Source organism: Bacteroides sp. 11BF, from assembly GCF_019633765.1.
Classification (GTDB): Bacteria; Bacteroidota; Bacteroidia; order Bacteroidales; family Bacteroidaceae; genus Bacteroides; species Bacteroides hominis.
On the sequence record NZ_JAFKPJ010000011.1, the window covers coordinates 57,672 to 115,342 of the forward strand.

Genomic DNA, 57,671 nt, shown 5'->3' on the forward strand with positions numbered 1-57,671 from the left:
TGTGATCGCATATTATTCATATATACCCGGCTTTCAGGAGAGGGCATTTAAACGAATTGTCGGACTGCCTGGTGACACTATCCGTTTTCAGGATCAGCAATGTATCATTAACGGCAAGAAGTGCGAATGGGAATTTATACGAAAGCTTTTCTATGAAGATGATGAATGTGAAGAGTATTGCGAACGTCTGCCCAACGGCATAAAGGTAAACATCTGTAAAAGCGTTGTACCCATAGATTCGACAACGGCTACCACGTCTGCGATTGTTGTTCCGGCGGGCAGCTACTTCGTTGCAGGGGATTACAGAAGTGGCTCAATTGACAGCCGTTCGCAAGGATGCATAGCTGCGGATTCAATTATCGGTAAAAGTGCAAAAAGAAAATGAACATCTGAGGATATCCCCGATTTATCATACCACAAAACAATGAATAGCAAGAACTTCAAATAGGTTAAAGTTGATATCACTTAAGCGCAACGAATCTTATAATTACCTAAAGCCCATTGTTCAACGATACAGATGAACTAAAAACTACGTTCCCCGAAAGAAACGTAGCGGATATATACAGATCCTATTGAAACATGGAACATTTACTATTTCGCTTCTCTTCCGCTTTGATCCGGGTTTCGCTCTATATAGTATTTGATTCTTTCGGACCAGGGTTTATCTTCAAGTGGAAACACATTAGAGCGTTCCGCCCATTTATTCCACTTAGCCTCCAGCTTTTTCACTTCTTTCGGATATTGAGCGGACAGATCTTTTGTTTCAAATGGATCCGTCTTTAAATCAATTAGTTCCCATGGTTCATTCCGGCTGCCACGTACCAGTTTCCAATGATCGGAAATAATAGCGCAGGAACTTTGGTGCTCAAAGTATAATTCTCTGGGCTTTATTTTTTTCCCATTAATTGAAGGAAGTAAGCTTTTACCTGGCAAATTCTCTTTGAAATCCGAAGGATAAGTGGCTGTAGCAAGATCTATACAAGTAGGCAGTATATCAATAATATGAGCCGGTTGTCTGCAAATCTGACCTCTCATCTTATTTTTTTCAGGATCTCCATAGGATAAGATAAAAGGTGTGCTTGTACCTCCCTGAAAACATTGTGACTTATAACTTCTATAAGGGGTGTTGCTTAAGTCAGCCATAAGCTGTCCCAAATATCCGCCTTCTTTTGTTGCGCCATTATCACTTAAAAAGATAAATACGGTATTATCCAGCATCCCTTTTTGCCTGATTGTTTCCAGCAATTCACCAATTCCGCTATCCACGATTTCAATCATAGCAGCATAAGTAGCCATATCGGTAATCCATTGTTCCTGTTGTTTTCGTGTGAGTGTTTCCCAAGAAGGACGTTTTCCACCAAACTCTTTTTGGAAGACGGGATAATCCATTTCGTCCGGAATGAACTTCAACTTCTTTAATCTGTCGAAACGCTGCTTGCGCAGCACGTCATATCCCACCTTATACCGATTTATGCATTTACCCACGCGATCAGCAGGAGCCTGAAGAGGCAAGTGAGGAGCATAATGAGCCACGTACATAAACATTGGTTTGCCTGCAGGATGTTGTTTGACAAAACTTACTGCCGAATCGGTGATGGCAGTGGTGTAATAATAATCATCGGGGAATTCTGTAATTCGGGTCAGATTACTGTATACGGGAGTCGGTTTATAATAATTCCCTCCTCCGCTCAGGCAACCGTAATATTTGTCAAAACCTCTCTGGACCGGATAGCTACCGTTAGGAGCATCAAAAGCTCCATCCACTGTAACATGCCATTTGCCGCTCATATAAGTGCTGTAACCACTCGCCTTCATCACTTCGGCAATAGTAGGGATGTTTTTCGTAATCTGTCCTCTGTATCCGGGGCGATGTTCATCTACTGCCGTCATCCATCCCATGCCCGCCTCATGCTGGTAGTGCCCTGTCAGTAAAGCAGCACGGCTGGGGCAACTTCTTCCTGTATTCTTGAACAGGCTGAAGCGAACACCGTTTTCGGCAAGACTGTCGATGTTGGGGGTCCGGATTTCACTTCCGTAACAACCCAGGTCGGAAAACCCCATGTCATCACATAAAATCAATACAATGTTAGGAGGAGTATTTGTCTGGCCCTTTATACAGGTGAGCCCGGCTCCTAACAAGAATGAAGTATACAATACTCTATTCATATGATTATAATTTAAAATTGAAATAAATATGTGTTTATTCTATCCACAACAAGCCGGGGTAATTATTCAAAGTCACTCTGCTGTTTTTCTACCTCTTTTAGTTTCAGGCGGCTTAATTCCTGTTGCAGGTCAAGGACACGCTTTTCACAATCAGAAGAGACAGTAATTGCTTTTTCGTTGTTACGCCCGTCTGTTGATTGGGCTTGTGCCAGTTCCTCTTTGTCCGCTATCAGAGTATGCTCTGAAGGAAAAGTGGAAATAATCAATTCTGCCGGAACGGGAGTCTGTTTGCCTTGCCATGCCACCGATGCGCGAATCTTGATTTTTCCGGGTGTAGTGGTAGACCTTATCAGCACCGGGGCAGTTCCCCAAAGTACCGGACGGGGATTGGTAAATGTCGCTTCATCGGCAACGAGCTGCCCCTGTCCTTCAATCTCAAATTTGACTTCGTAGTCATTCAAACGTTTGATATTCCCGTCTTCATCTGCGATGGCAGCTATGACTGTCACCATGTCCGAACCGTCCGCTTTCATCTGTACTTTCTCATCGTCCGCCCAGAGCAATAATTTCGCCGGACGACGGGCAGGCGTTACTTTATGTGTAGCGACCACCTTTCCGTTCATTATTCCTTCCGCCAGGAGATAAGAATCCGCCTGTTTATTTTGTCGCGCCAGCTTTTTGTCGTGCATGACATCAAAGACGTCCTTGAACGTGATAACCGGTGAAGGCATTCCTGCTTCATTGGCCGGCTTATGATAAGTATATTGCTTGCCTCCCTTACAATAGGTCAGACGAACTTCATCGCAGTTGCTATATACTGTCACATCTTTCGGAGAGAAAGGAGTCATCGCATTGGCTATGTAAACCATCGGTCCGTTATCGGCTATCAGTTCTTTGTTGGGTCCGGCAGGACGCTGGGAACAGAACATATAATAGGACATCTTGGGCTGCCGGAAAGCATCCATGATTCCTCCGTAGAACGGATCGGGATGATAGCCTCTCTGGTGGTCGAAGGAGTGCCAGAGGCAACCACCCATATGTTGTCTGGGAGTTCTGTACAGTATATCGTAACTTGTAAGCTGATAATCATTCTTGGCATATCCCTGTGCCTGAATCAGCATAGGCACTTCTCCCCAGCCGCGATTGACCCGGCTTGGTGAATTATGAGAGTTCCAGTCGTCCACATTATCTCCCCATTCACGAGTAAAATAACTGATTTTAGGGTCTAAATCTTTGGAGTTAAAAGCCCCTCCGCCTCCATTTATCGGATGGGTAAATTGGATGGGAAAGTATTCATGTCCACGTGCTGTCACATCACATCCGGCATAACAATACGGATATGGATATTCTTCTTTGAGAACATCCAGTACGTTCTTGGCGAAATCCACCGGATACCAGGTTTCATTCAGAACCGGTTCCCACATCCATACGCAAGGATGATTACGGTCCCGGCGAACCATATTGCGGATATCACTGAATACTCTTTGGGCAAAGATCGGCTTGTCATTCCAAAACTGCCATCCCGGTGTATTGACAATTACAAAGAGTCCTAATTCATCGCAGGCATCCATAAACGCCGGATCTTGCGGATAATGGGCATTCCGGATAACACGCAATCCGGCATCACGCAACTTTTTCGCATCGCGCCAATGCAGGCTGTTGGGCAGGGCATTGCCTATTACAGCATAATCCTGATGACGATTGGCTCCTATCAGAGGGTACGGGTATGGTTTTCCATTCAACCAGAAGCCATCTTTTCCCTTGAATTCAATGCTGCGGATACCGATACGGCGGCAATATCCGTCAATGATGTTACCGGCTTTGTCTTTCACATAAACGTGCAGTTTATAAAGATAGGGAGTGTCGGGTGACCAAAGGTGAGGTTTTTCTACAGTTATTTTGCTGGAAAACTGTTTGGCATTCCCGCTATTCACTGACAGACCGGTTTCCTTGGTAAGAATACATTTATTATCCCGGTCATAGAGCTCATACATTATTTTGCCTCCAAAGGATTTTCCGGAGTTGTTGCGTATATGGGTGTCCAATTTCAACTGTGCAGACTGCTCGGACACTTTGTCGAAGGAGACAAACAGCCCGCCTCCGGCAGCCTCGTCTTCATAATTGGGATCGGTAATAAATATCCGGTTGTGGACTATCATCCAGCAATCGCGGTAAATTCCTCCACAATAAGTGAAATCCAATGCGTCCTGCGGTTTTCCGGGAGGATAATCGGGATCATCACTATTATCCGCCCATACGGCAATTACATTATCTTCTCCGTAGTTCAGGTATGGAGTGACATCAACGATTACAGGCAGATAACCACCGAAATGTTCCTTCAGCAACTTTCCGTTCACCCATATTCTGGATTTTCCCATGATAGCTTCGAAATGGAGAAATTGTTCCTTGCCCTTCCAACTCGGTTCGGGAGTAAAATGTTTCCGGTACCAGACTTCACCCTGATAATTGATGCATCCGCTGGCCTCGGTGGGGAGATAGTCTACGCCATTCGGTAATGATACGACATTCCAGGCCTTATCATTGAACCCTGGCTGTTCCGCCCCTTCGATGTTTCCTTTATGAAATCTCCAGGCGGGATTCATACTATACACCGCACGTCCTGTGTTGGGAAGTGAATAAAAGCCGGCAGTAGAGTATACCGGCTGAAAAGCTGCATAAGACGCTAATGAATGCAGTGATAAAAAGCAAATTACCAACATCCGCCATGATAAAAGAGTATGTCGCATAAATATTTAAAGTTAATCCGTTAATTTATTAATTATAAAGTTCCATCCGGCCAAGGAACAAGCTCTCCCGTATCTTTGAACGAGGGACGTTGGGCTTTCTTTTGCCGCAAATATATACTTAATTCTTTAGATAATTTTCTAACCATATCTGGATATTTGTCCACCAGGTTCTGTTTTTCCGAAATGTCTTCAGCTATATTGAACAATTCCTTCTTCTGCATGCCATAGTAGTAAATCAATTTCCAGTCTCCCTTGCGAATCGTACAACTGGCTCCGAAGCCCGGTCCCGGCTTTCCCCATCCATTCGGAAAGTTCCAATAAAGAGAACGTTTTTTTGAAGAATCGCCCGTACCTTTCAGTAAAGGAACAAAACTGACGCCGTCTATATGCTGCACGGTATGATAGCGTTTGATTTGAGCCATTTCGAGAATAGTAGGAAAAAAATCTTCAATGATCAGGTATTTGTCGGATTTGGAATTGGGAATAGTAACGTCCGGCCAATACGCTATCATAGGTTCGCGAATGCCACCTTCGTGTGCCGATCCTTTTCCGCTGCTAAGCGGCGCATTTTGTACATATAGTGGGTTTCGCCAATAAGGTTCCGATGCCAGGCCCCCATTATCCGACATGAAAAGAATGATCGTATTATCCATTAATTCATTTTTCTCCAGGTAATCCATTAAATCGCCCAGGCTTTTATCCATCCCTTCAATAAGTGCGGCATAAGCGGCATCATTGTCCGATAATCCTTTCCTTTTATATTTCTCATAGAATCTCATATCCTTCTCCAATGGTACATGGATAGCATAATGTGCCATATATAGAAAGAAAGGTTTATTTTCCCGCCTTTCTTTATCAAGGGCTTTTATTGCTTCCCGGGTTAGTGCTTCAGTCAAAAAGATATCTTTCCCATAGTACTTTTCCAGGCCGGGAACGGCAAAAGGATTTGCCGGATACCCATCGTGAGCATTTCCGAAGTACGTAATTCCCTGATATGTGCCCGGTGCCCCCGCTGCACCGCCGTTAATGTTTATATCGAATCCCAGATTCAGCGGGTTTTCACCCGGTGTAGTGCGTGCGCCAAAATGCGCTTTACCGCAATGTATCGTGTAATACCCATTGTCTTTTAATATTTGCGCCAGTGATGTTGCATATGTACAATGCTCTATTTTATCTTGTTGGCAGAATCCATTTACATTCCATTGAGGATAGATCAAACTATCATTGGGTGAATCGTTGGATTTATTACGTTCCAATGTCCAGTTAGTGACCCTATGACAGGTGCTGTTCATGCCTGTGAATAAGCTGACACGGCTGGGAGAACTGATGCTGTTGGCATAAGCCTGCGTGAACTTCATTCCTTTCATGGCAAGCCGTTCCATGTTAGGAGTCTCATAAAGTAGATTATAGGGCGTTTTTTGATTCCAAAAAGGGACAGCAGTATCTTGCCAGCCCATATCATCCACTAAAAATAAAAGGATGTTAGGACGTTTATCTGCATGTACATTAGCTACACTACCTGCAAAACAGAGGAATAATAATGAAGATAACTTTTTCATATTTGTTATTTATTAAAGAAACTGCATCTAATAAAATGAAGATGCAGTTTCTTGTTGAATATTTCTTATTTTATACCAATCGGTCCTTCATTAGCTACAGTTGGCCACCCCGGATTCTGGTAAATAACAGAAGTACTGAGATCGTTAGGGTCTGAAGCAGTAATTCTGAAATGTGTGATAGCAATCGGATCCAGATAATGTGCTTCACACCACGAATATCCGGCATCATACATCAGATTGCTTGTTTTAGTAGTACGATAAGGACATAGATACTTACCACTATTGGCATAACTTGAAACATTGGAGTTCGTTTCACCTTCCTGTACTAAAAGATTCTGCCCGTCCTTCATATACATATCTTTCAAATCAGATTCCCACAGATTGACACCTTCAATAATGTAACCCTTAACTCGGTCCAATGCTCTCCACCGTTTTAAATCCATCATACGAAGACCTTCCGCCATGAGCTCACAACGCCGTTCACGACGTATATTATACAATAAAGGAGAAACTTCTTTTCCTGCCGAATATACCGCCCAATCTCTCTCTCTGGAAAGATCCGTATTATTCACTGTCACTGCATAATCTCTCGGCAACCCGGCTCTTTCACGGAGATCTCCCCAATAACCGGCCGCTTCTGAGCTGATAGATGTACCGTTATGTTCCATACAGTCGGCTTCTATATAATTCAGATATGCCTCGGCTGCACGATATACCGGACAACCTTCGATCGCCGTATTGCCATCACGATACCAATGATCGGAAAGCCCTTTGCGAACCTGATAACCTGTTACACATTTCGCTTCTGTTATATCCAAAAGATTCGGAGCTTCCGGTAGCAAATCCGGGGTACCATTCATGATAGTCGGACTCAGTGTTTCACTGGGAGTCATCATGAAAAGTTGCAGACGCAAATCTCGGTTTTTACGTACATTCAGTAATGACCCGTCTCCTTTATATTCATCGCTTGCATAAATCGGTTTGCCGTCACGGCAAAGGAAACTCTCTACATAGTTCCGGGTATATCCTGTATTTCCTCCCACTCGAATATAATAAGGAGCCGAATGCATGATTTTATACTCAAGCAGATTGTACTGACGCCACATTAATATTTCCGAATATCCTTCCAGGTTATCTGCAGAAAATTGGGCAAAATAAGGATTGCTCATTTTATACACGTCTTCATCTGTCTTAACTATTTCATCCGTACAGTCTTTCGCTGTATTCTGTACCAGGACCGCATTGCCGATCACTTCCTTAGCTGCAGCCTTAGCCTCCTTCAGAAAAAATGCAATTTCTGTATCTATATTAAAACCCGTTATATCTTCTGTCTTTCCTGGCCACCCCGGGCCACCCGGAACTAAAGCCGTACCTTTATGATATGTCAGCCAGGAGGCTTCAAATAAAGCAGCTCTTGATTTCAATAATAAAGCCACGTTTTTGGTTATACGGTTCTTTCCACCGGGAATATTATTGCTTAACATACCGATGGCATTATCCAAGTCTTGCAAAATAAAACGAGCGACTTTATAACGTGGCTCCCTTTTACTGGCTGCGACCAAAGCCCCACTTTCGTCCGGCAATGTTTTTGTTATGATAGGAAAATCACCGAAGGTCTGTAATTTAGATAAATAATTTTTAGCACGTAAAAAATACATTTCGCCAATATAATGTTTGATATTGGCTTCCGTACCTTCTATTTCTCCTTTTTCAAAACGGGGTATTACTGTTTCAAGGAAATAATTTGCTTCACGAATAGGCGCAAAAGACCAAGGATCGTTATTAGAATTACTATAAGCTTCCGTCACTTTCCATTGACCGGGAATCCACTTATTATCATAACTGGTAGCAGCCTGATTATCGGTTGCATTATCATTTTTCCAAATACCCGCATTCCATCCGTCATGAGTCGTGAAGTTGTAATGTTTCACTGCATAGGCTGCCAAGTCACTTTCATTAAAGAAGAAGTTGTCCGGAGTCACACTATCCAAAGGTTCCTTATCCAAGAAATCATTGCAAGAAGAAAGAATAAAACTTCCTCCTGCCAACAAAAACAAATATTGAATTATCTTTTTCATACGTCATCAATTAAAAATTAACACTAAATCCTGTGGAGAAAGTACGAGACAACGGGTAAGTCTTTCCTGAAGTATATGAACCTGATCCGTATCCGGTACCGATTGTTTCCGGGTCAAATCCTTGCGGCAATCCCGTAAGTGTAAACAGGTTTTCTCCTGAGAAGAATATGCGCAGGTTGGAAATACCCATTTTAGATGTTATCCGTGCAGGTATAGTATAGCCGATCGACAAATTCTTCAATCGTACATAAGCGGCATTTTGCAAATAACGGGTCTGCGCTTGTTGGTTCTTAGCATAATTGACAGATAGTGGTCTCGGGAAATAAGCATTTGTATTAGGACTCCAGAAATCATCGCCTTCACGGAAGAAGTCAAGATGAGGAGTAAAACATGCTGATTGCCATATATCGCCTGTAGCTCCCCAGAACATATTATCACCTAACCATGCGTCACGCTTTGCAACTCCTTGGAAGAACAAACGCGCATCGAAACCTTTCCAGGACGCATTCAAATCCAGACCAAATTTGAATCGCGGAGAATTATTTCCAATAATCTTCCTATCTCCCGGGTCATTGAGAGTGGCCCCGGAGGAAATCTTACCATCGCCATTCAAATCGCGGTACATGATATCACCCGCACCCCATTTACTGCCTAAAGCATCCTGTCCGCCATTCGGTAGTGAAGCAAGATGGGCGTCCATTTCTTCCTGACTCTTGGCTACACCGATTGTTTCAAATCCCCATATATTACCGCTATATTCACCTGCATACCAAGTGTCGATTTTACCCGTCTTATTAGGATACCTCAAAATCTTCTGGCGGTCATCCGAAAGTAACAGATGGACTCCATAATTAAATCCTCTGATTTGGTCCCTCCATCCTAAATCCAGTTCAAAACCGGTAGACTGCATATCGGCATTGTTCACTTTAGGAACATTCGCTCCCAGAGTCACAGGAAGTTCGGGAGCCGGTCCCACCATATTAATGGTTTTCCTATTAAACCAGTCAAGGCTTACAGTCAAGCGGTTGCTCAACAATCCCAAATCGAAACCAATATTCCATGACCGCATGGTTTCCCAGCCTAATAACGCCGAGATTAAATCCGGTGCATTCGCCGTGTTGGGACGCTTGTTTTCAATCAGCCAATTAGAGTTAGGATCTTCAGCAACAAATTTCATCAACTGGATATACGGATATAGATTTGTCGTATTCTGATTGCCAAGCTCTCCCCAAGAGCCACGGACTTTCAAATTATTGATAACATCGTTATAAGGTTCCATAAATACCTCACGCGCCACATTCCATCCGGCAGAGAACGATGGAAATAAGTTCCAGCGCTTATTCCTTGCAAAACGTGAAGTTCCGTCATAACGAAGATTCATCTCGAACAAATAACGTTCTTTATAGTCGTAATTAAGTCGACCGAAGAAGCCGGCTGTAGCCCAATGAGTCAGTTGGGATGCATCAATAGTAGATTTTCCTGTGGCAGCATTTATGTTAGGAATAGATTCTGATATTAAATCCTGCTTCGTAGCCCTCAGCTGTCTCCATTTACTCAATTCAGCCTGAAATCCTGCCATCACTTTTACATGATGTGCTTCAACAAAAGTTCTGCTATACTCACTATAAACATTTGTATTGAAATAATTGGTACGTTCAGCGTTTTCTGTAACTTTCGATGTTTGCCATGTACTACCTAAATAAGGTTCACCGGCTACATTCATTTGTGGTACCTTTAAATAATCTGTATGGGAAAAATCATCGATCACTTTATAATTAATCTCTCCGAAAATTTTCCAGTTCTTGACAGGCTCCACCACTATCTGAAATTGTTGGTATAACCAGTCAGTCTGCGAGTTATTGTCACCTCCATAGAGAATAGGCCGGATGATTGTATTACCCATTGGATATCCATTAGGATCTACAGTAGGTTCCATCGGCCAACGTTTGGAAATATTCTGATAAAGAGTATTATCGGTCATGGCAGTAGGTTTGGAATAATCCTTTCTCATGTATTTCATACTATAATTCATATGAAGCCAGGGAAAAAGTTCTGCATTAATCTTTCCCGTCACCGAGTAACGCTGCAATTGATCACGACGGATAGCCATCATGCCTTCCTGCCCCATGTAATTTCCCGAAAAATAATACTGTATTTTCTCCGTTCCGCCACTAACACTCAGCGAATGCTCCTGTGAAAATGCCGTTCCTCCGAATACTACATCATACCAATCCGTATCCGTATTGCCGATCCAGTCCCAAATAGTAGGGGTATTCCTATTAGGCTGAGTAGTAGTGGTAATCACTCCCGATGCATAATCTTTGATAGCTTGAAGGCGGGTATCATCAAACTGTACTGCCGTTACACCGTCATTCCGCTGCATAGTATTGAAATACATAGCATATGTGTATGCATCTGCCACATGCGGCAGATTGATAGCCTGCGACCAACGAAAACTGTTATTGTAATTAACGGTTGCCTTCCCGGCTTTTCCTTTCTTAGTTGTTATCAGCACTACCCCGAAAGGTGCACGCGAACCATAGATAGATGAGGCGGCAGCGTCTTTCAGAACTGATATGCTTTCAATATCATTCGGATTCAGCATATTCATATTTCCTTCCATACCATCGATCAGGATTAACGGAGCCGCATTGGAACCAGCGCCGATAGTACCTGTTCCACGAATATTGACCTTCATGTCCGCACCTATCTCACCGCCATTGCCATCGGAAGCATAGGAAAAATTCATTCCCGGAACCAATCCCTGTAAAGCCTGGCTTACGTTGGAAACCGGACGCGACAATAATTCATCAGCATTTACCGTAGATACAGAACCGGTCAAATTCACTTTCTTTTGTGTACCGAAACCTACGACCACGACTTCATCCAATATTTGCATATCCTCTTTCAGAATAATCGACAAAACTTTGTCACCTTGCGCCTTCACAGTCTGAGATACATAACCTACATAAGAAACTGTGATAGTAGTGTTAGGCGAAGAGACATCCAGAGTGAAATTTCCGTTCAGATCTGTTATCACGCCGTTTTTAGTGCTATTCTCCATAACAGTAGCTCCAATCACCGGATCGCCGGATATGTCCGTCACCTTTCCCTTTATATGTATTGTCTGTTTTACGGAAGATGTATCCGGTATCTTCGTGGACAATATTATTTTCTTGTTATTTATAACATATTTTACATTAGTATTTTTAAACACCTCATTCAATATAGTAAAGATGTTATTGTACCCGGTTGATATTGATACCCGGCGGTTAATATCAACATGACTATCATTATAAAAAAAACTAAATTCAGATTGTGACTCAATTTGGGAAAGTACTTCTTTTACAGTCTGATTTTTTGCTTCCACATTGATTATAGTGCGTTGGGCATAACTGTCGCTGGCACATAGTAAACCAACAAAACAAAAAGAAAACACAAAAAGCAATTTCATAGTTAATGGAAATTTTTTCCAAACGGCAGGCATGGGATTATCCGCCCATAATTGTTGGACATAGTTGTTTTTCTTCATATCTTTGCATGAATTAAAGTTAAGAAATAATTTATTCTGTTTGCGCGCAAACAGTTTAAAGGCTTTCACATACAGGCAGATGTTGGCGCATCATGCCTGTATGTCTTTTTAATTAAGGAGGCTTGTAATGTTTCATAATAGTATCAAATTTAGTTAAACACAAGGGTTCTTTCTAATATATCTCTATAACCCGCTTCTTCTGATCGTTATCTTTTGCCTTAATGACCCGCCAACGAATGCATGATGAAATTTTAAAGTTTTCCAAGATTTCGTCTACATATTGATCTGTAAACATACCGGTGAATGTATATTTGTCATACTTAGAAGTATTTACTATAAAGTCTACATTATAACGTTTCCCCAGCATGCGTAATGCATCCCTCATAGGAGTTCGGTCAAATATCATTTTCATATCTTTCCACGACAATTCTGATTCTCCATTCGTACTCTTTAATAAAATTTCTTCGTTCTTCTTGTTATAAATGGTTTTCTGTCCCGGCTTCATTGTCACTTTACGTTTAGTACCTGCCTGCTGATATATAAATTCTACTTTACCTTCTATCAACGTTGTAGTGACTTCATCCATATTGCCGAATGCTTCCAGATTAAAACGTGTACCCAAAACTTCCACTTTAGAATTTTGAAGCGTTGAAACAATGAATTTGCGAGTGGAATCCTTAGTCACATCAAAATAAGCTTCACCATCCAGACTTACTTCACGAATATCACCAGTAAAAGCTGAAGGATACTTCAAAACTGAACCAGAATTCAAATACACCAAAGTACTGTCCGGTAATCTAAATGAGGTAATCATCCCAGGCTGTGTACGGATTTCGTATAATTGGGTACGGATAGGCGCAGCTGATCCCGATTGATAGAGCAAAATAAAAATAGTAATTGTCATCGGTATAAGTAAAAACACGGCTACGCGCTGCATCCAACTCCACCAGGGAATATGATACTTGCTTCCCTGCATATGCCCTTTCACCTTGGTTAACTCTTCATTCAAATCTATATTTTCAGCGACTTGCTGTGCGTCGGTCATAAGAAGAAGAGTATAAATGTCAATAGCCTTCTTTTTATTCCCATCTGACGACTTGATCCAGGCTTCTATTTCCCGTACTTCATCTGCTGTCGCTTTACCATCATAATAGCTAATGAGCAAGTCTTCTATATTCGAATAATCCATTTCCATGATAAATTTATTAAAGAGACAACCGGGAAATAAAAAATACTAAACTCATTTTCATAATTAACATTACTTAATATTAATAAACTTTATAATTAATAACAGTTATTGTATGTATTTAAAATACAAGCATTATCATTGCAGACATGGAACACAGCAATGAAGATGCATATTTATTAATTGCACTGAGAAAAGGAGAAGTAATAGCTTTCGATAGTATATTTAAAAAGTACTACCCAATTCTTTGCGCATATGGGAATAGGTTTGTAGATAATGAAGAGTCAAAAGAAATAGCCGGAGACGCAATTTTGTGGTTGTGGGAACATCGCCAGACACTCCAGGTTGAAACTTCATTAGGTCGATATTTACTCAAATCGGTATATCACAGGTCACTCAACTGCATTAAGCAGAAAAATTTGAAAAATCAAGCTGATACCATATTTTATGAAGAAATGGAAAAGCTAATACATGGTGTAGAAGCATTTCAATTTCAAGAGCTTTCCAGACGGATAAAAGAAGCCATAGATGGCTTACCAACTTCTTATCGGGAGGCTTTTCTTATGCATCGTTTTACCAAAAAGAGTTATAAAGAAATTGCTGAGATTTCCGGAGTTTCAATAAAAACCATTGCTTACCGCATACAACAGGCAACAAAGTTTCTTCGTGAGGATCTTGCAGATTTACTAATCACCACCCTCGTTTGTGTATTGACAATCATCCGTTAGCTATTGAATTAGTTTTTCCTCAGTTGCTGAAAAAGAATTCTTAGAGTAAAAAATTACTATCAGAGAAGTCCCCTTCCAACAAAAGTAGAAAACATTTTAACAGAGGAAAGTCTTGGTTCTTGATTTTTCTCGTTTGCAAATGCAGCAGAAACAATATTTACCCCATACTCAATCTCTTTCCGGGTAATTAGCAGAAGAGGGACTTCTGATTCTGCCAAGTTTCTACCAATGAAGAATGATATTGTTTTTTGTTCTTCTTTTGGCATATTGTCTATCACCAGAGGAAGTCTTTTCATAAAAAGATTTATGGTATGGGTTATGTATTCCTTTGTAGGAAAGTGAAAGATTCCTCATCTTTTTTATTCAATCCTAATCATATTACCCAAATTATAATTAAATTTGTCTGAAACCTTAAAGACATACATCCATGGAGCTAACCAATTATATACCAGTTAATACCACAGAAAAATAGATTTGATAATCAAAGAACTTTTGGAAGAGAATCTACTAAACAATAAAGTTTTCCAATTAAGAGTCATGAATATGATTAATAAATATAAGATACAACTCTATTTCCTTGAACAACTGACTGAACTAAGGAAAATTAAACAGGTCACGCAAAAGAAAAAGGAAGCAGTATGCCAAGAGGAAAAGGAACTAATACGCCAAAAGAATTTTTTAGTTCCCAATCCAAACGATTCCTATAGCCGAAAGAAATTCAAGAATATAGCTGGAATGACTATCGGAGACATTGCCAAAGCATATAATGTAAAAGTAAACGATATATTGGAACTCATCAAAACAAAAAATCCGTATACAAATTCATGTTTATCCACTTCCAAGTTGGAAATAAGAGATTTATTTATCAATAGATCTTACTTTAAAGGAATAATTTCCAATTATTTATCATTCAAAGCACAATGCAAAATACAGAATAACAGTTTTAAAGGTTCTTCTTCAAATTTGGTGGTAAGGGAAGTGTAAGCCCTCGTTTATAGTTGACAAAAAAGCAAGTATCCCGACTTTCCCCCGAAGAGTCCATCCATGAGGTGAAGAAGCGAATTTTAGAATAAACCATCTGAAAATCAATATCTTTAAAAAGTAAGATTTCTATCTTCAAAAGCTTTGTTTTAACACAGAGTTAAAGCTTGTTCTTTGGATGTGAATAACAAGTTCTTTAAATGCAAAAGCCTTATTATTTGCGCATAAGAACCTGACAAACTGCAAAAGGCGTTAACAATGTTAATTGAAGAAAGGGATAAGGATGAAGATACCGGTTCAGACGGCGCAAATTCACTTCCGAAACTTGAGTTATCTTATTCAGCCGGTGTCTATTTTTTCTTATTAAAGCAAGCAAAAAGGACAATTATCAACTTGAAAATAAAGAAATAAAGAATTTACCACCAAATTTGGAGAAGAACCGTTTTAAAGGAAAGAAACACATGGGAATTTATGAACGTAAAGTTGATATGGTAGAACCATTAAAAGCTGTCCTTATCTCCACTCCTATGGGAGGACTAAACAAAGGAAAAGGTAGAAGATAGATAGCTGTGTCTTGGCATGTTACTCAAAAGAAAGGATTAGTCAACAAACTGAAGTGGAATGGGACACCAATAATACCAAAACAAGACAAAAAATGCATTGAATTGCAAGACTGTTCTGAACGAAACTCCATACAGTCTTTTTTGCTTATATGACATAAGGATCTCATCCTTTTACAAAATCACTTTACATGATAAATGATGGACTTAAGATAGAAAAACGTATTCATATAAGACGGAAGGTACAAAATTTAAAAAGTAACCAATATATAACATTCATTAGTTCAGTTAGTTAAAATACATGAATGTTACGCATGGATTGGTCGCACGGGTTACTAATAATTGGTCGCATATTATGCACACCATTTTTAAAAGTGTAGCAAAGGTAAGAACATAAAAAAAGCACTAATATATTGAATATCAGTGCTAAATATTTATTCTCAATTCTCCTTTGCGGTGCGTACGGGACTCGAACCCGTGACCCCATGCGTGACAGGCATGTATTCTAACCAACTGAACTAACGCACCAGAATTTCATTTCTTAATCGCTATCTCTCTCGATTGCGGTTGCAAAGGTAGATATTTATTTTATATCTGCAATAGCTAAGAAAGATTTTTTTTCATCTTTCTTATTCATTTGTTGATTATAAGTAGATTATACCTATCTTTGTGACACAAATTATAAAGCAATAAAAAGAAACATGAAAGATACACCTATCAAACGGCATCTTATTGATGAAACTATCGAAGAATTTCAAATAGCCGACTTCTCAAAAGCAACCATCCGTGAAGTAAAAGCCATAGCAGCGAAAGCAGAAGCAACATCCGGAGTTGAATTTATAAAAATGGAAATGGGAGTACCAGGTCTTCCCCCCTCTTCTGTAGGAGTGAAGGCCGAAATAGAAGCACTGCAAAACGGAATAGCAAGTTTATATCCTGATATTAATGGATTGCCGGAACTAAAACAGGAAGCATCAAAATTCATAAAAGCATTTATCAATATAGATCTCAAACCGGAAGGTTGTGTACCTGTCACAGGATCTATGCAGGGTACTTTCGCATCTTTCCTGACTTGCAGTCAATGCGACGAAAAGAAAGATACAATTTTATTCATAGATCCCGGTTTTCCGGTACAAAAACAACAATTAGTTGTTATGGGGCAGAAATACGAAACATTTGATGTTTACGACTACCGAGGAGACAAATTAAAAGAGAAACTTGAAAGCTATCTGAAAAAAGGAAATATTTCAGCTATCATATATTCGAATCCCAATAATCCAAGCTGGATTTGTTTGAAAGATGAAGAGCTGAAGATTATCGGTGAATTAGCGACCCAATACGATGTGATTATCCTTGAAGACCTGGCATATTTTGCTATGGACTTCCGTCAAGATCTAAGCAATCCATATCACGCACCTTACCAACCTTCGGTAGCACACTACACAGACAACTATATTCTACTTATATCCGGTTCTAAAGCATTCAGTTATGCAGGACAACGTATCGGTGTCAGCTGTATCTCTGATAAATTATATCATCGCCATTATCCCGGATTCGACAAACGCTACGGAGGCGGCACTTTTGGTACTGTATTTATCCATCGTGTACTGTATGCTCTCTCGTCAGGAACCAGTCATTCGGCACAATTCGCTATGGCAGCTATGCTGAAAGCAGCCAATGAAGGTAAATACAATTTCCTAAATGAAGTGAAGATATATGGTGAACGTGCCCGTAAGTTAAAAGAGATATTCTTACGCTACGGCTTCCATTTGGTATACGATAAAGATCTTGAAGATCCTGTTGCCGACGGTTTTTATTTCACCATTGGCTATCCGGGAATGACCGGTGGAGAGTTAGCTAAAGAATTGATGTACTATGGAGTGAGTGCAATTTCTTTAGTTACCACAGGAAGCCATCAACAGGGATTGCGTGCATGCACTTCTTTCATTAAAGAGCACCAATATACTCAGTTGGATGAAAGAATGAAATTATTTGCCGAGAACCATCCTATATCTTAAAAAGAGCACACTAAATCGAAAAAAAGAGGAATATTGTTTGTTCGTGTAAAATAAATCTTTAAATTAGGGGCATGAACATCAATTCCGACATATTTAAGATCCAATCGAATAACGTAATGCCATCGAGAGGAAAGATTCTGATATCAGAACCTTTCCTCCACGACGTAACCTTCGGAAGGTCAGTAGTATTACTTGTCGATCATACTGAGGAAGGAAGCATGGGATTGATTATAAATAAACAACTCCCATTGATGCTCAATGATATTATTAAAGAATTTAAATATATAGAAGATATTCCGCTACACAAAGGTGGTCCTATCGGAACCGATACCCTATTCTATTTACATACTCTACGCGAAATTCCCGGAACCCTTCCGATCAATAATGGATTATACCTCAATGGAGATTTCGATGCTATCAAAAGATACATTTTACAAGGAAATCCTGTAAAAGGAAAGATACGCTTTTTTCTCGGATACTCCGGTTGGGAGTGCGAACAGCTAATTCAGGAAATAAAAGAGAATACCTGGATTATTTCAAAAGAAGAAAACACCTATTTAATGAATGAAGATATAAAAGGCATGTGGAAAGAAGCTTTAGGGAAATTGGGTAGCAAGTATGAAACTTGGTCCCGCTTCCCACAAGTTCCTTCTCTAAACTAAAATTACCGCTTAGGATTCATACATTGCACAAGTACTGCATCTTTATAACCTTCGTGTGTCAACAGCCAATCTTTCAATACCCCACATTGGGTAAATCCACAAGAAGTAAACAATCGTAAACTGGCCTCATTATCTATAGCTATATGGGCATACAATTGTTTCACAAATAAAAAATTAAAAGCATATTCACAAAGCAGCTTCAATGCATCGGCAGCATACCCCTCCTGTCTATAATTCCTATGAACGGCAATTCCGACTGCTCCCCTTGAATGCAAGGGCACAAAATCAGTTATATCAACTGTTCCCAAAGCACGATTGTCATTCCGGCGCATAATCATCAACCTCAGCTGTTTATCAGCAAACATGTCGCTCTGCGAACCTTCAATGTATTGTTTCAGCACAAAACGAGAATACGGAACTGTAAAACTACTGATATCCCACATGGAAGGATCATTTTCCATTTCGTACATGATATCCAAATCCTCCGGTTCCACTGCACGGAGGTATATTCGCTCATTGGTTAAGAAAGATTGTTTCATCATTTATTCTTTGTTGATATGTAGCTCGGCACGTAATCTTTTCTCTCCCGGAAGACAGAAAAAGGAGGCCGTCAGACCTATAAGTGCACATAGCGCACCTGTACTACTAAGTGTAAAGTAGTAACCTGCCAGATTAAACACCACTACAAATTCCAGTAAAGCCAGCCGAACAGCACTCCAAAGCATATAGCGGATCAATGCGACCGGAAACGTCAGTTGATCTATTTTCTTTGTCAAAACAAAACTGAATAATTTAAGAGAAAGTGGTATACAGACAGCGGTTATCAAAATACCGATTGTTTCAAAAACATAAACGGCCCTTACATTGTCTGCTTTTATTCCAACAGGCAACACACCAGCTTCTCCAAGCAGTACCAACAGTAACGGAATGATCCAAAAAGAAATATACTGTATCTTCTGGCTTTTCACAACGCGTTTTATTTGTTCTTCCATTTATTATATATAATGATTATCAATTACAGTAATTCCATTTTAAACGGTTCCGGTAAACGTTGTGCGGTTCACGATACTTCTACCTAATGTTATCTCATCAGTGTATTCCAACTCGTCACCAATAGATACCCCGCGGGCAAGCACACTCAGTTTGACACCCATTTTCTCAAGTTTACGGTAAATATAAAAATTTGTAGTATCCCCTTCCATGGTTGTGCTGAGAGCAAGAATGACTTCATTTATTCCGCCTTCGGCTACCCGACGCACCAGGCTTTCTATCTGCAAATCGCCCGGCCCCACCCCATCCATAGGTGAAATTACACCACCCAAAACATGGTATAGCCCACGATATTGCTGAGTAGCCTCTACAGCCATCACATCCCGTATATTCTCTACGACACAAACCATAGACGCATCTCGCTGCGGATTTGCGCAGATCTGACAAGTCTCTGTATCAGATATATTATGACACACCTTGCAATATTTCACCTCATGCTTTAAAGTTATAATAGAGCTTCCGAAAGCTTCTACCACAGATGTATCCTGACGCAATAAATGAAGCACCAGTCTCATAGCTGTTTTCCGTCCGATACCCGGCAATTTAGAAAATTCTCCGACGGCTTTTTCAAGCAACGTCGATGGATATTGTTGATTCATATACAAACAAGTATATCTATTTAATTTTCAATAAAGTATATATCAATACGCATAGAAGCGACAGATTTAATATAAAAGCACTTCAACTCTCCCATAAAGATATTGTATACTTAATGAAGCACAAAGATACGCATATTTTATAAATGGCAAATCTGCCACTGATAAAATAGGAAACTTATTCAATCGGCATGTTCATTTCTTCTATTACAATTTCCGAGACAACCTATCATTACGGAACTATAAAAACAGCTCAGAATAACGCTCACAGACACATACCGCAATCAGGTTCGACACCGCCGAACTATCATTTTCAAGTATCAGATGATGAAAATTAATCTCAAATATTCCTAAATGTTCAGATCATATTTCTTAGGACATGAACAAGTGCGGTTCCCGATGGCTACCTCTTATACATTGAACAACCAACGGCACATTTTTGTTATTATAGCTAAATAACTAAAATTATGAACTTACAAAAGACTACTTTCTATCTATTCACCCTCATTAGTTTAGTGCTTACATCCTGTAGCAGCGATGATGAAAACAAAAATGATACGCAGGTATTAGTCACTGTGATCAGTGCTGATGACAAACCCCTGTCTAACGAAATCGTCCAAATGTTCGATGAAAAAACTTATGAAGAGTTCAAAAAGGATAATCGAACGACTCCTACAGCATATGCATTAACCAACTCTAAAGGAGTGGCCACTTTCATTTTTACTTATGATGAGTGGTTCGAGTCAAGTAAAGACAGATTCTTTACTTTCGCCGTTCAATATGGCAGTGGTACGGAGAACTATGAAATATGGTCTTCGGGACGTACCATACGTTCGGGCTCAGTTACACAAATAGAGTTGAAGTTAAAACCTTTGTAAACGGAAAGCGGTTTTATAAGCGGTTCCAGGTTATAATCTCACGGAATTACTTTTAAAACCGCTTTTTAGATTTTATCTTCAGCAAATTCCTTTTTTCACAAATATCAAACAGATCAGAATGAAAGCCGCATATTTTTAACCAGTATTTAAAAACTCCTATGCCCATCCGCCAATTCATAGCTATTCTGAAATGAACTGAGTTTTGGCTCGTTTGTGCCGGGCATTCCTTCGTCATTTTGAGAACGAAAATAAAAAATTATCTTTGCTCCCTAAAATACAAAAACAATGCAGAATATCATTATTACATTTATCGTCTTTTTTACACTCAGATTGTTGTCCTTGGCCTATTCCATTCGTAACGAAAAACGTCTCCTGAAAAACGGAGCTGTACAATATGGTAAAGTTAATTCGTTATTACTGACATTAGCGCATGTCGCTTACTATTTATCCGCCCTTTATGAAGCGTATATTTCGGGAACTACCTTCAACTGTTTCTCCGTGTGTGGTGTTCTTGTAATGGGCTTTGCCTATGCTATGTTATTCTATGTCATCTATAAACTACACGATGTATGGACAGTGAAACTTTATATTGTTCCCAGTCAACGCATTGAAAAGAGCTTCCTTTTCAGGACGGTGCGACATCCCAATTACTATCTGAATATCATACCTGAGCTAATTGGAGTTGGTTTACTCTGTAATGCCTGGTACACGCTATTTATCGGGCTACCGATTTATGTATGCTTGCTGGCTGTACGTATCCGACAAGAAGAGAAGGTGATGAAAAAACTACTGGAAAACTAAATCCATTTCACCACAGACTACACGGATGAGCACAGATTCTTTAATCTTATTCTCAACGAAATTAATTATCAATCCGTGTAATCTGTGGTGAAATCAGAACCATTACAAATCTGAACTGAATCAGCTCCCACTTCTCACCGCTCCCAAACTGCCTCAAACAGAAACTTTCTATCCGTAACCAGTATTTGAATCGTTCTTTATCCATTATTATTTCTAAATTTGTCGGACTAATTTATAAAGCACCCCAGTCATAATGAAAACTATATCAAGAAGCGTTACCGTTCTCGCGCTATTGGCCAGCATTATTCCTGTCTATGCCGTCATGGGCATCGTATTAGATCCCAATGGCGATGGAAATCTGTTAATAACACTCGGCACCCTGACACCTATATTGGGTGGCCTTTTGATGGGTATCGTGAAGCTCGTGAAGAAATCACCAAAGGCTGCCACTATTTATTCTATAATAAGCCTCTCAGTTTCGGCAGTTGTTTATGCCGTCATATTGACATAAATATGGTTATTCATCATTTGCTTATCAATCGTTAATATCTAAATAAACGCAGCATAGGCGGGTGTTTCAACTGTTACAAGAGGGTGTGTTTACCTGCAACAGAGCGGTGCGGGTGATTACCAAACTTTTATTATTTATTCGTCTATAAATATTGCTGATCCATATATAAAATTCCATTATAGACCCGTAGAGATAAATATCAAATTTTAATTAGCAATCATCGTTTACAAAATAAGTGTTACCTTTGTACCCGTTATGATGATACTTGTCACTATTGTATGTTACTTTGCCATTCTCTTGCTGATAGCCCGTATCACCGGACGGAAAGGAGGTTCGAATGCAGCGTTTTTCAAAGGAGAAAACCAGTCTCCGTGGTACATCGTTGCTTTCGGAATGATTGGCGCATCCATTTCGGGAGTGACTTTCGTATCTGTACCCGGCATGGTAAAGGCGATGGATATGACGTATATGCAAACTGTATTCGGATTCTTTTTCGGTTACCTGGCAGTTGCCCATATACTCCTCCCACTCTATTATAAACTCAACCTGACCAGCATATACACTTATCTGGATACCCGTATCGGAAAGCGCGCCTACCGTACAGGAGCTTCTTTTTTCCTTCTTTCGCGTATGCTGGGCACAGCTGCAAAACTATACCTCGTCTGTCTGATTCTATATACCTATGTGTTTCGCGACATGGGCATACCATTCTGGAGTATTGCTGCCGGATCGGTAGCCTTAGTCTGGATATACACTCACAAGAGCGGTATTAAAACTATCGTTTGGACAGACACCTTACAGACCTTCTGTCTGATTGCCGCACTGATCTGTATCCTTGTTTTTGTCACAGCAAAACTAAATCTCGACTTCAGCGGAGTCATACAGACAATCAGTAACAATGAACACAGCCGCATTTTTGTATTTGACGACTGGATGTCACGCCAGAATTTCTTCAAGCAGTTTCTGAGCGGGATTTTCATTGTTATCGTTATGACCGGACTCGATCAAGACATGATGCAAAAAAACCTTTCTTGCCGTAGCCTGCGTGACGCACAGAAAAATATGTATTGTTATGGCTTCGCATTCGCCCCGCTCAACCTGCTGTTCCTCGGCCTTGGCATTTTATTACTGGTCCTTGCTCAGGAGATGCAGCTGGAACTTCCGGCAACCGGTGACGATATCCTGCCTATGTTTGCTACTCAAGGGTATCTGGGAGAAGGAGTGCTGATTCTATTCACAATCGGTATCATTGCCGCCGCCTTTAGTAATTCGGATTCGGCTTTGACCGCCATGACAACGAGCTTTTGCATCGATCTGCTCGACACAGGGAAAGACACAGAAGGAATAGCCCGTAAAAAACGAAACCGGGTACACATCGGGCTCTCTATTCTGCTTGTTTTCTTTATCTGCCTTGTCGATGCATTGAACAATCAAAGTGTTATTGATGCCATTTACATCATAGCTTCCTATACGTATGGCCCTCTTTTGGGAATGTTTGCTTTCGGTTTGTTTACCCGACGGCAAACAAACGATCGGTACATACCGTTTATTGCGATAGTTTCACCGCTGATATGTTACGCAGCCGATAGGCTTGCCCGTCAGGAAACCGGCTATCAGTTTGGTTATGAATTACTGATGCTGAACGGTATGCTTACTTTTGCAGGGATGTGGATCGCATCAAGAAAAACAACTAAAAAATGAATTTAAAAACTAACAAGAAATATGGAAATAACCAATGCTGAGTTTGTAATTAGTAACACGGACGTGAAAAAATGTCCTGCAGGCACCTTTCCCGAATACGCCTTTATCGGCCGATCCAATGTGGGCAAATCCAGCCTCATCAATATGCTGACCGCCCGAAAGGGACTGGCCATGACTTCCGCCACTCCCGGTAAGACAATGCTTATCAACCATTTTCTGATCAATAACAGTTGGTATCTGGTTGACCTCCCCGGATACGGATATGCCAGACGAGGCCAGAAAGGACAGGAGCAAATACGCACTATCATCGAAGACTATATCCTCGAGCGGGAACAGATGACCAATCTTTTCGTATTGATAGACAGTCGGTTGGAGCCCCAGAAAATAGATATAGAGTTCATGGAATGGTTGGGTGAGAACGGAATCCCCTTTTCCATTATCTTCACCAAAGCAGACAAGCTAAAAGGAGGACGACTCAAAATGAATATCAACGCATATCTGAAGGAGTTACGGAAACAGTGGGAAGAACTCCCCCCCTACTTCATCACTTCATCGGAAGAATGCCTTGGTAGAACAGAAGTATTAAATTACATCGAATCAATTAACAAAGAACTTTATTCAAAGTAAAAACAGAGATATCAAAATGAAAAGAGAACTATTATCATTGGCAGTTCTTGCCACACTGCTGCTTGTACCGGCCACAGGTCGTGCACAATCCATTAAAGATCTATTCAACAAAGACAATATTTCCAAAGTGGTCAATGCGGTCACCGGGCATACCGAAACAGTGGATATGACCGGAACCTGGCGTTATACCGGCTCCGCCATTGAATTCGAATCGGAAAATCTGCTGAAAAAAGCCGGAGGAACGGTTGCCGCTTCCGCTGCCGAACAAAAACTGGATGAACAATTAGCCAAACTCGGCATAAAAGAAGGGCAACTGAGCTTTACGTTCAACACAGACAGTACTTTTGTCAGCACTTTAGGCAAACGCAAGCTGAACGGTACCTACTCTTATAACCCCACAACCGGCATGCTCCAGTTGAAGTACATGAAATTGATCCCCATGAACGCAAAAGTCAATTATACGACCCAGCAAATGGATCTTCTGTTTGAAGCAGATAAGTTACTGAAATTAATCACTTTCTTATCCAGTAAAAGCAGCAGTGCCACTCTCAAGGCCATCAGTTCATTGGCAGACAGCTATGACGGCATGATGCTTGGATATGAACTGAAACGATGAGAGCTCTTGAATGATGGACGGTAAACAACGATCAACGATGAATAAAGTAATTAGCGAGTAAAATAGGTTATCATAATTCTCTCTGTTAATCACATTATTCATCGTTGATCGCTTATTGCTTATCATTCAAAAACCTTCATCGTTTGCTTTCCGTCAAAATACACCCATCCATCATCCTCACAATACGGTTGGCCTCCCGCGCATTCTCTTCCGAGTGGGTCACCATTACAATAGTTGCCCCATCCTTATTCAACTCTTTCAACAAGACCATCACCTCATTACCATTGGTAGAATCAAGATTACCTGTCGGCTCGTCCGCTAATATAATCCGCGGATTCGTCACAATGGCCCGGGCTATAGCTACACGCTGCTGCTGACCTCCGGATAGTTGTTGAGGATAATGTTCCGCACGATGGGCAATCTGCATTCTTTCCAACGCCTTGTTCACACGTTCCACACGTTCACGAACCGGTACTCCGGCATACAGCAATGGTAATTCCACATTTTCAAACACAGTCAGCTCGTCTATCAGATTAAAACTCTGGAAGACAAAACCAATATTCCCGTTCCGCATATCCGTCCGATCGTTTTCCGAGTAGCGGGAAACCTCTTTGTCAATGAACCACAGCTGCCCCGAAGTAGGATTGTCCAGCAAGCCCAACATATTCAGCAAAGTTGATTTTCCACATCCCGAAGGCCCCATGATTGCTACAAATTCTCCTTCTGATATTTCGATGCTAATTTCGTTCAATGCGGTAGTCTGCACACTTTCTGTACGGAATATCTTTGTCAATCCAATTGCTTTTATCATAATCTTTCAGTTTTTTTATTATTCATATCTCAATGACTTTACCGGATTTTGTGAAGCCGTCCGCCAAGTCTGGCCAATCACCGTAAGCAAGGTGATGCCGGCTATAATCAGTCCCACCAACGGAAACAGCCACCAGCTGATCGCTGTTTGATAGGCAAAATCGCTCAACCAATAGTACATCAGGAGATAGCCCGACGGACAAGCAATCACAAAGGCAATGCCCACCCATTTCAGATATTCCAGACAGAACATCTTTACAATCCGATCCGAATGGGCACCATTCACTTTACGGATACCGATCTCTTTAGTACGCTGCCGGGTAGAGAGTGAAACCAGCCCGAACACTCCCATCATGGCTATAACAATAGCAAGTACGGTAAACGAAAACAGCATCCGGCCTTGTTGTCGCTCTTTCTCGTAATTCCGATTCAAAGCATCTGAAAAAAACTGATACTTAAACTCCTTGACAAACAGGGGAGCCATCTCCTCAAACTTCTTTTGAATAAACGCCAAAGTTTCCTGCTTATGCTCCGGAGAGATCTTAATGTGTATATTCACCAGACATTCCGGACTGTACATCAGGTATGCCGGTTTAATTTTTTCACGCAACGATTGAAAATTAAAATCCTGCACAACGCCCACAATACGTTTCTTAAAACTCCCCACACCAAAACCTCCGCTAATCTCCATACCCACGGGATCAGACACATTCATTGCCTTCCAGGCTGTTTCATTAATAATTATCGGAAAATCATACGCTCCACTAAAATAAGCTCCGGCATCTGCCTTTAAAATCTCTCCTCTCAGAAGTTTCAGTCCGAAGGTATTCACAAAATTGCCATCAGCCCAGATACACATCATCCGCAGTGAATCGACCTTTCCTTCCGAATCCGTCCACTGCAATACATCACCCTGCCCCTTGCTATCTTCCATATAATCGGCAATTTCAGCCCCCATCGAAACACTGAGGATATTCGGATTCTTTAGAATTTCTTGTCGGAATCCATCAACGTTATACCATAAACTCGTATAGACAGAAACTATATTCTCTCTATTCAGACCTAAATCTTTATTCTGTAAATAATTCAATTGTTTGAATACAATGCCGGTATACAACAGCAGCGTGATGGCAATAACAAACTGTACGCAAAGCAGACCGCGTATCAGGCCTCCCTTTTTTCCCGACTTTTGTCCTCCTTTGAAAGCCATCAGCGGATTTATGGCCGAGAGATAAAATGCCGGATAACTGCCGGAAAGACATCCCACACCGACAATTCCCACAACAATATAGGCCAATACACTCCAGCTGAATTGCAGGGTAATATCTTTACCCATCATCTGATTGAAGAGTGGTAAAAGCAGTTCTGTCAGGGCTAATGCCAACACCAGTGAAATGAACGCCTGCACCAGACTTTCGGAAAGAAACTGCACAATCAGTGTTTTACGCTTGGCACCGGTCACTTTCCTCACTCCTATCTCTTTATAACGTAACGCTGCCCGGGCTGTAGAAAGGGTAGTGAAATTAAATGCCCCCATAAAAACAATCAATACGGCCAAAGCTATAAACAGGAAAATGGAAGTCATATTGCCGTGATTCCGGACAGATACATCTACAAAGTCGGTCTTTAAATGTATATCATTCAAGGGCTGAAACCGTAGTAAACGTTCTGCATGGACACGGTTACTCAACAAACGACTCATTTGGTTCCTGTCTGCATCGGACATCGACGAACCGGAACGCATTTTCACGTAGACATTCGCTTCTCTGCGATCCCAGTCTGTGCCGCTCCGGTAGATGCATACATTCTCGTTCATCTTATCAAATAATGCCTGTCCGACGACAGCATCAAATTGCAGATGACTCTTACGGGGCACTTTTACCACCCCGACTACCGTAAGGCTGTACTCAGTATCCATACCTCCGGTATATATCAGCTGTTGTCCGATTGCCGAAGCTGTACCAAAGAACTTTCGGGCCATTTTCTCGGAAAGTACTATATGGTTGAAGCCCGATTTGAGTTTGGAAGGATCACCTTCTGCCACTTTGAAGGGAAACATATCAAAAAATGTCGTATCGACACATATCATATCGGCAGAAAGATTCCGGTCCTTCAAGCACAAAGACCTTAACTCCCTGGCTTTAACGTATGTAGCCTGTTCCACCTGAGGGAACTCTTTACGAAAAGCTTCGGCCAAGGGTATGGCTGTAAAAGGGCTTTCCACTATTTCCCCACTCTCAGTACAATTGGCTTCAATCACCCGGAATATCCTCCCTGCATCCGGATTATAATCTTCAAATGTCAATTCATCCACTACCCACAAATAAATCAGGAATGCAGCTGCCATGCCCAATACAAATCCCAACATATTAATGGTAGAAAACAGGAAGCTCCGTTTTATCAACCGAAGAGCTACTTTTAAATAATGGCTTATCATATTTACCTATTTAATAATTAACCAGATATTATCAGTCTTACTCAACTTCTCCACTTGCCCATTTTCCCGCATCTGGGCCGGATACAACTCTAACAAAGAACTTTTAGAGAAAAACTGGGCCGGATTGCCTTCTATACTCCGGTTGGGCCAAAAAGGTAAACTTTCCGGCAAATCGGCAATGATAAGCGGCTGCTCCGGATTCACTTTATCAGACACCACAGGCAAGGAGAAAAACTCTCCGCTCCGCTTGTCATACACCAGAGAATAAAGTTTCACACTCCTGTTTTTACGGGCATTTATGCTATCATATCCTTTATCGATGCTTAAGAAAAGGAAGCGATCCGTATCAACGCACGAAGTGAGGAAATAAGAGTTACCCACATCAGCCCCACCGGCCACCCGGGCCCCTGTCAGATGGGGCAATGAACCGAAATCGAGTTTATAGGCAACTTCCAGAGTCGAAGCATTTTTTATTCTGTATATCTTACCGCCATACGCATGGTAGAACATGGTGTTGCCTTGATAATAGTAAACGATATCCCCTTCAGCCTCAAAAAGCCGGGCCTTGTACCGCTCGTTATCCCCCAATACGAAATGGCAAAGCGTATCACCTTTCAATCCCATCGTATAAAGTTCATCCGAACAACTGACACGCATTCCATAACCGTCGGGCATGGAAAAAAGATAATTTCTGTCTATCGGGAGCTTACTGCGGATAGACTTTAACTCTACCGGCTGAGGAGATGCCAGCAACTCTGCCCAGGAAGTAACCACTAAATGCGCTTTGCCCGTCTTCATATTCCGGCATGTAAATCGCAATTGCTCCTTGGCAGGATCATAATAAAAATCTCTCAGGAAATATCCTCCTTCAACTTTCACTGAACCACCTCCGCTGTGAATAACCTTTAAATCCGAACGAACCAGCATTTTCTTTTTCTCAAAATCTCGGTCCAGCAACCAAAGTCCGTCTTCGGCAAACACCAGAAAGTCATCATCAATCCTAATCAATGAGCTCCCATCACATCGGGGTTCCATCTTTTTATAATTCACCTCCTTCCCCAAATCACTGAGCCGGAAAGGACGGACATTCTTCAACGCCGATTCAACATTCAGCACAATCGCACCTTCAGTCATGATCCGGGGCTGATATTTGATACCCGGAGGAGCCTGATAATCTTCCGCAAACTCCGATGGTGCGCTTTCTTCAACCGGAGAATCCTTTTGAGTTCTGTCTTTGACAAATTCTTTTTTCAGTTCTTCCTTACTGACTCCCGGATTCTTACTGCCACAAGCTGACAAGCAGATAATCCCTGCCAGAAACAAACTTTCAATGTAACAACATCTTCTCTTCATACCGTTCTTCTTATTTCCTGTTCATACTCCGATGCCCTAATGCCATGCGTTATTTTAATAAGATAATGACAAGAAGCATACCAAATAAGCACTCCCTTATTTATCAGCCGATTGACGCAAACAGCAAACCGGTATTTTGCACGATACCGTGCACTTTTTGTACGATATCGTACACCGCTTATTCAAACATATTCCCTATCTTTGTCGCTATACAAGACATCCGACTATGACACTAAAGCGAGGAAGAATACTGATTGCGGACGACAATGAAGACATCCTCTTCACGTTGAAAATGTTGTTGCGTCCCATTGCGGAAACAATAACCGTCACCACCGACCCGCGGGAATTGTTGCCGATTCTCTCACGTACCCATCACGACGTAATACTGCTGGATATGAACTTCCGCAGCGATGCCGTAAGCGGACGTGAAGGTTTCCGATGGCTGGAAGAGATTCTGAAACTCGATCCCAAGGCCGTAGTAATATTTATCACCGCATACGCCGATACGGAAAAAGCCGTACAGGCCATCAAGCAGGGAGCCACCGATTTTATAGCCAAGCCCTGGCAGAATGACAAGATGATAGCTACGGTATCTGCCGCACTGCAACTCAGTTTCAGCCGCACGGAGGTAGAATCTCTCAAAGAACAGAAAGAGGCTTTGGCAGCGCCCTCGCCCGAACCCACCCGCATTATCGGTGAATCGGCCGCCATGCAAGCCATCTTCCAGACCATCCGTAAATTGGCCGATACGGATGCCAACCTTTTATTGTTGGGCGAGAACGGTACTGGGAAGGATTTGATAGCCCGATATGTATACGAACAGTCGCCCCGCAAAAACGGGATATACGTACCGATCGATTTGGGTAGTATCCCCGAAACACTGTTCGAGAGCGAACTTTTCGGATATGAAAAAGGAGCATTCACGGATGCACGGAAAAACAAACCCGGCAGGCTGGAAGTGGCTTCGGGAGGTACGTTGTTCCTCAACGAAATCGGCAATCTCAGCCTTCCGCTACAAGCCAAACTGCTTTCGGTCATCGAGCAACGGAAGAGTTCCCGACTGGGAGCCACTGCCTCTTACCCGGTAGACGTGCGGCTGATATGTGCCACCAACACCGACCTCTATACGGCTATCGACAACGGACAGTTCCGGCAAGACCTCCTCTACCGCATCAATACCATCGAAATACGCATTCCTCCATTGCGTGAACGGGGAAACGACTTGTTCCTGCTGGCCGACCATTTCTTGCAACATTACCGGAAGAAGTATAAAAAGGAAGTCCGTACCATCTCGAAAGAAGCCCGCAAGCGCATGCAGCTCTATCACTGGCCGGGCAATGTACGCGAACTGGAACACACCATCGAGCGGGCCGTCATTCTCTCAGGAAGTTCCACCCTGACACCCGACGATTTTATGCTCCGTCCCGCCCTGCAGGAACAGCCCTCCGAAAAAGAGAGATACAACCTTGAACGGCAGGAACGGGAAACTATCGACGAAGTACTCCGCCTTTGTGCCGGCAACATCACAGTGGCTGCGGAAATGCTGGGCATCACCCGTACATCGCTGTACAGGCGCATTGAAAAGTACGGATTGTAAGAGTACCAAACAGAAACAACATGAAACAAAAATGGGTGAAACATCCCCTCTTATTAACGGCAGCGTTGCTGTTCTGCTGTTTTATCACCACCTGGCTCGGCATGCACGGGTTTTATATCAGTCTGCTTGTCGCAGGCTGTGTCACCCTTTTCGTGGCTTACACCATTTACCGGTATATCCTCCGTTCCGCACGTGCCATGGCACAACTCATCTGGGCCATTCGTTATTCCGATTTCCTCTCCTTGCCCGCACAGCGAGAAGAGCACCTCCATTCGCTCCCTGCAGAACTTTGGGATGAACTGAACGAAGCCTTGGACTTCTATAAACAGAATCTTCAGAAAAAAGAGAGCCAACTCCAGTATTTTCAGGCTCTGGCCAATCATATCGACCTGTCGGTCCTTGTCTACACCCCTTCCGGAAAGATAGAATGGCTGAACGAAGCTGCCAAAAGATTATTGGGAAAATCCACACTGAAAAGTGTCGAAGATCTGGCCGACTTCCAACCCGAACTTCCTTCGCGGCTCTATTCGCTCAAAGCCGGAGACCTGTCTGTATTGCAGGTGCAAAAGGAAGAAGAAAGAATACAACTCGCACTCTCAGGCATGGAGTTCGTCATACAGGGACGTCCCCTGATCGTAGCAAGCATGAAGAACATACACTCTGTATTGGACAATCAGGAGACGGAAGCCTGGCAAAAGCTGATCCGGGTACTGACGCACGAAATTATGAATTCCATCACTCCGGTCACTTCTTTATCGGAATTGCTGGAACAGCAGATAGGCAACTTCGACGGTGATGCCGAAGAACGGAAAGAAATACTCCAGATGTTGCAGACCATCCGCCGGCGAGGCGACGGACTGATCCGGTTCGTGAACAGCTACAGGGAAGTATCCCATCTCCCACAACCGCTCCTGAAAATATATACAGACCGGGAATTACTGGCAGGGATAGCACAACTGATGCATACAGACCGGGATGACTTGCACCTGGTATTGCCGGACAAGCCCCTGCGTCTTATTATAGACAAGGATCTGATAGAACAAGTACTTATCAACCTGATCAGGAATGCCCGTGAAAACGATGCGACCGACATTCGGCTGTCGACCGGATTAAGCTCCGGCGAACGTCCGTATATAAGGATTGAAGACAATGGGACGGGAATCGAGCAGGAAGTGCTCGAACGTATTTTCGTACCGTTCTTCACTACCAAAACTACCGGTTCGGGTATCGGACTGACCATCTCACGACAAATCATGCACCTGCATCACGGCACCATCACCGCTTCGTCCGAAACAGGTAAAGGCAGTACCTTCACCCTCCTGTTTCCACCCCTTTTTTAAGGAGGGTGTAGCCATCCGGGGCATTGGGTGTAGCCATCCGCACCTTAGGGCTACACCCTATACACCGGATGGCTACACCCTCTCCATCAGACGGTTTTTAATACAATTTCACCGTCATACGACACCATTTATCAAAAAAAGCCTTAACTTTGCCGCCCACGAAACCATAAAAAAAGAAATAGAAAATGAAGAAAATACTATTTTTTATCACTATGATGGTACTGAGCGTCGGTCTTGTCCAGGCTCAAGGTAAAGCAGAAATAAAGTTTGATAAGACAACACACGACTTCGGGACATTCTCTGAAAACAATCCGATTGTCAGTTGCACATTCAAGTTTACGAATATCGGCGATGGCCCGTTGGTCATCCATCAGGCAGTGGCATCATGCGGATGCACCGTACCCGAATATACCCAGGAACCCATCATGCCGGGAAAAACAGGTACAATCAAAGTGACTTACAACGGAACGGATAAATATCCGGGACACTTCAAAAAGTCGATTACCCTGCGTACAAACGCCAAAACAGAGATGATACGTCTTTTTGTGGAAGGCGACATGACGGCCAAAGACGCAAAGTAAGCAAAAATAAATAACAACAAAGAGGAGAATCTTTCGGGATTCTCCTTTTTTTTTGCTTACTTTGAGGCTGTTTTGAAAAACCAACCGTTTGGAAATCCGATAAACTATACATAAACTACAAAAAACAATTATGAAACAAGAAGAAGACAAATTTACGGGCTTACCCGAAAATGCGTTCCGGGAACTAAAGCCGGGAGAAGTGTACAACCCGCTGATGAGTCCGACGAAAACGTATCCGGAGGTCACTCTCTGGTCGGTAGCATGGGGAATCGCCATGGCCATCCTCTTCTCTGCTGCCGCAGCCTATCTGGGGCTCAAAGTGGGACAAGTATTCGAAGCAGCCATCCCCATCGCAATCATAGCAGTCGGTGTGTCCGGTGCAGCCAAACGTAAAAACGCACTCGGCGAAAACGTGATCATCCAGTCCATCGGTGCCTGCTCGGGTGTCATCGTAGCAGGAGCCATCTTCACACTGCCTGCCCTCTACATCCTGCAAGCCAAATATCCGGAAATGTCAGTCACCTTCATGCAAGTATTTATCAGTTCACTGCTGGGCGGTGTGCTGGGTATCTTGTTCCTGATTCCTTTCCGCAAATACTTCGTAAGCGATATGCACGGTAAATATCCTTTCCCGGAGGCAACAGCCACTACACAGGTGCTGGTGTCGGGCGAGAAGGGCGGCAGCCAGGCAAAACCATTGCTGATGGCCGGGTTAATCGGAGGTCTGTACGACTTTATCGTGGCAACTTTCGGCTGGTGGAACGAGAACTTCACCACCCGCGTCTGTGGTGCGGGTGAAATGTTGGCAGAGAAAGCCAAACTGGTATTTAAAGTAAACACCGGTGCAGCCGTACTGGGTTTGGGCTATATCGTAGGATTGAAGTACGCTTCCATTATCTGCATCGGTTCATTGGCCGTATGGTGGATCATCGTACCGGGCATGTCCCTTTTCTTCGGCGACTCTGTACTGAACCAGTGGAATCCGGAAATCACCGCCACTGTAGGTTCCATGCGTCCGGAGCAGATCTTCTCCCATTATGCCAAAAGCATCGGTATCGGCGGTATCGCCATGGCGGGAGTGATCGGTATCATCAAATCATGGGGCATCATCCGCAGCGCAGTGGGACTGGCAGCTAAAGAGATGGGAGGAAAAGGAGACGTGGAGAAAAACGTCATCCGTACGCAACGCGACCTCTCCATGAAGATCATTGCCATCGGTTCCATCATCACGCTGATCCTGGTGGTGCTGTTCTTTTATTTCGACGTAATGCAGGGTAACCTGGTACATACACTGGTAGCCATTTTACTGGTAGCCGGAATTTCATTCCTGTTCACCACCGTAGCGGCCAACGCCATCGCCATTGTAGGTACCAATCCGGTATCGGGCATGACGCTGATGACGCTGATTCTGGCATCGGTTGTAATGGTAGCCGTCGGGCTGAAAGGTCCTTCGGGCATGGTTGCCGCATTAGTGATGGGCGGTGTAGTCTGCACAGCCCTCTCTATGGCAGGCGGTTTCATCACCGACCTGAAGATCGGCTACTGGCTGGGCAGTACGCCCGCCAAGCAGGAAGCGTGGAAGTTCCTCGGAACAATCGTATCCGCTGCCACCGTAGGCGGTGTAATGATTATCCTGAACAAGACATACGGATTCACAAGCGGACAACTTGCCGCACCGCAGGCCAACGCGATGGCTGCTGTAATCGAACCTTTGATGAGTGGTGTAGGCGCCCCTTGGCTGCTGTACGGCATCGGTGCGGTGCTGGCCATCATCCTGACGTTCTTTAAGGTTCCCGCACTGGCATTTGCGTTGGGTATGTTCATCCCGCTCGAACTGAATGTACCGCTCGTAGTGGGCGGAGCTATCAACTGGTATGTCACCACCCGCAGCAAAGACAGTGCGCTCAACACCGAACGGGGCGAAAAAGGGACTCTGCTGGCATCCGGATTCATTGCCGGAGGTGCCCTGATGGGTGTAGTCAGCGCTGCCATGCGCTTCGGCGGAATCAATCTGGTGAACGATGCATGGCTCAACAATACCCTCTCACAGTTGGCTGCCCTGGTAGCTTACGTACTGCTAATCCTGTATTTCATTAAAGCATCCATGAAGGTAAAATGAAGTATATAGCTGCATTTTTAGTATTGTTCATAGCAACCTTTTCGTTTGCACAAAAGCCCGTTGAGCTGCCATTATGGCCCAACGGAGCTCCCAACGATAACGGACTCGACGCACAACAACCGACAATTACCGTCTATCGTCCGTCGCATCCTAACGGGACAACTGTCATCATGTGTCCCGGAGGAGCGTATGTCAATCTGGCCATGGCACATGAAGGACACGACATGGCAGCTTGGTTCAACGCACAAGGCATCACTTATGCAGTACTGAAATACCGAATGCCCAATGGAAACAGCCAGGTGCCCTTATCGGATGTGGAAGAAGCCATACGAATAGTGCGCCGACATGCCAAGGAATGGAATATTCGTCCTGAAAGAGTAGGCATTATGGGTGCTTCTGCCGGAGGACATCTTGCCTCTACTCTTGCCACACATTACAGTAGTGAAGAGACACGCCCGGATTTTCAGATATTGCTCTATCCGGTGATAACAATGGACAGGAGCTTTACTCACATGGGATCGCACGACAGCCTGATCGGAAAAGATGCTTCCGCCGAAACTGAAGAAAAGTATTCCAATGAAAAGCAAGTGACGCCAAACACACCGCAGGCTTTCATTGTTTTATCATCAGATGACAGTGCGGTGGTCCCGGCTAACGGAGTGTGCTATTACCTGGCCCTGCAAAAGCAGGGAGTTCCTGCATCTATGCACATTTATCCTACGGGAGGACATGGCTGGGGATTCCATGACAGCTTTATCTACAAGCGCCAATGGACAGAGGAACTGGAAAAATGGCTCCGCGACGGAGTGAAATTCTCCAGATGATATATAAAGAAACTCACGAAACAACATTTATAAAGATGAAAACAATTCGTACACTTTTGTTATGTACCAGCCTATTGGCCGGAACAGTTGCAGCACAGGAGAACAGTCTGGTGCTGAGTAACGGACTCGGGTTCGTTGATACCCCCTATAAGGCAGGTACCCTTGAAGTAGACGATGCAGAAGACCTCATTATCAATTGTGACGAGGTGGACTGCACCACTTTCGTAGAATATGCACTGGCAATGGCACTCTGCCCGCAACAGGGAGACGACATGCAGGAAAGTGACTTTGCTCGTAACCTGCAACGTATCCGCTATCGCGACGGAAAAATTGACGGTTATACCTCTCGTCTGCATTATATATCCGACTGGATCAATAATGGTGTCCGCCAAGGCTTTCTTGAAGACGTAACGGCTGCCCACAGCCCTTTCACGCAGAAACTGTCGATCTCTTACATGAGCACACATCCGCAACTCTACAAATCGTTGAAGAACTCTCCGGAAAATGTAGCGCAGATGGCAAAGTATGAAAAGGCACTGAGCGGTAAAGAGGTTCATTACCTTCCGAAAGACAAACTGGAGCCGGACGGATTGCCCTGGATCAAGAATGGGGACATTATTGCCCTGACCACCAATACTCCGGGGTTGGACGTAAGCCACATGGGCATTGCCATTTACATCAAGGGACAGCTGCACCTGCTGCATGCTTCGTCCAAAGAAGGCAAGGTAATAGTAGACAAGAGTGCACTGAGCCAGATGTTGAAAGACAGAAAATCACTGACAGGTATCAGAGTGCTGAGAATGAAGAAATAAACCGGAAACAAACCATACCGAACTTATCTGATCCCCGAAACCATTTTGATGCGTTTCGGGGATTTTTCTTTTCAGTAAGAAAGAGAATAGCCTTATTTCCTGACTGCCCCTTCTGCTTTTCAACGGCAACGGGAAGCACAGAAGACGGAAAACAGGACTTTTCTTCCCGAAAAGCCGGGGTTTTGTGTCTGGAGAGCCGGGGTCTGCCCCGAAAAGAGCCGGGATTTCTATGAAAAGAAGTAAGCATTCGACCCGAAAGACGGTTGCATTCCGCTGAAATGCTTACTTCTTTTCAAATTATCTCTATATGTTTTCCCACTTTACATCTGTTGTTATGGTTTTATCGTTAAAAAGAGAAGGATTATTCTCTGGTTGCATACCGTAAACGAACAAGTCCCGACTGTCAAAAAGAAAGCCGTAAGCATCCATTGATACAACTCTTCACGCATTTAGCTTTGCTACACTTACATCATGCCAACTCATAAAGTCTTTCGGCATCAAACATAAAATCGCCAACCTTACAGGTTGGCGATTTTACCAGGCAACCGTATCATTGGATGCAAACAGAGCAAACCAGAGAGGTCTGATTATCATTTTGACAAAAGGAAAGTAAGCAGTTCGCTCCCCAGCCTCTCTTTTACCTCGTCCATATCAACACTGTGTCCGAGTTCTTTCTGAAGGGAAGTCACGCCTTTATCGATAAAACCACAAGGATGAATGTAACTGAAATAGCGTAAATCGGTATTCACATTCAGCGCCAGTCCATGCATCGTCACGTAATGACTGCTCCGAACCCCTATCGCACATATCTTACGGGCACGGGGCGTATCACCTTCCAGCCAGACTCCTGTCGCCTTCTCTAAACGGCCGGCCTCGACACCGTAAGATGCACAGACACGGATAACGGCTTCCTCCAGTAAGTGTACATATTCCTTCAGCCCCAATCCGAACTCCTCAAGATTAAGAATCGGGTAACACACCAATTGCCCGGGACCATGATAGGTGATATCGCCGCCACGGTCGATGTGATAGAGGGTGGCACCGATAGCCTTCAGTTGCTCCTCTCCCAGCAGCATATTATTTTCCTTTCCGCTACGCCCCAGGGTATAAACGTGCGGATGTTCACAAAAAATGATGCGATTCTCGTACTTTTCCCCGCCCTGCTTGGCATGGACGAGGGCATCGAACCATTCCGTCTGTCGACTCCATGCTTCAGAATACGGAATAAGTTCCCAATCGGTTGTAATTGTTTTCATACGGACAAAGATAAAGAAATAAAAGAAAATGTGTATATTTGCGTGATTCAAAAAAAGAAAGTAATATGAAGTTTGACTTTCCACAAGTAGATCTCCCATGCGAACTTCTGGCATGGAATGATGTAACTGAAGATATCTTGAATATCTACAAACAATCGTGCAGGCTGAAAGCCGGCATCTTTGCTATTTGTACGGAAGGTAAGATGACCGCAACCATTAACCTGATCGATTACGAAATAAAACCGAACGATCTGATCACACTGCTGCCGGGCACTATCATCCAGTTCCGCGAACGGACAGAGAAAGTACGTTTATGCTTCGCCGGATTCTCGTCGGAATGTGTAGAACGAATCAATCTGATAAAATCGATGGTCAGCTCTTTCTCTAAGATAACCGAGTGCCCGATTGTGGAATTACAGGAGGATATAGCCAGTTATCTAAAAGATTACTTCTCCCTGTTGGCACGAGTGACATGTGATGAAAGGTTCTCTCTTCCCTCCGAGATGACGGAAGTATCTTTGAAATCTATTCTGACCGCCGTCGGACTGATTTATCAGAAATATTCCCGGAAAGATCACAACACGAACCGTAAAGAAGAAATCTGCCGCGAATTGGTAGGATTGGTCACAGAGCATTATGCGGAGGAACGCCGTGCCCAGTTCTATGCAGACAAGTTGGGAATATCACTGCAACACCTCAGTACCACAGTCAAACAAGTGACAGGACGCAACGTACTGGATGTGATAGCCTATGTGGTCATTATCGACGCGAAAGCCAAATTGAAATCGACTCACATGACCATTCAGGAGATTGCCTATTCGTTGAACTTCCCCAGTGCTTCTTTTTTCGGAAAGTACTTCAGGAGATATGTAGGCATGAGTCCGCTGGAATTCAGAAACAGCTGACACCTTTCGTGGCAAAAAGATTTTCACCACAGAGGCCACAGAGTATTCATGTTGATCATCCATGACTTGAAGTTTACTCTGTGTCCTCTGTGGTGAGTTAGTTTTGAAAGGACTTGTTATTTTCTGGCCAGACTCAATGAATTCAGTACTACACTAACACTTGAGAATGCCATTGCCGCACTGGCAAGCATCGGGTTCAGCAACAGTCCGTTGATAGGGAACAGGATGCCGGCTGCAATAGGGATACCTATGAGATTATAGATAAATGCCCAGAACAGATTCTGGTGAATCAGTTTCACAGTCTGTCTTGACAACTCGAAGGCGCGGGGAAGCAACAGCAGGTCGGATGTCATCAACGTAACCATTGCTACATCCATGGCTATATCCGTCCCTTTCCCCATCGCTATGCTGACATCGGCCAGTGCCAACGCCTGTGAGTCGTTAATTCCGTCACCTACCATAGCTACGGTTTTTCCCTGCATCTGGAGTTCACGCACAAACTCTTCTTTATCATCCGGCAAGGCATCTGCCACAAAGCGGTCGATGCCCAACTTACCCGATACGGCAAGTGCCGTGCGTTGTCCGTCGCCGGTCAGCATACAAATGTCGATCCCCTGACGTTTCAACTCTTTCACAGCCTCGGCCGAAGTCGGCTTTATCTGATCGGCAATGGCAATTACGGCAAGCACCTCACTGCCACGGCCAAAGTATACAATGCTGTTTCCATCCGATTCGTATTGCACCATCATTTCGGCAAGCACATCAGAGAGCGAAGCGCTGAAATCTTTCAGTAACTTGTGGCTGCCCACCCAATAAGTCTCCCCTTGATAAACCACCTTGATTCCTTTTCCGGTGATACTCTCAAAGCTGTCCAGTTGGGCAGGAACTATTTTCTCCACTTCCTGCAGAGAAGAGACAATGGCTCCGGCAAGCGGATGTTCGGATTTAAGTTCGGCCGCCAACAGGACATTCTTGAAATGTTCTTCCTGCACCTGTGCCCAAAGCCATCCGGAAACCGTGGGATGTCCCTCGGTCAACGTCCCGGTTTTATCGAGCACCACTACATCTACTTTACGCATCTGCTCGAGGGCAACCGCATCCTTAATCAGGATATGATTACTGGCTGCTTTGCCTATGCCCACCATCAGAGCGGTAGGTGTGGCAAGTCCCAGAGCACACGGACAGGCAATGACCAGTACGGATACTGCCGAAAGCAGGGCATGTGAGAAATAATCGGTACCTCCCACCAAAAGCCAGATAACAAACGTCAGCACGGCAATACAAAGCACGACAGGCACAAAGATTCCGGTCACCCGGTCTACGATGCGCTGTACGGGCGCTTTACTCCCCTGAGCCTCCTGCACCATGCGGATGATGCGTGCCAGCACCGTCTCGCTTCCTACACTGGAGGCTTTAATCACAAAAGAGCCTTTCTGGTTGATAGTTCCCGCCAATACACGGTCGCCCGTTTTCTTTTCTACGGGAATCGGTTCGCCGCTGATCATACTTTCGTCTACATAAGATTCTCCTTCGGACAACCGCCCGTCTACGGGAATCTGCTCACCGGGACGTACCACCACCAGGTCGCCTGCCTGCAACTGGTCTATCAGGATATCTTCTTCAACTCCTCCCCGAAGCACACGGGCCACACGGGGTTGAAGTCCCATCAACTTCCGAATGGCAGTAGAGGTATTCCCCTTGGCACGCTCTTCCATCAGTTTACCGGTCAGCACAAAAGCGATGATGACTACTGCCGCCTCATAGTAAACGTGAGGTTCAAGTCCTCGGTTATACCAGAATTCGGGAAAAAATGTGTTGAAGACGCTGAACAGGAAGGCGATGGAGGTACTGAGTGCCACCAGGGTATCCATATTACTCCTCCCCAAACGTGCCTGCCGCCAGGCATTGACATAGAAAGAACCTCCGAAGAAAATCATCACGGGAAGGGCGAGTATCAACTGAATCTCGTTAGAGAAGGGCACATGCATCAAGACCATAGAAAACAGCAACATGGGGACAACGAAGATCCATGCACCGATGACCTGCCGCTTCAGCAGTCGGTAATGTTTCTCCTGGGCCTCCTCCTGACGCTCCTCTTTCAGGGCCTCTTCCACTATCAGGTCATAACCTGCGGCAAGTACGGCCGCACGGATTTCTCCGGGAGTCAGCTTGTCGGCTTCGTACGAAACGGACAGTGTGTTTGTGGCGAAGTTGACCGATGCGTCTACCACACCGGCCAATTTCTTCACTGTTTTTTCCACATTATTAGCGCACCCCGCACAGTGCATGTTCAGTACAGGAAACGCTTTCTTTATAATATTACCCATAATCTATTATTATATATACTATCTAATAAACAATGAGGTAAAGAACAATGTTCACTTCTTGTCCGTTTCCTTTGCTTCCTTTATGACTACAGCTTCGTATTTAAATTTCCGAAAGCCTTCTTTCAGTTTTTCAACATTCGTCTTTTCCGCATCGTAAGTGATGGTGACGGTTTGAGTTTTCAAATCAGTCTTAAAGTTTTTAAGTCCTTTTTCGAACTTGATATTGTTCTTCACCTTTCGTTCGCAGTTGGCGCACTCCATCTGTGCCACTTTGAAAACAACGGTACGAAAGTCTTTTGCCGCAACGGCAGTCACCGAAAGTAAAGCCACCACCAGTGTGGCAATCATTTTTTTAGTCTTCATGAATGTAAGTATTAGTAATCAATAATTTTAGTCGTTCGTTTTACTCTCTTTCAATCTCGTGCCAGGTTAAACCTCACTCCGATATATCCCTTTGCTCCATGTACCGGTCCCCATATCATAGTCGAGTCAAAATGGTCTCCCCAAGGATTGGCTGCATCGATAATCGGATTCTTTTGTTTGAAATTTGTCAGGTTCTCACCTCCAATGTATACCGACCAGCGTCGGAAATAGCGCGTCACCTGTGCACTAAGCTGACTAAAGCCTTTATAACGGGCATCCCACGAAGGAGTGCCGTCAGCAAGTGTATACGGATCGGGCATACGTCCTCCTCCATTCATCTGCCAGGTGGCATCAAACTGCCACAAGCCCAGCGGAGTCTGATAAGAAGCGGTTACAAGTCCTTTGTATTTCCCGGTCAGCGGCTTCTCCATCAACCGGTGATTGTAAGTCGTCTTGGCGTCTGTCCAACGATAGGCAGCTGTCAGCGAAAAACCCTGAAAGAACGGATAGGTAGCCTCCACCTGAAACACTTGTGAATACGACCGTCCGTCGAGATTGTAGAATGCCACCTCATGGGGATTCGTATCCATATCGACAACGACCTGTTTCAGGAAGTCAGTGTAATAGTATTCCAGATTCAGGTTCAGCGTTTTCCCGAAAAGCGGAATGTAACCCGATATACTTGCGCCATAGTTCCACGCTTCTTCCTGGTCGAGGTGACTGGCAATACTTACCTTCCGGCTACTTGCCATCAGATAATTGTTTTCGGCAAGCACGTGATTCGTACGATACCCTTTTCCGGCAGAAAGACGGAAATGAACAAAATCATTGGGGTTGTATTTAATGTGGGCACGTGGAGTCACGAAAAAGCCGTACTCACTGCTATGGTCGCCACGAAGTCCGGCCATCACCACCAGTTTATTCTCCAGATTAAAAGTGTACTGCGCATAAGCTCCTCCTACCGATTCGCGTGCAAAAGCCTTCGTCAACGGAGTGTCAGTATTGTTGGTCAAACGGTAATGCTGGTCATATCCGTCATAATTATAACTGAATCCCGCCGAAAGACTGTGTTGCTTTGTAAATTCGGTTTCAAACATCAGCGAAGCATAAGCGTTGGACTGGTCAACATCATAAATCTTCCGTCCATAAAGCGCATCCTGGTTGTGCAGCGTACCGGACAGAATCAGCGCAAGATTCGTATTCTTCTCCTTATTAAATATATAGGCATTCTTGGCAAAAGCCTCGTAACGGCGGGTTTCAATATCGATAGCATAGCGATCGGCTGCCGGCACGCCGCTATGACTCACCTGACCGCCTTTTCTGCTTTCGTCCAGCGCTTTGATGCCTGCCTGAAACACATAGTGGTCACCCATATAGGCCCAACGGTTCCAAAAATTATACTGCTCTATCTGGGGAATATCGGCAAAGCCGTCATCGTTGCCGTCATGTGCTTTCGTTTCATTTTCGTAATGTGCCAGCAACGAAGTACTCCATCGTTTGGAAAGTTTCACCGTGGCATCCGCATTCGCCTCATAACGATTGGTGGTACTGGCAAAAAGATTGGCCGAAACCCAATCCGCCTCAGGCAGTTGCGGCTTCTTAAATTCAACATTGATCTGTCCGGTAAGGGCTTCATAACCATTCTTCACGGACGAAATCCCCTTGGATACTTGTATGCTGTGCATCCAGGGACCGGGAACATAACCCAATCCGTAAGGAGAAGCAGCACCGCGATAGTTCGGAATATTCTCGGTCAGCATCTGCACATAAGTTCCCGATAGTCCGAGCAACTTGATCTGCTTCGCTCCGGTAGCGGCATCCGAATAGCTGACGTCCACTGAAGGATTGGTGACAAAACTCTCGCCAAGATTGCAACATGCTGCACGACAGAGCTCGTCACTGGTAATGATCTCTTCGTTCATCACGCTGTTGCGCAGCTTCAATGTGCTCAACTTACGACTGACAATATTCACTTCACTCAGTTCCATCCCCTCGCGAAGTACTACGTCCAGAACGGCGTTCTTGTCTTTCACTTGTATGGTATCGTTTTCGTAACCTACAAAACTTACAATGAGATGACTGCCCCTGTCGGGTTTGGATATGGAAAAAGTACCGTCCTCACGAGTAGCTACCCCACCGGGAATATTCTTCCAGAAAACGTTGGCACCGATAATCGGTTCGCCGGCCTGATCTTTCACCGTACCGCTCACTTGCGCTTGTACAGTCAGACTGCCGAGAAGCAGTCCGGTCAATAATATATATTTCATTAAATAACTTCGTTTGTCTTTTTTATTTGGTTTATATTCAATAAGAAATAAGTAGGATTCACCACAGATTACACAGAAGAACACAAGTTGTCCCGCTTCAATAATTAACGGTATTAACCCTTAAATAGTGAAAGCCTGTGCAATCTGTGATGCAATCCAAACAGTAAATATTGAAGAAACTAAATAAGCAAAGTAGAATAAAGAGCTAAATAATGCCGGGAACTCGTTTTAGGTGGCGGTACCACATAAGGAGTTTCCAACACCTCGTCACGGAAAAGCGCACACAGCAGATCCGATACCTGGTTGCAAAGGAATACGCTGACAGGAGCAGGGACAGAAGATTCGAACGCCTGCTTCACCAGGTCAAGTTTATAGATAGTCGCCGTACATCCCTCACCCCGGCACGATTTATGGAATTCAAAATCGAATTTATCACAGAAGCCGCATTTGTCGGCACAACAGCAATTTGCCGTCTCACAACCACTGCAACAATATTGAACGACAGAGACTCCCGCCCCTACATACACTATAAGGAGGGAAAGAATAACAGCGAGTATATAGCGGAATCTCTTCATAACGGTTGCAAAGATAAGCAGATTTAACCAGCTCTCCTCATTCTTTTTTCTTTTTTTATGCTGCCGATTCACTAATATGAACTATATTTGTCGATAGTGAACGATTATATAAATGTTGAATTTAAAGAAGAACCCCTTATGAAAAAACAATATGTCAGTCTGCTTGCGATAATACTTGCTACAAGTGGCTTTTTATTTTCTTGTGGTGACAAGATGAACAAGAATACCGGTGCGCTGGAATTCGACAGCATACAAGTGAACGAAACGGCACATCTCTTCGGAGATACGGCAAAGCCGGCATGTAACCTGACCATCAATTTCACGTATCCGGTGAAGTCATCGGACAACAAATTGAAGGATAGCCTGAACAGCTACTTTATAGCTGCCTGCTTCGGAGAAGGATATATCGGTGAAAAACCGGCAAAGGTGGTAAAGGAATATACTGAACATTACGTAAAGGAATATCGCACAGACCTTGAACCCATGTATGCCGAAGACGAAAAGAACAAAGAAAGCGAAGGGTCCATCGGCGCATGGTATTCGTATTATAAAGGAATAGAGAGCCACGTGCAACTCTATTATAAGAACCTGTTGGTTTATCGCATCAACTACAATGAATATACCGGAGGCGCGCATGGCATTTACATGACAACCTTCCTCAATATGGATCTGATAAACCTACGTCCACTGAAGCTGGATGACATTTTCACAGGTGATTATAAGGAAGCACTGACCGACCTGTTATGGAACCAGCTGATGGCAGACAAAAAAGTAACGACCCATGAAGCACTTGAAGATATGGGCTACGGTTCTACCGGAGATATCGCCCCGACAGAAAACTTCTACCTCGACAAAGACGGCATTACCTTCTATTATAATGTATACGACATCACTCCGTATGCCATGGGACCGGTAGAAATTAAGATTCCATACGAGATGATGGAGCACATGCTGGGCAGCAACCCGATCATCGGAGAGATGAAAGCTCAATAGATTAACCCTTTTTATTAAAATACAGATATATTACAACCTTATGGATACAACAGAACAAACTTCCTCCCTCCCCTCTACCGGAGGGGAAACCGGAGTGGAGCTTCTTCTTAAATACTTTCCTGACTTGACGGAAGAGCAACGCAAACAATTCGCAGCTCTTTACGAACTTTACATTGACTGGAATTCTAAAATCAACGTAATCTCGCGCAAAGACATTGAAAACTTGTACGAACATCATGTGCTCCATTCACTGGGAATTGCCCGTGTCATTCGTTTCCGTCCGGGTAGCAAAGTTATGGATCTTGGCACCGGAGGCGGATTCCCCGGTATCCCGCTGGCTATTCTTTTTCCGGATACAAAGTTTCACTTGGTGGACAGCATTGGAAAGAAAGTACGTGTAGCAACCGAAGTGGCCAATGCCATCGGTCTAAAGAACGTCACTTTCCGTCATGCCAGAGCCGAGGAGGAAAAACAAACATTCGACTTTGTCGTAAGCCGTGCCGTGATGCCCCTGGCCGATTTGATAAAGATAATCCGGAAGAACATTTCGTCCAAACAGCAAAATGCCCTCCCCAACGGGTTAATCTGCCTGAAAGGCGGCGAGTTGGAACATGAAGCAATGCCGTTCAAGCACAAGACAACCATGCATAGCCTGAGTGAGGATTTCGACGAAGAGTTTTTCCAGACCAAGAAAGTGGTATATGTAACGATTTAAACGATCAAACAACATAGTCATGAAAATAAAGAGATTTGAGTTCAATATGTTTCCCGTAAACTGCTATGTGTTATGGGATGAAACGAACGAGGCAGTCGTGATAGACCCAGGCTGCTTTTATGACGAAGAGAAACAAGCTTTAAAGAACTTCATCGTCACCAACCATCTGAACGTAAAACATCTGCTGAACACTCACTTACATCTGGATCACATCTTCGGTAATCCATTCATGCTCCGTGAGTTCGGCCTATCTGCCGAAGCAAACCAGGCGGACGAATACTGGATAGACGAAGCTCCCAAGCAGAGCCGCATGTTTGGTTTTCAGCTGAACGAGGCACCTGTGCCATTGGGAAAATACCTGCATGACGGGGATATCATAACTTTTGGAAATACAACGCTGGAGGCAATCCATGTACCCGGACACTCTCCCGGAAGTCTTGTATATTATTGCCAGGCAGAAAACTGCATGTTTTCAGGAGATGTATTGTTTCAGGGAAGCATCGGCCGGGCAGACCTGACCGGAGGCAACTTTGATGAACTGAAAGAGCATATTTGTAGCCGACTGTTCGTGCTGCCCAACGAAACAATCGTTTATCCGGGGCACGGCGCACCGACTACCATTGGGATAGAGAAGGCGGAAAATCCGTTCTTCAGGTAAGAGAATATCAACAAACCTTATTATAAATAAATCATTAATAACATGAAAACCGATTTATTAGCCTGCCGTCACATCGGCGTCAACAAAGCGGATGCCGAAGTAATGCTCCGGAAAATTGGAGTTGGTTCGCTCGACGAACTGATTGATAAAACCATTCCGGCCAATATCCGGCTCAAAGCACCTCTGGCACTGCCTGCGCCGATGACCGAATATGAATTTGCCCGCCACATTGCCGAGTTGGCAAGCAAAAACAAGTTGTTCACGACCTATATCGGCATGGGATGGTACAACACAATCACTCCGGCAGTCATCCAACGTAACGTCTTCGAAAACCCCGTCTGGTATACTTCCTATACTCCTTACCAGACAGAAGTTTCGCAAGGCAGACTGGAAGCTTTAATGAATTTCCAAACCTCCGTATGCGACTTGACTGCCATGCCATTGGCCAACTGCTCTCTGCTTGATGAAGCAACCGCCGCTGCCGAAGCTGTGACAATGATGTACGCTCTGCGTTCACGCAATCAGCAAAAATCCGGAGCCAATGTGGTATTTATCGACGAGAACATCTTCCCACAAACCCTGGCTGTTATCACTACCCGAGCCATCCCGCAAGGAATTGAAATCCGTACCGGAAAGTTCCGTGAACTTGAATTTACAGACGATCTCTTTGCCTGCGTCTTACAGTATCCCAATGCGAATGGTAATGCGGAAGATTACCGTGAGTTTACGGAAAAAGCACATGCAGCCAACTGCAAAGTGGCTGTAGCCGCCGACATCCTGAGCCTCGCCCTGCTTACACCTCCGGGAGAATGGGGGGCAGACATCGTATTCGGCACTACACAGCGTTTGGGTACTCCGATGTTCTACGGTGGTCCCTCGGCTGGCTATTTCGCTACCCGCGACGAATACAAACGTAACATGCCGGGACGTATCATCGGATGGTCAAAAGACAAGTATGGCAAACTCTGTTACCGCATGGCACTCCAGACGCGCGAACAGCATATCAAACGGGAAAAGGCGACCTCAAATATTTGTACCGCACAGGCATTACTGGCTACGATGGCCGGATTCTATACCGTCTATCATGGACAGGAAGGTATCCGTAACATTGCTTCACGCATCCATAGCATCGCTGTTTTCCTTGAAAAAAATATCGGGAAACTGGGATATAAGCAGGTAAACAAACAATACTTTGATACCCTCCGTTTTATCTTGCCCGATAGCATCTCAGCACAGCAAATCCGAACCATCGCTTTAAGCAAAGAGGTGAATCTGCGTTACTTTGATAATGGCGATGTAGGTTTGAGCATTGACGAAACGACCGATATAGCAGCCGTTAACATCCTGTTGTCTATCTTTGCTATTGCTGCCGGAAAAGACTTCCAGAAAGTGGATGACGTACCCGAAACAAGTACCATCAGCAAAGAACTGAAACGCCAGAGCCCCTATCTGACACACGAAGTATTCTCTAAATATCACACGGAAACGGAAATGATGCGCTACATCAAGCGCCTTGACCGCAAAGATATTTCACTGGCACAGTCAATGATTTCACTTGGCTCCTGCACCATGAAGTTGAATGCAGCTGCCGAAATGCTACCGTTGAGTTGTGCCGAATTCATGTGCATGCATCCGCTTGTTCCGGAAGATCAGGCTGCCGGTTACCGCGAACTGATCCACAACCTGAGCGAAGAGTTGAAGGTTATCACCGGGTTTGCCGGAGTGAGCCTGCAACCCAATTCCGGTGCTGCCGGTGAATACGCCGGACTACGCACCATCCGCGCTTATCTTGAAAGCATCGGACAAGGACACCGGAACAAAGTATTAATCCCTGCATCTGCCCATGGGACCAATCCGGCATCTGCCATACAAGCAGGCTTCACTACCGTGACTTGTGCTTGCGATGAACACGGAAACGTAGACATGGACGATCTCCGCGCCAAAGCTGAAGAAAACAAGGAGGATCTGGCTGCGTTAATGATCACCTATCCCTCCACACATGGTATCTTCGAAACGGAAATCGTGGAAATCTGCCAGATCATTCACGATTGCGGAGCACAGGTATATATGGATGGCGCCAACATGAATGCTCAGGTAGGATTAACGAATCCGGGATTTATCGGTGCAGATGTTTGCCACCTGAACCTGCACAAAACATTTGCTTCTCCTCACGGTGGCGGCGGTCCCGGTGTAGGCCCGATCTGTGTAGCCGAACATCTGGTACCATTCCTTCCGGGGCACGGACTGTTCGGAAACTCACAGAACGAGGTTTCTGCCGCTCCATTTGGCAGTGCAGGCATTCTGCCCATCACTTACGGCTATATCCGCATGATGGGAACCGAAGGACTGACAATGGCAACCAAAATAGCAATCCTGAATGCCAACTATCTGGCAGCCTGTCTGAAAGATACATATGGCATCGTATACCGGGGAGCCAACGGCTTTGTGGGACACGAAATGATCCTGGAATGTCGGAAAGTATATGAAGAGACAGGTATCAGTGAAAATGATATTGCCAAACGTCTGATGGATTATGGCTATCATGCTCCTACCCTCTCCTTCCCGGTTCACGGCACACTGATGATTGAACCGACTGAAAGTGAGAGCCTCGCCGAATTGGATAACTTCATCCATACGATGTTGACCATCTGGAATGAAATTCAGGAAGTGAAGAACGGTGAAGCCGATAAGGGGGACAATGTGCTTATAAATGCTCCACACCCCGAGTATGAAGTAGTAAGCGACCGGTGGGAACACTGCTATACGCGTGAAAAAGCTGCATACCCGATAGAAAGTGTACGTGAAAATAAGTTTTGGGTGAATGTAGCCCGTGTCGATAATACATTAGGCGACCGCAAACTATTGCCGACATGCTATGGCTGTTTCGACTGAAATTAATTTGATTCACTACAGAGTTCACAGAGTATCACAGAGTTTATCTCTTGTAATTTCTACTCCGTGATACCCCTGTGTTACTCTGTGGTGAATTTAAACTTGAATCCGATACTCTATTCCACAATGGTTATTGTACCTTCTTTCACCGTTTTTTCCTTCAACGATACACCTTCTGCCTGATATCCCAAAGCTACGCAACCGTAAACTTTATGGTTCTCGGGTACTCCAAGAGAGGTCAGATACGCCCGGACTTCCGGATCATCGCAAGTCGTCCCGAGTTGATTGATCCAGCAAGAACCGATGCCCAAAGAACGGGCTGCCAAAAACATATTCTCAATGGCACAGGCACAGTCCATCCCGGCCCACCACTGGGTAGGGTCATTAGAAACAATGACCAAACTCGGAGCATGATAATAACAACAATAAGTCTCACTATGTCCACGCTCCTGAAGGCGCTTATCGTCACTTTTAGCAAATGCTCCCTTGATACGATTGTTCAGTTCTTCAAGTTTAGCCGCATTACGGACTGCCGTAAAATGCCACGTTTCATAATGCATGCCGCTCGGTGCATAGGTAGCTGCCTCCAGTATGGCATTCAAGTCTTCCGACGGTACCTGCTTTTTATCATAGACACGCACACTGCGGCGTGCCTTTATCGTTTCTAAAACTTCATTGGTTTTCATCATGAATATCTATTAATATTGTATTCCTTATCTTTTAATTAAACCAATCTTGGCATTCAGTTTGAAATAGTATACACCATTCTCCCTTTCAAGGAATCCATACTTGTCTTTATCAACCGATCCTTTTTCAAGACGTGAATTCAGATAAAGGAAGTCTTCAAACGTTTTCTTTTCCGACTTATGATAGCACAACACCTCGCCACTACCATCAACCAGTAATATACCTTCAACAGCCGAGTCCGTCCCGTTGTATATCTTTGCCGGGCGCATACCCAAAGCGAGCGCCAATAAGAATTGCTTCATTTTAAATTCATAAAAACCATGCTTACTGATCAACTCTTCTTTTATCTTGAGAGGATTTACTGTCTTCATCAGTTCGGTCAGTTCACTGATACGTGTGATGCCGTCCAGATGCATCGTACGCACCATCTCCGCCAACACACGAGGAAAATGCAAGTCAATCATCAGCAAGTTACAGCGAAACACACGGTCTGCCACATCCGAGTATTTCAACACGCCTCCCAGACGTTCGATCATCATCATACGCTCGGCAACCTCCGTAGGCGATTCGGGAAGGGCATTAATTTTATTTACGGTAGGTGCAGCAAACTTTACACCGGATTGCTCCAATTTCAGGTTTGCAGCACGTCCCCCATCCAGCAACGGATTCATCGCACTCAGACGCGAACGGACATTGAAACCGGCTAACGGAGCTTCGGGATGCCAAAAGGCGATTGAGAAATCGGTACGATTTTCCGTCCGTGCTTCAAGATCAAAGATTCCGGCTTCGTCCAAAAACTCCTCCACCCCATCGGGAGAAGTGACTTCATCCGTAGACGAACCTTTTATCGCATTCAGAATCAGGTCAGCCACCATTGCAAAATCTTCGCGGGGCAAGCTTTTTCCGACTTTCTCACCTTCCATCCGGATATCTTCTCCTTCGATATAATAACGCCGGGTGCCATCATGCTCCTCACGCTGAATCATCGCAATGGGCCAGCACTTTTCATCTTCTTTCTTTGCTTGTGGAGTTCCGAGAGAAACTTTTCCGTCCGCCAGCAGACGAAAAAAAACATATAGCTCACTCCACTCTCTTTTTGTTGCTTCAAATGCCATTCTATCTATCTTTTTATTATGTGTGGGAAGAAAACCTCCCCCCTGTCTTATTTCTTTCTCTTATTCATTTCCTTCTTCTTCATCTAAAATACGTGCAGTCTCCACTTTTTCCAACCGAGACCTTAAGCGAGGCATCGCCGACTGTCGGATGCGAAGTGTCATGCTGCAATCCATATCATACGACTGGGAGAGAATTTCCGGTTCCTCCTCTTTCACAATCCGCATCACATCGTTCATAAACGGATATTCAAAAAGCACGGTTACTTCTTCATCCACCGTTTTCTCTACAACAGTGGCAGCGGCAATGGCCTCGGCGGCGGCGGCTTTATAAGCCACAATCAATCCACTGGTCCCCAACTTGATTCCCCCGAAATAACGAACCACGATAATCAGAATATCCGTCAGTTCGTTGGAATTAATTTGTCCCAGAATCGGTTTGCCGGCCGTACCGGAAGGTTCTCCGTTGTCGTTTGCACGAAAGTTTTTACGTTCGTGCCCCAACATATAAGCATAACAGACGTGACGGGCATCGTAATATTTCTTCTGATACGTCTCCAGATGATTCTTAATCTCTTCCAATGTACGCACTGGAAGAGCAATGGCAATGAACTTACTACGCTTCTCGGTATAGGTACCTTCTGAAACTTCAGTGATGGTTTTGTATGTATCTTCTGACATGATATCCGGAATCATTTTTAGTGGTTCAGGCTATACCTAACAACTGTACTTCAAAAACCAGGGTCGAAAAAGCCGGAATAGGACCACTGGTACGTGTCCCATACCCCATGGTATACGGGATGTAAATTATCCAACGATCTCCCACCCGCATTTTCTGCAAAGCGATCTGCCATCCCTCGATGACCTCACTCAAACGGAAAGCTTCAGGACAGTTCCGTTTCCAGGAATTATCAAATTCCCGTCCATTGATCAGTGTCCCCCTGTAATGGACAGACACCACACTGCCGGACCGGGGAGTAGCGGTACCACTACCTTCCTCCAAAACCTTATATAATATGCCACAAGGCAATTCGCATACATCCGCTTCGGCACATAATGCCTGCATGAATTGCTCGTTCTGCAACTTGTATTCTTCTTTTCGTCCCATAGATCTATTCAGATAATAATTACTTCGGTCACAAAGATACGGAAAAACGTACATATTTGGATAGCCCGGAATGCAAAACGAGGATGTTCCTCTGTTTTAGAGTAACATCCTCGTTCTTTTTCTACATCGATACGCTCTTTATTCCAACTCGTGTATCACCAGTCCGGAACGCAGTTTCGGCTCGAACCAAGTGGTTTTCGGAGGCATAATGTTTCCCGTATCGGCAATATCCATCAGTTGCTTCATTGAAACGGGATAAAGGGCCAGTGCCACTTTCATCTCTCCGCTATCCACCCGCCTGCTCAGCTCACCCAAGCCACGGATACCTCCCACAAAATCGATCCGTTTGTCCGAACGCAAATCTTTAATACCCAGAATTTCATCCAGAATCAGATTGGAAGAGATCGTCACGTCCAATACCCCAATGGGATCATTGTCGTCATAAGTTCCCGGTTTGGCTGTCAGGCTATACCATTTACCTTCCAGATAAAGGGCAAAATTATGCAATGCAGCGGGTTTATATATCTCTTTCCCCTTCTCCTCTACCACAAAATTCTTTTCAAGAGCAGTCAGGAATTCGGCAGGTGTCAGACCATTGAGATCTTTCACCACCCGGTTGTAATCAATAATAGTCAACTGGTTCGCCGGAAAACATACAGCCATGAAGTAATTATATTCTTCGTCTCCGCGATGACCGGGATTCTGTTTCGCCTTCTCGGCTCCAACCAGAGCGGCAGCGGCCGAACGATGGTGTCCGTCGGCAATATAAAGTGCTGGCATAGCAGCAAACTCTTTTGTGATCACAGCAATGTCATCGTTATCATCAATCACCCAGAAAGTATGCCCGAATCCGTCACCGGGAGCAATAAAGTCGTATACCGGTTTTTGAGCCGTATACTTCCGGATGATAGTGTCGAGCACTGCATTGTCGGGATAAGCAAAGAATACCGGTTCGATATTGGCATTGTTCACACGAACATGCTTCATACGGTCTTCTTCCTTATCACGCCGGGTCAGCTCATGCTTTTTGATAACGCCGTTCATGTAATCGGGCACATAAGCACCTACCACCAGTCCGTACTGCGTCTTGCCGTTCATGGTCTGGGCATAGATGTAATAATTCTCTTTATCATCCTGCACCAACCACCCTTTATCGCGAAACAGACGGAAGTTTTCTGCCGCCTTGGTATAGACTTTCTCGTCGTGTTCGTCTGTTCCGACCGGAAAATCTATTTCAGGTTTAATGATATGATACAGTGATTTCTCGTTTCCGGCAGCTTCTGCACGAGCCTCTTCTGAGTTCAACACATCATACGGACGTGATGCGACCTGTTCTACCAAGTCCTGTGGAGGGCGGATGCCTTTAAATGGTTTTATTGTTGCCATAAAACTGGGGATTATTTGTTCACTCTAAATTTTTCGCAACCCTCTTTCAGGAAGCCTACAATCTGTTTCGCCGCAGCAATACCTGCATTGATATTTGCCTCGGCAGTCTGAGCACCCATCTTCTTCGGTGTTGAGAAATAACGTCCGGCAAAGAGTTCGGTAAACTTCGCATTGGCAGCAGGCATAATATCGGTGATGTATTTAAAGTCCGGACGTTCTTCCATCAGCTGAATCAGTTCGTCCTCATTGATCACCTCTTTACGGGCCGTATTGACCAGAATAGCTCCTTTCGGCATATTCTTCAGTAAATCACGGTTAATGGAATTCTTTGTTTCGGCTGTAGCCGGAATATGCAGTGAGACGATATTACAAATTTTGTAAAGTTCTTCGGCCGAGTCAACGGCTTTCACTCCATCTTTTTCAATCACATCTTTCGGGCAGAAAGCATCGTAAGCGTAAAGCTCCATGCCGAATCCTTTGGCAATACGTGCCACATTACGTCCCACATTGCCATAAGCGTGGATACCCAGTTTCTTTCCCATCAGTTCCGTACCCGACGTTCCATTATAGAAATTGCGGACGGCATAAACGAGCAGCCCGAACACCAATTCGGCCACGGCATTCGAATTCTGCCCCGGAGTGTTCATTACGCACACACCGTGTGCGGTAGCGGCGTTTAAGTCCACATTGTCATATCCGGCACCTGCACGGACTACTATTTTCAATTCCTTCGCAGCCTCAAGCACTTCCGCATCGATAATATCGCTGCGAATGATAATGGCATTCGCATCTTTCACCGCGTCAAGTAATTGAGCCTTATCTGTATATTTCTCAAGCAGAGCCAATTCGAATCCGGCTCCTTCTATTTCTTTCTTTATACCATCTACGGCAATTTTGGCAAATGGTTTTTCGGTTGCAACAAGTACTTTCATTTCCTTTGTTATGTTTTGGGGATAATTCACCACAGAGGGACACAGATTTGTCTTTCTTCTTCAATTATGGCACTCTGTGGTGAAATCACATTATTAATGAAGTTTCTCAAATTCCTGCATGCAGTCAATCAGCGCCTGTACACTTTCCTTCGGCATCGCATTATAACAAGATGCACGGAAACCACCTACAGAACGGTGTCCTTTAATGCCGGACATACCTTTGTCCGTAGCGAATTTCAGGAAATCGGCTTCAAGGTCTTTGTATTCCGGTGCCATTACGAAACAGATATTCATGCGTGAGCGGTCCTCTTTAGCAGCCGTTCCCACGAACATCTTGTTGCGGTCTATCTCGGCATACAGCATATCTGCCTTTTCGGTAGCCCGGCGATCCATCTCTTTCACGCCACCCTGAGCTTTGATCCAGCGCAAAGTCTGCATCGCAGAATATATAGGCAATACGGGAGGTGTATTAAACATAGATCCGCCGTCAATATGGGTTTTGTAATTCAACATACTCGGGATGTAACGTGACACTTTGCCCACTGCATCGTCCTTTACGATAACAAAAGTGACACCGGACGGAGCCAGATTCTTCTGTGCACCACCATAGATACAGATGTACTTCGAAACATCTACCGGACGAGAGAAAATATCAGATGACATATCGGCAACCATCGGAATTGGTGAATCGAGATCTCCCTTCAACTCTGTACCATAAATCGTGTTGTTGGTTGTCACATGGAAATAGTCTGCATCAGCAGGTATGGTAAAGTCTTTAGGGATAAACGTATAGTTTGCGTCAGCCGAAGAAGCTACCTCAACCACTTCGCCAAACCCTTTCGCTTCTTTCATCGCTTTCTTCGCCCAAACACCGGTGTTCAGGTAAGCAGCTTTCTTTTCAAGGAAGTTGTAAGGTACCATACAGAACTGCATACTGGCACCACCGCCCAAAAAAAGTACCGAATACCCTTCGGGGATATTAAGTATTTCCTTAAACAAAGCTACGGCTTCGTCCATGACTGCCTGAAAATCCTTGCCTCGGTGGCTGACTTCCAAAACAGAAAGACCTGAACCGTTGAAATCGAGAATAGCTTTCGCTGTTTCTTCTATTACTTCGCGAGGGAGAATGGAAGGGCCTGCACTGAAATTATGCTTTTTCATTTGATGAGTGTTTTTGGTTATACAATTTCGTTATTTTATGTCTACTGACATGGCGAATTTACGAATTTATTTCCTCTCAACAAACGTTTCTCTATAAAATTACAATCTCAGAGGGCATTTATCTTACTTTTTAATGGTTTATGCAGGAATTATACACCATTTTGTTATCCATACATGCCAAGATGGTAGAAAAAAGTTCAAACTGATATTATTACAAGGCTATCTATTTTGAAATGAAAGAGAGAGTGACTAAAAAGTGAATATTTATAAGAAGAAGAGGCAAAGACCGTAAAGAACCGGGAGCGGACAACCGGAGCGCCGGGGTACAGTGCCCGGAGCGCCGGGATGTAGGGAAGGAAGAGCCGGGATCCGAAAAGCTGTTTCACCACAGAGGACACAGAGGGCACAGAGAATAGATCTTTAAACAGGAGATTAAAACTCTGTGCCCTCTGTGTCCTCTGTGGTAAAATAGCTATCAAATAAATCCGTTTTAATCCGCCTCTTCAATCACCGTCTTCATCCCTTTGATCTTCTCACCGCGTATAAGCGTCAGCAATTGCTTGACCTTAGACCGCCGCACGGCTACAAAAGCATAATGGTCCTTCACATCGATTGCTCCAACATCTTCACGCGCCAGATTTCCTTTCTTATAGAGGAATCCGGCAATATCGATCTTACTCAATTTGTCCTTCTTCCCTTTACCTATATAAATAGTTATCCACTGAGGTTTAGACGGACGGGGCGCATTCTCCGGTAAGTCAAAGATATCGAGTTCCGAAGGTATATAATCCGGCACGCGTTCCTCCGGATTCAATATCAGATAAGAAGTACCCGTCGCATCCCAGCGGGCAGTACGTCCGTTACGATGAGTAAAAGCTTCTTCATTCACCGGGATATGATAATGAATGATATGCTCCACCTCCGGGATATCAAGTCCGCGGGCAGCCAAGTCTGTAGACACCAGCACCGGACAACTGCCATTACGGAACTTATACAGTGCCCGTTCCCGATCCGGTTGCTCCATACCTCCATGAAAGCGTTCATTGGAAACTCCTTTTTCCGTTAGTAAGGCACTCACACGGTCCACCGCATCCCTGTGGTTACAGAAAACAATACTCGAACTGCTTCCCAACGTACAAAGCAACTTATAGAGGGTTTCTATCTTATCTTTAGCAGGCGAAACCACCTTCATCAACCGCAAACGTGATTCCTCCACATCGTTTGTTAGGAAATCAAGCTTTATCGTACGGTTCAGTCCTGTAAATTGCGGAATCTCTTCCGCATCTGTTGCCGAAGTCAGAAAACGCCGTTTCAAGTCGGGCAACTGTCCGATAACCGTTGCCATCTCTTCCTGAAAACCAAACTCCAGGCATTTATCAAATTCATCGATCACCAACAGGCTCACTGTGCTTGCATCGAAGTTCTGCTTAGAGAGATGGTCGTTCATACGGCCGGGCGTACCGA

The 57,671-nt window shown here is 44.1% G+C and carries 49 protein-coding genes and 1 tRNA gene (2 of these 50 cut by a window edge); 23 read left to right on the plus strand and 27 right to left on the minus strand.

Annotation, left to right across the window (positions count from 1 at the left end; genetic code table 11):
* A protein-coding gene (gene lepB, locus JZY04_RS12805; RefSeq protein WP_005805568.1) for a signal peptidase I crosses the window boundary here: on the plus strand, window positions 1-385 show its 3' portion. 149 nt of this gene lie to the left of the window's left edge; the window shows 385 of its 534 coding nt (coding positions 150-534); its start codon lies off the left edge, out of view; the stop codon is at window positions 383-385.
* A 206-nt stretch (window positions 386-591) separates the two neighbouring features.
* On the opposite strand, the gene JZY04_RS12810 is transcribed toward lepB, so the two are convergent.
* The 6 genes from JZY04_RS12810 to JZY04_RS12835 all read right to left on the minus strand — a co-directional run bounded on the left by JZY04_RS12810 (window position 592) and on the right by JZY04_RS12835 (window position 13,277).
* On the minus strand, window positions 592-2,166 hold the full coding sequence (locus JZY04_RS12810; protein WP_122143375.1) for an arylsulfatase: 1,575 nt from the start codon (window positions 2,164-2,166) through the stop codon (window positions 592-594).
* Window positions 2,167-2,228: 62 nt separating this feature from the next.
* A complete protein-coding gene (locus JZY04_RS12815) occupies window positions 2,229-4,886 on the minus strand; it encodes a glycoside hydrolase family 2 TIM barrel-domain containing protein (protein WP_370635122.1) in 2,658 nt (885 codons plus the stop codon).
* Window positions 4,887-4,945: 59 nt separating this feature from the next.
* Window positions 4,946-6,472 (minus strand): sulfatase, encoded by a 1,527-nt coding sequence (locus tag JZY04_RS12820; protein ID WP_122143377.1) that lies wholly within the window; start codon window positions 6,470-6,472, stop codon window positions 4,946-4,948.
* Between the two features lie 65 nt (window positions 6,473-6,537).
* Window positions 6,538-8,550 carry a RagB/SusD family nutrient uptake outer membrane protein gene (locus tag JZY04_RS12825; protein ID WP_122143378.1) on the minus strand — a complete coding sequence of 671 codons (2,013 nt, stop codon included), beginning with the start codon at window positions 8,548-8,550 and terminating at the stop codon, window positions 6,538-6,540.
* A 10-nt stretch (window positions 8,551-8,560) separates the two neighbouring features.
* Window positions 8,561-12,082 (minus strand): TonB-dependent receptor, encoded by a 3,522-nt coding sequence (locus JZY04_RS12830; protein WP_122143379.1) that lies wholly within the window; start codon window positions 12,080-12,082, stop codon window positions 8,561-8,563.
* Between the two features lie 172 nt (window positions 12,083-12,254).
* Window positions 12,255-13,277, minus strand: coding sequence for a FecR family protein (locus JZY04_RS12835; protein WP_250703743.1), 1,023 nt, complete (start codon window positions 13,275-13,277; stop codon window positions 12,255-12,257).
* A gap of 140 nt (window positions 13,278-13,417) precedes the next feature.
* On the opposite strand from JZY04_RS12835, the gene JZY04_RS12840 reads away from it, so the two are divergent.
* The gene (locus JZY04_RS12840; RefSeq protein ID WP_032536709.1) at window positions 13,418-13,996 is read left to right on the plus strand and encodes an RNA polymerase sigma-70 factor; all 579 of its coding nucleotides are present in this window, start codon (window positions 13,418-13,420) and stop codon (window positions 13,994-13,996) included.
* 59 nt (window positions 13,997-14,055) lie between these two features.
* Here JZY04_RS12840 and JZY04_RS12845 read toward each other — a convergent pair whose 3' ends face one another.
* Window positions 14,056-14,292, minus strand: coding sequence for a hypothetical protein (locus JZY04_RS12845; protein ID WP_005805556.1), 237 nt, complete (start codon window positions 14,290-14,292; stop codon window positions 14,056-14,058).
* Window positions 14,293-14,539: 247 nt separating this feature from the next.
* On the opposite strand from JZY04_RS12845, the gene JZY04_RS12850 reads away from it, so the two are divergent.
* Entirely contained in the window at window positions 14,540-14,980 is a 441-nt protein-coding gene (locus tag JZY04_RS12850) for a hypothetical protein (RefSeq protein ID WP_122143386.1), read from the plus strand.
* Window positions 14,981-15,235: 255 nt separating this feature from the next.
* Window positions 15,236-15,388 carry a hypothetical protein gene (locus JZY04_RS12855; RefSeq protein WP_005820048.1) on the plus strand — a complete coding sequence of 51 codons (153 nt, stop codon included), beginning with the start codon at window positions 15,236-15,238 and terminating at the stop codon, window positions 15,386-15,388.
* A 603-nt stretch (window positions 15,389-15,991) separates the two neighbouring features.
* Here JZY04_RS12855 and JZY04_RS12860 read toward each other — a convergent pair.
* Window positions 15,992-16,065: transfer RNA gene (locus JZY04_RS12860), tRNA-Asp, on the minus strand.
* Window positions 16,066-16,238: 173 nt separating this feature from the next.
* On the opposite strand from JZY04_RS12860, the gene JZY04_RS12865 reads away from it, so the two are divergent.
* On the plus strand, window positions 16,239-17,555 hold the full coding sequence (locus JZY04_RS12865) for a pyridoxal phosphate-dependent aminotransferase (protein ID WP_005777060.1): 1,317 nt from the start codon (window positions 16,239-16,241) through the stop codon (window positions 17,553-17,555).
* A 71-nt stretch (window positions 17,556-17,626) separates the two neighbouring features.
* Window positions 17,627-18,217 (plus strand): YqgE/AlgH family protein, encoded by a 591-nt coding sequence (locus tag JZY04_RS12870; protein ID WP_005777059.1) that lies wholly within the window; start codon window positions 17,627-17,629, stop codon window positions 18,215-18,217.
* A 2-nt stretch (window positions 18,218-18,219) separates the two neighbouring features.
* On the opposite strand, the gene JZY04_RS12875 is transcribed toward JZY04_RS12870, so the two are convergent.
* From JZY04_RS12875 to recR, 3 genes are read right to left on the minus strand one after another with little or no spacing between them, the layout of a single operon-like run.
* Window positions 18,220-18,756: a GNAT family N-acetyltransferase gene (locus JZY04_RS12875; RefSeq protein WP_005805429.1), complete on the minus strand. Its 537-nt coding sequence runs from the start codon at window positions 18,754-18,756 to the stop codon at window positions 18,220-18,222.
* Between the two features lie 3 nt (window positions 18,757-18,759).
* On the minus strand, window positions 18,760-19,209 hold the full coding sequence (locus JZY04_RS12880) for a hypothetical protein (protein WP_122143409.1): 450 nt from the start codon (window positions 19,207-19,209) through the stop codon (window positions 18,760-18,762).
* Window positions 19,210-19,248: 39 nt separating this feature from the next.
* A complete protein-coding gene (recR, locus tag JZY04_RS12885) occupies window positions 19,249-19,866 on the minus strand; it encodes a recombination mediator RecR (protein ID WP_005787270.1) in 618 nt (205 codons plus the stop codon).
* A 464-nt stretch (window positions 19,867-20,330) separates the two neighbouring features.
* Here recR and JZY04_RS12890 point away from each other — a divergent pair, with 464 nt between their 5' ends.
* The 6 genes from JZY04_RS12890 (at window position 20,331) to JZY04_RS12915 (ending at window position 24,997) form a co-directional block, all read left to right on the plus strand.
* Window positions 20,331-20,741, plus strand: coding sequence for a hypothetical protein (locus tag JZY04_RS12890; RefSeq protein ID WP_005777052.1), 411 nt, complete (start codon window positions 20,331-20,333; stop codon window positions 20,739-20,741).
* 285 nt (window positions 20,742-21,026) lie between these two features.
* Window positions 21,027-21,542, plus strand: coding sequence for an isoprenylcysteine carboxyl methyltransferase family protein (locus JZY04_RS12895; RefSeq protein ID WP_122143410.1), 516 nt, complete (start codon window positions 21,027-21,029; stop codon window positions 21,540-21,542).
* 253 nt (window positions 21,543-21,795) lie between these two features.
* Window positions 21,796-22,053 (plus strand): hypothetical protein, encoded by a 258-nt coding sequence (locus JZY04_RS12900; protein WP_122143411.1) that lies wholly within the window; start codon window positions 21,796-21,798, stop codon window positions 22,051-22,053.
* A 255-nt stretch (window positions 22,054-22,308) separates the two neighbouring features.
* Window positions 22,309-23,754, plus strand: a complete 1,446-nt coding sequence (locus JZY04_RS12905; RefSeq protein ID WP_044300118.1) for a sodium:solute symporter — start codon at window positions 22,309-22,311, stop codon at window positions 23,752-23,754.
* Between the two features lie 21 nt (window positions 23,755-23,775).
* Entirely contained in the window at window positions 23,776-24,381 is a 606-nt protein-coding gene (yihA, locus tag JZY04_RS12910; protein ID WP_005777046.1) for a ribosome biogenesis GTP-binding protein YihA/YsxC, read from the plus strand.
* Window positions 24,382-24,397: 16 nt separating this feature from the next.
* Window positions 24,398-24,997 carry a DUF4923 family protein gene (locus tag JZY04_RS12915; RefSeq protein WP_005777045.1) on the plus strand — a complete coding sequence of 200 codons (600 nt, stop codon included), beginning with the start codon at window positions 24,398-24,400 and terminating at the stop codon, window positions 24,995-24,997.
* Between the two features lie 136 nt (window positions 24,998-25,133).
* Here the strand turns inward: JZY04_RS12915 and JZY04_RS12920 are convergent, their stop codons facing one another.
* Genes JZY04_RS12920 through JZY04_RS12930 form a run of 3 tightly spaced genes read right to left on the minus strand, consistent with a single transcriptional unit; the run spans window position 25,134 to window position 29,597 of the window.
* Window positions 25,134-25,808, minus strand: coding sequence for an ABC transporter ATP-binding protein (locus tag JZY04_RS12920; RefSeq protein ID WP_122143412.1), 675 nt, complete (start codon window positions 25,806-25,808; stop codon window positions 25,134-25,136).
* An 18-nt stretch (window positions 25,809-25,826) separates the two neighbouring features.
* Window positions 25,827-28,244 (minus strand): ABC transporter permease, encoded by a 2,418-nt coding sequence (locus JZY04_RS12925; RefSeq protein WP_122143413.1) that lies wholly within the window; start codon window positions 28,242-28,244, stop codon window positions 25,827-25,829.
* 6 nt (window positions 28,245-28,250) lie between these two features.
* The gene (locus JZY04_RS12930; RefSeq protein ID WP_122143414.1) at window positions 28,251-29,597 is read right to left on the minus strand and encodes a DUF4933 domain-containing protein; all 1,347 of its coding nucleotides are present in this window, start codon (window positions 29,595-29,597) and stop codon (window positions 28,251-28,253) included.
* A 226-nt stretch (window positions 29,598-29,823) separates the two neighbouring features.
* Between JZY04_RS12930 and JZY04_RS12935 the strand changes: the two genes are divergently transcribed.
* From JZY04_RS12935 to JZY04_RS12960, 6 genes are all read left to right on the plus strand, one after another.
* Window positions 29,824-31,194 (plus strand): sigma-54 dependent transcriptional regulator, encoded by a 1,371-nt coding sequence (locus JZY04_RS12935; RefSeq protein ID WP_032530860.1) that lies wholly within the window; start codon window positions 29,824-29,826, stop codon window positions 31,192-31,194.
* A 20-nt stretch (window positions 31,195-31,214) separates the two neighbouring features.
* Window positions 31,215-32,534, plus strand: a complete 1,320-nt coding sequence (locus JZY04_RS12940) for a PAS domain-containing sensor histidine kinase (protein ID WP_005805410.1) — start codon at window positions 31,215-31,217, stop codon at window positions 32,532-32,534.
* A 185-nt stretch (window positions 32,535-32,719) separates the two neighbouring features.
* Window positions 32,720-33,115 (plus strand): DUF1573 domain-containing protein, encoded by a 396-nt coding sequence (locus JZY04_RS12945; RefSeq protein ID WP_005777034.1) that lies wholly within the window; start codon window positions 32,720-32,722, stop codon window positions 33,113-33,115.
* A gap of 130 nt (window positions 33,116-33,245) precedes the next feature.
* Entirely contained in the window at window positions 33,246-35,234 is a 1,989-nt protein-coding gene (locus JZY04_RS12950; RefSeq protein WP_122143415.1) for an OPT family oligopeptide transporter, read from the plus strand.
* Complete coding sequence (locus tag JZY04_RS12955; RefSeq protein WP_122143416.1) at window positions 35,231-36,058, plus strand: alpha/beta hydrolase; 828 nt, start codon at window positions 35,231-35,233, stop codon at window positions 36,056-36,058. The genes JZY04_RS12950 and JZY04_RS12955 overlap by 4 nt, the downstream gene beginning before the upstream one ends.
* Window positions 36,059-36,093: 35 nt before the next feature.
* A complete protein-coding gene (locus JZY04_RS12960) occupies window positions 36,094-36,870 on the plus strand; it encodes an N-acetylmuramoyl-L-alanine amidase-like domain-containing protein (protein WP_032530914.1) in 777 nt (258 codons plus the stop codon).
* 590 nt (window positions 36,871-37,460) lie between these two features.
* On the opposite strand, the gene lipB is transcribed toward JZY04_RS12960, so the two are convergent.
* A complete protein-coding gene (lipB, locus tag JZY04_RS12965; protein WP_032536143.1) occupies window positions 37,461-38,126 on the minus strand; it encodes a lipoyl(octanoyl) transferase LipB in 666 nt (221 codons plus the stop codon).
* A gap of 65 nt (window positions 38,127-38,191) precedes the next feature.
* On the opposite strand from lipB, the gene JZY04_RS12970 reads away from it, so the two are divergent.
* Window positions 38,192-39,031 carry a helix-turn-helix domain-containing protein gene (locus tag JZY04_RS12970; RefSeq protein ID WP_005777027.1) on the plus strand — a complete coding sequence of 280 codons (840 nt, stop codon included), beginning with the start codon at window positions 38,192-38,194 and terminating at the stop codon, window positions 39,029-39,031.
* 116 nt (window positions 39,032-39,147) lie between these two features.
* On the opposite strand, the gene JZY04_RS12975 is transcribed toward JZY04_RS12970, so the two are convergent.
* From JZY04_RS12975 to JZY04_RS12990, 4 genes are all read right to left on the minus strand, one after another.
* Complete coding sequence (locus JZY04_RS12975; protein WP_005805402.1) at window positions 39,148-41,358, minus strand: cation-translocating P-type ATPase; 2,211 nt, start codon at window positions 41,356-41,358, stop codon at window positions 39,148-39,150.
* 51 nt (window positions 41,359-41,409) lie between these two features.
* Window positions 41,410-41,721, minus strand: coding sequence for a heavy-metal-associated domain-containing protein (locus JZY04_RS12980; protein WP_005777023.1), 312 nt, complete (start codon window positions 41,719-41,721; stop codon window positions 41,410-41,412).
* A gap of 50 nt (window positions 41,722-41,771) precedes the next feature.
* Window positions 41,772-43,988, minus strand: coding sequence for a TonB-dependent receptor (locus JZY04_RS12985; RefSeq protein WP_122143417.1), 2,217 nt, complete (start codon window positions 43,986-43,988; stop codon window positions 41,772-41,774).
* Window positions 43,989-44,167: 179 nt separating this feature from the next.
* Complete coding sequence (locus JZY04_RS12990) at window positions 44,168-44,563, minus strand: hypothetical protein (protein ID WP_122143418.1); 396 nt, start codon at window positions 44,561-44,563, stop codon at window positions 44,168-44,170.
* Between the two features lie 138 nt (window positions 44,564-44,701).
* Between JZY04_RS12990 and JZY04_RS12995 the strand changes: the two genes are divergently transcribed.
* The 4 genes from JZY04_RS12995 to gcvP all read left to right on the plus strand — a co-directional run bounded on the left by JZY04_RS12995 (window position 44,702) and on the right by gcvP (window position 49,821).
* Window positions 44,702-45,556, plus strand: coding sequence for an RsiV family protein (locus JZY04_RS12995; protein WP_005777018.1), 855 nt, complete (start codon window positions 44,702-44,704; stop codon window positions 45,554-45,556).
* A 94-nt stretch (window positions 45,557-45,650) separates the two neighbouring features.
* Window positions 45,651-46,271 carry a 16S rRNA (guanine(527)-N(7))-methyltransferase RsmG gene (gene rsmG / locus JZY04_RS13000; protein WP_005777016.1) on the plus strand — a complete coding sequence of 207 codons (621 nt, stop codon included), beginning with the start codon at window positions 45,651-45,653 and terminating at the stop codon, window positions 46,269-46,271.
* A gap of 19 nt (window positions 46,272-46,290) precedes the next feature.
* Window positions 46,291-46,929 carry an MBL fold metallo-hydrolase gene (locus tag JZY04_RS13005; protein WP_005777014.1) on the plus strand — a complete coding sequence of 213 codons (639 nt, stop codon included), beginning with the start codon at window positions 46,291-46,293 and terminating at the stop codon, window positions 46,927-46,929.
* A gap of 42 nt (window positions 46,930-46,971) precedes the next feature.
* Entirely contained in the window at window positions 46,972-49,821 is a 2,850-nt protein-coding gene (gcvP, locus tag JZY04_RS13010) for an aminomethyl-transferring glycine dehydrogenase (protein ID WP_122143419.1), read from the plus strand.
* A gap of 116 nt (window positions 49,822-49,937) precedes the next feature.
* Here the strand turns inward: gcvP and JZY04_RS13015 are convergent, their stop codons facing one another.
* The 8 genes from JZY04_RS13015 to JZY04_RS13050 form a co-directional block, all read right to left on the minus strand.
* On the minus strand, window positions 49,938-50,507 hold the full coding sequence (locus JZY04_RS13015) for a nitroreductase family protein (RefSeq protein ID WP_032530916.1): 570 nt from the start codon (window positions 50,505-50,507) through the stop codon (window positions 49,938-49,940).
* A 27-nt stretch (window positions 50,508-50,534) separates the two neighbouring features.
* Entirely contained in the window at window positions 50,535-51,623 is a 1,089-nt protein-coding gene (locus JZY04_RS13020) for an HpaII family restriction endonuclease (RefSeq protein WP_122143420.1), read from the minus strand.
* A gap of 60 nt (window positions 51,624-51,683) precedes the next feature.
* On the minus strand, window positions 51,684-52,301 hold the full coding sequence (locus JZY04_RS13025) for a YigZ family protein (RefSeq protein ID WP_022012706.1): 618 nt from the start codon (window positions 52,299-52,301) through the stop codon (window positions 51,684-51,686).
* 25 nt (window positions 52,302-52,326) lie between these two features.
* Window positions 52,327-52,728, minus strand: a complete 402-nt coding sequence (locus JZY04_RS13030; protein WP_122143421.1) for an FKBP-type peptidyl-prolyl cis-trans isomerase — start codon at window positions 52,726-52,728, stop codon at window positions 52,327-52,329.
* 138 nt (window positions 52,729-52,866) lie between these two features.
* Window positions 52,867-54,114 (minus strand): DUF1015 domain-containing protein, encoded by a 1,248-nt coding sequence (locus JZY04_RS13035; RefSeq protein ID WP_022012705.1) that lies wholly within the window; start codon window positions 54,112-54,114, stop codon window positions 52,867-52,869.
* An 11-nt stretch (window positions 54,115-54,125) separates the two neighbouring features.
* Window positions 54,126-55,046: an NAD(P)-dependent oxidoreductase gene (locus JZY04_RS13040; RefSeq protein WP_005777001.1), complete on the minus strand. Its 921-nt coding sequence runs from the start codon at window positions 55,044-55,046 to the stop codon at window positions 54,126-54,128.
* Window positions 55,047-55,139: 93 nt separating this feature from the next.
* Window positions 55,140-56,207: a 3-phosphoserine/phosphohydroxythreonine transaminase gene (serC, locus tag JZY04_RS13045; protein ID WP_005776999.1), complete on the minus strand. Its 1,068-nt coding sequence runs from the start codon at window positions 56,205-56,207 to the stop codon at window positions 55,140-55,142.
* A 490-nt stretch (window positions 56,208-56,697) separates the two neighbouring features.
* Window positions 56,698-57,671, minus strand: the 3' portion of a protein-coding gene (locus tag JZY04_RS13050; RefSeq protein ID WP_005805377.1) for a DEAD/DEAH box helicase. The gene runs 346 nt beyond the window's last position; the window shows 974 of its 1,320 coding nt (coding positions 347-1,320); its start codon lies beyond the right edge, outside the window — the gene reads right to left on this strand; it ends in the stop codon at window positions 56,698-56,700.

Coding starts and splice junctions, on each gene's coding strand:
- JZY04_RS12810 (WP_122143375.1), bottom strand. CDS start 2,166: ATGAATAGAGTATTGTATACTTCATTCTTGTTAGGAGCCGGGCTCACC.
- JZY04_RS12815 (WP_370635122.1), bottom strand. CDS start 4,886: ATGTTGGTAATTTGCTTTTTATCACTGCATTCATTAGCGTCTTATGCA.
- JZY04_RS12820 (WP_122143377.1), bottom strand. CDS start 6,472: ATGAAAAAGTTATCTTCATTATTATTCCTCTGTTTTGCAGGTAGTGTA.
- JZY04_RS12825 (WP_122143378.1), bottom strand. CDS start 8,550: ATGAAAAAGATAATTCAATATTTGTTTTTGTTGGCAGGAGGAAGTTTT.
- JZY04_RS12830 (WP_122143379.1), bottom strand. CDS start 12,082: ATGAAGAAAAACAACTATGTCCAACAATTATGGGCGGATAATCCCATG.
- JZY04_RS12835 (WP_250703743.1), bottom strand. CDS start 13,277: ATGGAAATGGATTATTCGAATATAGAAGACTTGCTCATTAGCTATTAT.
- JZY04_RS12840 (WP_032536709.1), top strand. CDS start 13,418: ATGGAACACAGCAATGAAGATGCATATTTATTAATTGCACTGAGAAAA.
- JZY04_RS12845 (WP_005805556.1), bottom strand. CDS start 14,292: ATGAAAAGACTTCCTCTGGTGATAGACAATATGCCAAAAGAAGAACAA.
- JZY04_RS12850 (WP_122143386.1), top strand. CDS start 14,540: ATGATTAATAAATATAAGATACAACTCTATTTCCTTGAACAACTGACT.
- JZY04_RS12855 (WP_005820048.1), top strand. CDS start 15,236: ATGTTAATTGAAGAAAGGGATAAGGATGAAGATACCGGTTCAGACGGC.
- JZY04_RS12865 (WP_005777060.1), top strand. CDS start 16,239: ATGAAAGATACACCTATCAAACGGCATCTTATTGATGAAACTATCGAA.
- JZY04_RS12870 (WP_005777059.1), top strand. CDS start 17,627: ATGAACATCAATTCCGACATATTTAAGATCCAATCGAATAACGTAATG.
- JZY04_RS12875 (WP_005805429.1), bottom strand. CDS start 18,756: ATGAAACAATCTTTCTTAACCAATGAGCGAATATACCTCCGTGCAGTG.
- JZY04_RS12880 (WP_122143409.1), bottom strand. CDS start 19,209: ATGGAAGAACAAATAAAACGCGTTGTGAAAAGCCAGAAGATACAGTAT.
- recR (WP_005787270.1), bottom strand. CDS start 19,866: ATGAATCAACAATATCCATCGACGTTGCTTGAAAAAGCCGTCGGAGAA.
- JZY04_RS12890 (WP_005777052.1), top strand. CDS start 20,331: ATGAACTTACAAAAGACTACTTTCTATCTATTCACCCTCATTAGTTTA.
- JZY04_RS12895 (WP_122143410.1), top strand. CDS start 21,027: ATGCAGAATATCATTATTACATTTATCGTCTTTTTTACACTCAGATTG.
- JZY04_RS12900 (WP_122143411.1), top strand. CDS start 21,796: ATGAAAACTATATCAAGAAGCGTTACCGTTCTCGCGCTATTGGCCAGC.
- JZY04_RS12905 (WP_044300118.1), top strand. CDS start 22,309: ATGATGATACTTGTCACTATTGTATGTTACTTTGCCATTCTCTTGCTG.
- yihA (WP_005777046.1), top strand. CDS start 23,776: ATGGAAATAACCAATGCTGAGTTTGTAATTAGTAACACGGACGTGAAA.
- JZY04_RS12915 (WP_005777045.1), top strand. CDS start 24,398: ATGAAAAGAGAACTATTATCATTGGCAGTTCTTGCCACACTGCTGCTT.
- JZY04_RS12920 (WP_122143412.1), bottom strand. CDS start 25,808: ATGATAAAAGCAATTGGATTGACAAAGATATTCCGTACAGAAAGTGTG.
- JZY04_RS12925 (WP_122143413.1), bottom strand. CDS start 28,244: ATGATAAGCCATTATTTAAAAGTAGCTCTTCGGTTGATAAAACGGAGC.
- JZY04_RS12930 (WP_122143414.1), bottom strand. CDS start 29,597: ATGAAGAGAAGATGTTGTTACATTGAAAGTTTGTTTCTGGCAGGGATT.
- JZY04_RS12935 (WP_032530860.1), top strand. CDS start 29,824: ATGACACTAAAGCGAGGAAGAATACTGATTGCGGACGACAATGAAGAC.
- JZY04_RS12940 (WP_005805410.1), top strand. CDS start 31,215: ATGAAACAAAAATGGGTGAAACATCCCCTCTTATTAACGGCAGCGTTG.
- JZY04_RS12945 (WP_005777034.1), top strand. CDS start 32,720: ATGAAGAAAATACTATTTTTTATCACTATGATGGTACTGAGCGTCGGT.
- JZY04_RS12950 (WP_122143415.1), top strand. CDS start 33,246: ATGAAACAAGAAGAAGACAAATTTACGGGCTTACCCGAAAATGCGTTC.
- JZY04_RS12955 (WP_122143416.1), top strand. CDS start 35,231: ATGAAGTATATAGCTGCATTTTTAGTATTGTTCATAGCAACCTTTTCG.
- JZY04_RS12960 (WP_032530914.1), top strand. CDS start 36,094: ATGAAAACAATTCGTACACTTTTGTTATGTACCAGCCTATTGGCCGGA.
- lipB (WP_032536143.1), bottom strand. CDS start 38,126: ATGAAAACAATTACAACCGATTGGGAACTTATTCCGTATTCTGAAGCA.
- JZY04_RS12970 (WP_005777027.1), top strand. CDS start 38,192: ATGAAGTTTGACTTTCCACAAGTAGATCTCCCATGCGAACTTCTGGCA.
- JZY04_RS12975 (WP_005805402.1), bottom strand. CDS start 41,358: ATGGGTAATATTATAAAGAAAGCGTTTCCTGTACTGAACATGCACTGT.
- JZY04_RS12980 (WP_005777023.1), bottom strand. CDS start 41,721: ATGAAGACTAAAAAAATGATTGCCACACTGGTGGTGGCTTTACTTTCG.
- JZY04_RS12985 (WP_122143417.1), bottom strand. CDS start 43,988: ATGAAATATATATTATTGACCGGACTGCTTCTCGGCAGTCTGACTGTA.
- JZY04_RS12990 (WP_122143418.1), bottom strand. CDS start 44,563: ATGAAGAGATTCCGCTATATACTCGCTGTTATTCTTTCCCTCCTTATA.
- JZY04_RS12995 (WP_005777018.1), top strand. CDS start 44,702: ATGAAAAAACAATATGTCAGTCTGCTTGCGATAATACTTGCTACAAGT.
- JZY04_RS13005 (WP_005777014.1), top strand. CDS start 46,291: ATGAAAATAAAGAGATTTGAGTTCAATATGTTTCCCGTAAACTGCTAT.
- gcvP (WP_122143419.1), top strand. CDS start 46,972: ATGAAAACCGATTTATTAGCCTGCCGTCACATCGGCGTCAACAAAGCG.
- JZY04_RS13015 (WP_032530916.1), bottom strand. CDS start 50,507: ATGAAAACCAATGAAGTTTTAGAAACGATAAAGGCACGCCGCAGTGTG.
- JZY04_RS13020 (WP_122143420.1), bottom strand. CDS start 51,623: ATGGCATTTGAAGCAACAAAAAGAGAGTGGAGTGAGCTATATGTTTTT.
- JZY04_RS13025 (WP_022012706.1), bottom strand. CDS start 52,301: ATGTCAGAAGATACATACAAAACCATCACTGAAGTTTCAGAAGGTACC.
- JZY04_RS13030 (WP_122143421.1), bottom strand. CDS start 52,728: ATGGGACGAAAAGAAGAATACAAGTTGCAGAACGAGCAATTCATGCAG.
- JZY04_RS13035 (WP_022012705.1), bottom strand. CDS start 54,114: ATGGCAACAATAAAACCATTTAAAGGCATCCGCCCTCCACAGGACTTG.
- JZY04_RS13040 (WP_005777001.1), bottom strand. CDS start 55,046: ATGAAAGTACTTGTTGCAACCGAAAAACCATTTGCCAAAATTGCCGTA.
- serC (WP_005776999.1), bottom strand. CDS start 56,207: ATGAAAAAGCATAATTTCAGTGCAGGCCCTTCCATTCTCCCTCGCGAA.